Consider the following 53,644-nt stretch of genomic DNA (forward strand, 5'->3'; position numbering starts at 1 on the left):
CGGCGCGAAGCTGGGCGTGAACAGCACGCGCGACGGGTCGAGGTCCGGCAGGGTCGCGAACACGTGCTCGAGTTCGCCCTGCGACACGCATTCCAGCCCGAAGCCTTCGGCGTCCAGCGCGCGCAGGATCGCCGGGTGCGGATTCGCCTTGATCGCGAAGAAGCGGCGATCGATCGGCGCGACCGCCTGCAACGCACGCGCACGCTCGCGCACCGTGGGCAGGTGGTAGACGTAGCGCGGCGTGCCCTCGCCCGCCAACGCCAGCAGGCGCGTGCGTTCGGCCTCGGCCTCCCACCATCGGGCGACGCGCGCCGGCTTGCCGAACTGGATCTCGTGCCAGCTCGGGCCGAACACGCTGGCATCGCCGACCGGCATCGCGCCGCTGTCGATCAGCTCGGCGTGCAGCACCGGCAGCAGGCCGTCGGCGTCGGCCTCGTCGATGACGAATGTCAGGTTGAGATCGTTCGACGACTGCGAGATCAGATGCACGCGTTCGCGGCCGAAGGTGGCCCAGACGTCCGACAGCTTGTGCAGCAGCGAGCGCATGCCGCGACCGACCAGGGTGATCGCCGCGCACGGCGCGATGACCTTGACCCGGCAGATCTCGGCCAGATCGTCCGACAACCGCGCCAGCACGTCGGTACTGACGAGGTTCTCGCTCGGATCCAGCGACACGGTGACGTTGGTCTCCGAGGAGCCGATCAGGTCGACCGACAGGCCATGCCGCTTGAAGCGCTCGAACACGTCTGCGAGGAAACCAACCTGCTGCCACATGCCGATGCCTTCCATCGACACCAGCACGATGCCGTTGCGGCGGCTGATCGCCTTGACCCCCGGGACCGGCTCGGCGCTGCCGTCGATCGTCGTGCCCGGCAGGTCCGGGCGTTCGGTATCGAGGATCGCCATCGGCACGCCGCCATCGCGGCAGGGCTTGATCGACCGCGGGTGCAGCACCTTCGCGCCGGTGGTCGCCGCGTGAGCAGGCGCGCATCCGGCACGTCGCGCGGGTTGGCGCTGAACATGCCGGGCACGTCGGTCCAGATCTCGACGCGACGCGCGCCGAGCAGCGCACCGAAGTAGGCGGCCGAGGTGTCCGAGCCGCCCCGGCCGAGGATCGCGGTGCCGCCGTCGCCGTGCCGGGCGATGAAGCCCTGGGTCAGCAGCATCCGAGGCGCCTGCGCGTCGAAGCGCGCGCGCCAGCCGGCGTCGGGTTCGCGCTCGCAGTTGACCGACAGGCGCGTCGCCCAGTCGCTCTGGTTGGGCAGCGCGATCGCATCGAGGAAGTCGCGCGCGTCGCACCAGCCGAAATCCAGGCCCTGCGCGTGCAGGTACGCGGCGCCGAGCGTCGACGACAGGAGTTCGCCCTGCCCCAGCACTTCGGCCTGCCAGTCGAGCGGCCGCGTCGCCGCGCGTGCATCGACGCGCAGCGCCTGCAACGCGGCCAGGCGCGCACCGAGCACGGCGTCGACGTCGAGTTCGAGTTCTTCGGCGAACGCGCGATGGCGCGCGACCAGCGCAGCGACCCGCGCCGCGCTGTCGCCCGCGCCATCGGCGATCGCGGTCAGTTCGTTGGTCACGCCCGACAGCGCCGACACCACCACCAGCACGCGCGCCTCGCGCGACGCGTCCGAATGCTCCTGCGCCCGGCGTTTCGCCAGCCGGCCGATGGTGTCCCAGCGGTGGCGGCGCGACACGGAGGTGCCGCCGAACTTGAGTACGATCCAGCGATCGTCGGAGGAAGAGGACATCGGACGTGGGGTCTCGGGCGGAAGTCGGTCGGGGCGCACGCTCACCGGCCCCCGGCGGAACCCGACGTCTTTCCGGCCTCCCGCCCGGTGCCGGATGGATCCGCGCGTCGGGACCGACGATTCTAAAGCAAGCCCACCATCGCCGAGACCCGCCATGCCGACCCGCCGCTACCTGCAGCTCGATGTCTTCGCCGACCGGCCGGGCGCCGGCAATCCGCTGGCGGTGATCGTCGACGCGGACGGACTCGACGCCGCCGCGATGCAGTCGATCGCGGCCTGGACCAACCTGTCGGAAACGATCTTCCTGCTGCCGCCGACGGACGCGGCCGATTACCGCGTGCGCATCTTCACCCCGAGGCAGGAGCTGCCCTTCGCCGGCCATCCCAGTGTCGGTGCGGCCTGGGCGGCGCTCGACCAGGCGCTGGCGACGCCGACCGGCGACCGTCTGGTCCAGCAGTGCGCGGCGGGCCTGCTGCCGGTCCGGATCGCAGGCGACGCGGCGCATCGCACGACATCGGTGCGCGCCCCGCGCGGGGTCGAGCGCAGCGCGCCCGGGTCCGCCTCGCCGCTGCGCGCGCAGGTTCTCGCCGGATTCGGCGCGTCCGAGGCGCCCTGTGCCCTGATCGACAACGGACCACGCTGGTGGTGCATCGCACTGACCGATGAAGCCGCGGTGCGCGACGCCCGGCCACCGTTGGACGCGATCGCCGCGTGGTGCCTGGCGACCGGCGCGGTCGGCGTCGCGATCTTCGCGCCGACCGGCGACACGGCCCTGCCGCTGGTGGTGCGCGCGTTCTGCCCCGCCGACGGGATTCCCGAAGATCCGGTGACCGGCAGCGCGAATGCGGCAATCGGTGCGTGGCTCGCGGCGACCGGCGGACTCGACGCCATCGGCCCGCGCTACGTCGCCAGCCAGGGCCGCGAAGTCGGTCGCGACGGCCGGGTCACGGTCGAAGTCGACGCCGAGGGCGAGGTCTGGAACGGCGGCACGGTGCAGGCGGTGGTCCGCGGCCGCTTCGACTGGTGAGCGGATTGGTAAGCTGTCGCGCCGCGCGGTCCCCTGCCATGACTTCACGCCGTTTCGTCCAGCTGGACGTGTTTGCCGACCGGCCCGGTGCCGGCAATCCGCTGGCCGTGGTGCTCGATGCCGACGGTCTCGACGACGCCACGATGCAGGCGATCGCCCGCTGGACGCGTCTGCCAGAGACCACCTTCGTGTTCCCGGCGATCGACGCCGACAGCAGCTACCGCATCCGCATGTTCAGTCCGCGCCGCGAGGTGCCGTTCGCCGGTCACCCGAGCGTCGGCACCGCGCACGCCGTGCTCGAGGCCGGACTGGCGACGCCGCGCGACGGCCGCCTGGTGCAGGACGGCATCGCCGGCAAGCTGCCGCTGGAGATCGTCGGCGACGGCGCGACCCGCACCATCGCCGTCCGCACGCCGCGCGCACGCGTGGTCGAAGTCGCCGATGCCGGCGATCCGCGGCTTCGCGCCGCGGTCGCGGGCCTGCCGCTCGGCGTGCTGCCGCCGGCGCTGATGGATGGCGGCCGGCGCTGGTGGATCGCGGAACTGGCCGACGAAGCCGCGCTGCGCGGCGCGACGCCCGACTGGACCGCGATCGGCGCGCTGGCCGAGGCAACCGAGAGCATGGGCCTGTGCGTGTTCGCGCGCTCGGACGATCCGGTGCACCACCTCGCGGTGCGCGCCTTCGTCGGTGCGACCGGACCGTTCGAGGACGCCGCCTCCGGCGCGGCGAACGCGACGCTCGCGGCGTGGCTGGCCTCCCGCGACGCGCTGCCGGGCGCGGACGGCCGTTACCGCATCAGCCAGGGCCGCGAGGTCGGCTACGACGCGATCATCGAACTGCATGTCGACGGCGACGGCGACGTCTGGTCGGGTGGCCGCGTGCAGACCGTGGTGCGCGGCACGATCGACTGGTAGTCCGCGCCGCGCTGGATCAGCGTGCGGCTTCGCCGGCGTCGCCCGTTTCGAGGCCATCGAGCCATGCCGACGCCGCGGCGGCGGTCCGCGCTGCCGCGTTTCCGAGCAGCGGCCCGACGTGGCTGGTCGCCGGCGACACCCACACCGTGGCCTGCCAGGCGTGTGCCCACGCGCGCGTGACCGCGGGCGGCACGTCGTCGTCGCGCGTCGACACCACGCACAGCACCGGGCACGCGGGACGCGCGACGGCGAGACCCGCGCCGGCATCGCGCAGCACCCGTCCGCTCTCGTCGCGCCAGCCCTGCATCGCCCGGCGCGCGGTGGCGGCATCGGCATCCGGCAGCGCGCGACGTGTCGATGCCAGCCGCGCATGCCGTCCCCACGGCACGACGTCCGGCCAGTGCCGCAATGGAAGATCCGCATGCCATGGCGCGGGCGGCAGCGGATTGACCAGGACCAGCGCATCCACCGCGTCCGCGCAGGCCGCGGCCAGCAGACCGCCGAGACTCGCGCCGACCAGGACGCGCGGCCGCGTCGACGGCATCGCCAGCGCCGCGTCCACCTGCCGCCGGTAGTCGTCGAAGCGCGTCGCGGCGAGTCCGGCCGCGACGGGGCGCAGATCGGGCGTGGCGACGCGACAGCCGCGCGCTTCGAACACCGCGCGCCACAGGTCCCATTCCCAGCCGCCGCCGCCGGCGCCATGGAGCATCAGCACGTCGCACCGGCTCATCCCTCACACCCGCGACGCGTGGCGCCGCCATGCCGCCGGTCGTCGACACGACGCGCTTGCGGCCGCGCCTTCGCATCCGCAGGGCGCGCGTTGCGCACACACGAAGACGCCGCGCCGGAAGCCCGGCACGGCGTCGCGATTCCGCAGGCAAGGGCCAAGCGGTCAGCCCAGCAGTTCGGCTTCCAGGCTGATCGGCACGGCCGACAGCGCCTTCGACACCGGGCAGTGCTGCTTGGCATCGTCGGCGAGTTCGCGGAACTTCACCGCATCGATGCCGGGCACCTTGGCCGTCGTCTTCAGCCGGATCGCGCTGAGCGTCGGGCCGCCTTCCATCGACAGGTCGACGTCGGCGCGCGTGTCGAGCGATTCCGGCGGAAACCCCGCGTCGCTGAGCTTGGCCGACAGCGCCATCGTGAAGCAGCCCGCGTGCGCGGCCGCGATCAGCTCTTCGGGGTTCGTGCCCTTCTCATCGCCGAAGCGGCTGCTGAAGGCATAACGGGTGTTGTCGAGCAGGCCGCTCTGCGGCGTCGACAGCGCGCCCTTGCCGGTCTTCAGATCGCCTGCCCAATGGGCGGTCGCGTGACGGGAAATTCCCATGGTCGTGCTCCTGTTCGGGTGGAAGGCGCCGAGCATACGCCGGCCTTCGTGACGCGCGCGTCCGGGATCGGGCGTGCACCTGCGCCCGGCATGCCGCGGCGTTAGGCTGGTTGCGTCCTTTCCGGAATCGCCATGACCGCCTCCGTTGCCGCGCTGCTCGCCGATCTGATGCTGACCCTACACGTCGCGCTGGCCGGCTTCGTCGTGGTCGTCGCCCTGGCGGTCGTGATCGGCGGACCACTCGGTTGGCGCTGGGTGCGTCGCCGCAGGTTGCGCATCACCCATCTGGCGCTGGTCGGGGTGATCGCGGCGCAGGCGTGGCTGGGCCTGCTGTGTCCGCTGACGGTATGGGAACGCGACCTGCGCCGGGTGGCCGGCCAGCCCGTCTACGCCGAATCCTTCGTCGAGCACTGGCTGTCGCGGGTGCTGTATTTCGAGGCGCCGTGGTGGGTGTTCGTCGCGGCCTATTCGCTGCTGGCCCTGCTGGTGTTGCTCGGCTGGTGGCGCTGGCCGCCGGCGTCCGCCGGCGATTCCGCTTCGAGGGACGGCAAGCGCACCCCGTAATCCGCCAAAAGACCCTGTTTTTTTGCGGTTTCCTATTGGCGCGGGTGTCGGGATGCCCTACATTCCGCTTGCCGGCACGTTTCGGCCAGGACACACACTCCATTTCTCGAGGGAACAAGACACTCATGGCAACGAAGAAGGCCACCACCAAGAAAGCAGCGCCGAAGAAGGCAGCGCCGAAGAAGGCCGCCGCCGCGAAGCCGGCAGCGCCGAAGCCGATCAAGGAAACCCTGAGCAAGTCGGCTCTGGTTGCCCACATCGCCGATGGCACCGGTGTTGCAGCGAAGGACGTGCGCGCCGTGATGGCCGCGCTCGAAGGCGCCGTGCACGGCTCGATCAGCAAGAAGGGCGCGGGTTCGTTCACCCTCCCCGGCCTGCTGAAGATCACGTCGGTCAGCGTGCCGGCCAAGCCGAAGCGCAAGGGCATCAACCCCTTCACCAAGGAAGAGCAGTGGTTCGCCGCCAAGCCGGCCTCGGTCAAGGTGAAGGTGCGCCCGCTGAAGAAGCTCAAGGACGCCGCCGCCTGATTCCGGGCGCGACATCCTGCGACACCGATCGGGACGGCTTGCGCCGTCCCGATTTCGTTTGGGCCTACGGGTGATGGTGGTCGCCTAACATCCGGCAAACGCCCCGACGGGCAAGATCGCACGCCTTCCTTCACCAACACGGAACGACCAGATGAGCTTCCAGGGTTTCCTCAATCACCTCCTGTCCTTGCAGGCCGGCGGCAAGTCCGCGTCCGGCGGTGGCGGCAGCCTGCTCAATGCCGACTTCGGCAAGGGCGCGATCAGCGGCGGTGCGCTCGGCCTGCTGCTGGGCAAGAACAAGTCGACGCGCAAGGTCGCGACCTATGGCGGACTCGCGGCGATCGGCGTGATGGCCTACAAGGCCTACGGCGATTACCAGAAGCAGCAGGCCGGCGCGGCCGCGGCGCCGCCGCAGACCGTCGATCGCCTGCCGCCGCCGCAGGCCGACCTGCACAGCCAGGCGATCCTCAAGGCGCTGGTCGCCGCCGCCAAGGCCGACGGCCACATGGACGCGCGCGAACGTGCGGTCATCGAAGGCGAGTTCGCGCGCATCGACGAGGGCGCCGATGTCCAGCGCTGGCTGCATGCCGAACTGGAGAAGCCGCTGGATCCGGCCGAAGTCGCCAGCGTCGCCACCACGCCGGAAATCGCGTCTGAAATGTATCTCGCCAGCCTGCTGGTCGCCGACGAGCAGAACTTCATGGAGCGCAGCTATCTCGACGAGCTCGCCCGCCAGCTGAAGATCGACGAGGCGCTGAAGCAGCGGCTCGCGCAGGAACTGCGCGACGCGCAGTAAGCACGAGGTCCGCGTCACGACATCGACCCCGCGCCGTCCGGCCGGGGTCTTTTTTTGCGCGCGTTGTCCGCCGACTCGACGATGCATCGACGCCCTGGCGCGCGGCAGCGCGCCGTGCATCTCACATGGCGTCACGGCCGCGGCCGGTAGCGTGCCGGCATGTCCGATCCCGTCGCATCCCCCTCTTCCCCGCGCGCCAGGCGCGATTACGGTCCGCAGCTGCGGCGCACCTTGCGGTTCGTGTTCACCCTCGCGCTGCTCGCTGCGGCCGGCCACTGGGCCTGGCACCAACCGTTCATGGCCAAGCCCCGCGCGATCTCGGCGCTGGCGACGATGCCCGCGCCCGTCAGCCTGGCGATGCCGGTCGAAGGCGTCGACGCGAGCCGCGTCGCCGACACCTACGGCGCACCCCGCGGCAGCGACCGCCAGCACGAGGGCGTCGACATTTTCGCCCCGCGCGGCACGCCGGTGCGTAGCGCTACGCAAGGCCTGGTGACCTCGGTGCGCGAAGGCGGCCTCGGCGGGCGTCAGGTCTGGGTCATGGGGCCGGGCCGGCAGCGCCATTACTACGCGCATCTCGACGACTGGGCGCCGCTGCTGGAACCCGGCGATCTGGTGCAGGCCGGCGACATGCTCGGCACCGTCGGCGACACCGGCAATGCGCGCGGCACGCCGCCGCACCTGCATTACGGCGTCTACGCCAGCGATGGCGCTTACGACCCGCTGCCGCTGCTGCTCGCGGCCTCGACCGACGCGACGGACGCGCCCGACACCGAGACCGACGCGGGCACATCGCGCTAGCATCGGCGGGCGCCGCGCCGGCGCGCCCGGATATCGCCATGTCCACCCGCTCGCGCTGGATCGCCGCCGTCGTGCTCGCCGTGGTTCTCGTCGGCTTTGGGGTGCAGCGCTGCACCCGGAACGCGCTCGACGATGCGTCCGCTGACGCGCCGATGGCCGGATCGACGCACCCGCCTGCGGTAGCGCCGGACGCCGCGTCCGCAGCCGTCGAGGCCGAGGCGGCGCGCGCTGCGCGCGCGGCGCACGACGCTGCGATGTCCGCCGCCGTGTCCGAACTCCACGCCTATCTCGCGGTGCTGTTCAAACCCGATCGCAGCGAGGCCGACGCGTACTGGGTCGACGGCGCACCCGACGCTCGCGGCGAAGCCGACCTGCGCGCGCTCGATGCGGTGCGCAGCGTGCGGACCGAGAACGGCCGCCCGGTGCCGATGACCGGCGTGAGCCCACCCGAGTCGCTCGAGATTCCGGTGCGGCTGCGTGTCGCGACCGATGCCGGCGTGCGCCAGTACACCGGCTATTACCGGCTGCGCCGCGTCGTCGCCGGCAACAGATGGCGCATCACGTCGGCCTCGATCACGGCTTCACCGTCGCGGAATTAAGCTGCCACCCGACGCCGGGGCGTCGCTTCGAAGAGAATCTCATGGACAAGCGTTTCTGGATCTGCGGCGTCACGCTCTCGGCCACCGCGCTGGTTCTGGGCTTTCTCGTGCACGGGGTGCTGCTGCGCGCCGACTATCTCGCGCTGGCGCCGTTGTTCCGCGCCCAGGCCGACGCGAACGCCAACGTCGGCTGGATCCTGCTCGCATATCTGTCGCTCGGCCTGGCGATGACCTGGCTCTACCGCTGGCTGCCGCAGCCACAGCGCAGCAAGCGCTGGCACGGCGCGCGCTTCGGTCTGGCGATCGCGCTGGTGTCGTTCGTGCCCTGGCATCTGCTGGCGCATGCGGGGCAGCCGTTCCCGCTGGCGCTGTCGCTGATGCAGATCGTGTTCGACGTGATCGCGATGCTGTTGCTGGGCCTGTTGCTGGCGTGGCTGCAGCCGCATCGCCGCGCCCTGCGCGACGCGCCGGAATGATGCGCGCGGGCCGTTGCTAATCCCGCATTCACGGCCGCTGCGTAGCGTAGCGCCATCGTCCGATCGAGCCCGCCGCATGCGCTACGTCTCCCGCATCTCCCTCGTCGTGCTGCTCCTGGGCGTCGCCGCGTGCACATCGCTTGGCGTGGTGTCGGCGTGGCTCAACGACCAGGTCGCCTTCACCGCGCCGCAGTTGCAGCGCCAGCTCGACAACCGCTTTCCACGCAGCTTCGAACAGCTCGGCGGGCTGGTGTCCGTGACCCTCGACAATCCGCGCCTGCAGATCCCGGCGAATGGCGAACGGTTGCAGCTGGACTTCGACCTCGGCATCGACGGCGTCGGCAGTGCCGACCGTCCCGGCCACCTGTCGCTGGTCAGCGGCCTGCGCTACGACCCGGCGACCCGGGGTCTGCATCTGGAGAACCCGGAGCTGCTGCAGTTCGACCTGCCGGGTTCCAACGCGCTGCTGCGCGGCGGTGCGCGGGGCGTGGTCAATTCCCTGCTCGCGGAATATGCACGGACCGAACCGGTCTACCGCCTCGATGACGACCTGCTGTCGAAGCTGCCGGCCGGCAAGCGGATCGGCACCGTGTCGATCGAGGACGCCCGCGTGGTGGTGCACCTTGCGCGTTGACCGGCCTCGTCGCGTGGGCCTGGCCGGCGCATGCGTCGCGTCGTTGCTGCTGCTCGCGGCCTGCGCACGCGAGGACGCCGCGCCGACCGTCGAGGCCAGCCAGCAGGCGCCGTTGCCACAGCCGCAACAACCGGGTGGCCCGCTGACCGCGATGCCGGGCGCGCCCGGACCCGGCGACGTGCCGCTGGGCGGCAGCCCACCCGCGCCCGCGCCCGCGCCCGCTCCGGTCGATCCGTTGGCCGAAGGCGGACTGCTGCCGCTGGAAGACAATCCCGAAACCGGTCTGGCGCCGACGGCCGAGTCGATCGCCGGCGACGCCGCGGCCGCGGCGCCCGAACCCGGCCCGGAAGCAGCGGCCGCCGTCATCCGCACCTATTACGCTGCGATCAACGCGCTGGACTTCAGCCGCGCCTACACCCTGTGGTCGGACGGCGGGCGCGCGAGCGGACAGACGCCCGAGCAGTTCGCGGAAGGCTTCGCTGACACGGCCGCGGTACTCGTCGATCTGGGCGCGCCGCGCAATCCGGGCGCGGCCACCGGCTCGCGCTTCATCGAGATTCCAGTGACGCTGCGCGCGCAGCAGCGCGACGGCAGCAGCCGGCGCTTCGCTGGACACTACGTCCTGCGCCGCGCGGTCGTCGACGGCGCCAGCAGCGAACAGCGCGGCTGGCGGATCGCGTCGGCGGACCTCCAGGAAGCGCCGCCGGCCACGCCGTGACCGGCACGGCGCGCGCGGCTCAGCGCTTGGGCTGCAGCATCGTGCCGGTGCAGGACTTCGCGCCGCAGCGGCAGGCCCAGAGCTTCTTCAGGGCCGGAGTCTGCCGCTCGGCCAGGGTGATGCCGTAGTTGTACGTCAGTTCCTCACCGGCGCGGATCGGGCGGATCGCCTCGATGAAGACCTTGTCCTTGTGCCGCTTTCCGTTCTGGTTCTCTTCGACGACGGCCTCGCAGTTCGGCGCGCAGCTGTGGTTGATCCAGCGTGCGATGTTGCCGTCCTCGTTCGCATCGATGACGTACTCGTCGTTGAGCGTGAACAGGAAGGTGTGGCCGTCCTCGTCGATGTCGCCGTATTCGGCGTCGACATCGGCGTGGGTCCGCAGCCGGCCCTTGTAACGCACGATGCGCTCGCCCTTGGCCAGCGCATCGATGGCGAACACGCCATTGCCGTGGATGTCCGACAGGCGGGCTTCGATCTTCTTGGTCTTCTTCGGCATCGTGCGCTCTGCACCGGGCGGGATGCCGGCATTGTCGCCAACATCCGCGCGCGACGCCATCGCACCCCGTCGCTTGCGCGATCGCGCAGTTACCTCATCGTCGGCGCGGTGCCCACGTCGCTGGCCCGGGGAAGAGTCATCGGGGATCGGCACCGGTCGCGTCGCATGTCACCGACGCGGCCCCCCTGACGAGCCGGCGTCGACGGCTGTGTCCGCAGGCCGTATTCGTCACCTCACGGGCGCGCACCGCTGCGCACGGCGGCCCGGCTCCCGTCACCGGCATCTGTGGGCCGCAGCGCAGCGCGACGCAGGCCGATCCGCTGAACCGCACGCGCCACCGGTTTGAGCGTCGGGACGCAAAAGCGTACAATTTTGGTCCCCTTTGACACCCTGCAGTCGTCCAGCATGTTGCGCGTCACCAAATTGACCGATTACGCCACCGTCGTGCTGACGGTCCTGGCGGCGCGGCCCGAGGCGGTCATGAGCGCGACCGAGCTGGCCGAGCAGTCGGGCCTCGAACCGCCGACCGTCAGCAAGCTGCTCAAGCCGCTCGCCCAGGCCGGCCTGGTCGAGGGGTTCCGCGGCGCGAACGGCGGTTACCGCCTGGCACGCGATGCGAGCCGGATCAGCCTCGTCGAGATCGTCGAGGCGATGGAAGGCCCGCTGGCGATGACCGAGTGCAGCCTGCACGACGGCCAGTGCGGGATTTCCGCCAAATGCGGCGTGCGCACCAACTGGCTGCGCATCAACGACGTCGTCGCCGATGCGCTCCGCCGCGTGACGCTGGCGCAGATGCTCGGCGACGCCGCGCGCCCCGTTCCCCATTCCACCGCAGGCGACGCGAAGCGCATCGACGCCCGCCTCGCTTCCGCATAGACAGTAGGCAGCCCATGGCCACCGACATCGCAGAACCCATCGCGAACGCCGAGATCCACGAACAGCTCGGCCGTCGTTACGACGCCGGCTTCATCACCGACATCGAATCCGACAGTTTTCCGCCCGGCCTCGACGAGGACGTCGTCCGCGCCCTGTCGGCGAAGAAGGACGAGCCCGAGTGGATGACCGAATGGCGGCTGGCCGCGTACCGCCACTGGCTGACGATGCCGGTGCCGCACTGGGCCAAGCTCGACATCGCACCGATCGACCTGCAGTCGGTCAGCTACTACTCGGCGCCGAAGGCCAAGTACGCTTCGCTCGACGAGGTGCCGCAGGAGCTGCTCGACACCTACGACAAGCTCGGCGTGCCGCTGCACGAACGCGCGCGGCTGGCCGGCGTCGCGGTCGACGCCGTGTTCGATTCGGTCTCCGTCGGCACGACCTTCCGCAAGGAGCTCGCCGAGAAGGGCGTGATCTTCTGCTCCATGTCGGAAGCCATCAAGGACCATCCGGACCTGGTGAAGCAGTACCTCGGCAGCGTGGTACCGGTCGGCGACAACTACTTCGCGGCGCTCAATTCCGCGGTCTTCTCCGACGGCAGCTTCGTCTTCATTCCCAAGGGTGTGCGCTGCCCGATGGAGCTGAGCACCTACTTCCGCATCAACGCCGGCCACACCGGCCAGTTCGAGCGCACGCTGATCATCTGCGAGGACCAGGCCTACGTTTCCTACCTCGAAGGCTGCACCGCGCCGATGCGCGACGAGAACCAGCTGCACGCGGCGGTCGTCGAACTGGTCGCGCTGGAAAATGCCGAGATCAAGTATTCGACGGTGCAGAACTGGTACCCCGGCGACGAGAACGGCAAGGGCGGCATCTACAACTTCGTCACCAAGCGTGCGGAGTGCCGCGGCGATCGCAGCAAGGTCACCTGGACCCAGGTCGAGACCGGCTCGGCGATCACGTGGAAGTACCCGTCCTGCGTGCTGCTCGGCGACGATTCCAGCGGCGAGTTCCATTCGGTCGCGCTGACCCACCATCGCCAGCAGGCCGACACCGGCACCAAGATGATCCACGTCGGCAAGCGCACCAAGTCGAAGATCATCAGCAAGGGCATCAGCGCCGGTCGCGGGCAGAACACCTATCGCGGCCTGGTCAAGGTGGGCAGCGGCGCGGAAGGCGCGCGCAACTACACCCAGTGCGATTCGCTGCTGATCGGCAAGCAGTGCGGCGCGCACACGTTCCCGTACATCGAGGTCAAGCATCCGACCGCGACGATCGAGCACGAAGCCACGACCTCGAAGATCAGCGACGACCAGCTGTTCTATTGCCGCGCCCGCGGCATTAGCGAAGAGGACGCGGTCAGCCTGATCGTCGACGGCTTCTGCAAGCAGGTCTTCCGCGAACTGCCGATGGAGTTCGCGGTCGAGGCCAAGAAGCTGCTCGACGTGTCGCTCGAAGGCTCGGTCGGCTGACGCGTCGGGCCTGACTCCCGCATGCGGGAGAAACCGCACGAACGGCGAACGAAGCCGGGCCAACCACGCCCTCGCGCCACGCATTCCTTCTCGCGCGTCCGCGCGAGGATTCGATGAATCCCCCTACATTCCAGAACTCCATTCCCATGCTCAAAATCGACAACCTCCACGCGTCCATCAACGGTCGCGACATCCTCAAGGGCCTGTCGCTGGACGTGAAGCCCGGCGAAGTGCACGCGATCATGGGCCCGAACGGCGCCGGCAAGTCGACGCTGGGCAACATCCTCGCGGGGCGCGACGGCTACGACGTCACCGGCGGCAGCGTCGCGTTCGAAGGCAAGGACCTGCTCGAGCTGGATCCCGAAGAGCGCGCGGCCGCCGGCGTGTTCCTGGCGTTCCAGTACCCGGTCGAGATTCCGGGCGTCAACAACACCTATTTCCTGCGCAGCGCGCTCAACGCGCAGCGCAAGGCGCGCGGCGAATCCGAGCTCGATTCGATGGAGTTCCTCAAGCTGGTGCGCAAGAAGCTCGCCGTGCTGCATCTCGACGACCGGCTGCTGCACCGCGGCGTCAACGAGGGATTCTCGGGCGGCGAGAAGAAGCGCAACGAGATCTTCCAGCTCGCCGTGCTGGAGCCGAAGCTGGCGATCCTCGACGAGACCGATTCCGGCCTCGACATCGACGCGCTGAAGAACGTCGCCGACGGCGTCAATGCGCTGCGCTCGCCGGATCGCGCGTTCCTCGTCATCACCCACTACCAGCGCCTGCTCGACTACATCAGGCCGGACGTCGTGCACGTGCTCGCCGATGGCCGCATCGTGCAGAGCGGCGGCCCGGAACTCGCGCTGCAGCTCGAAGAGAAGGGCTACACCTGGATCAAGGACCGCGTGGCGCCGGAGACGGTGGCCTGATGACCGCACTGCTCGATTCCCTCGCCGCCGGCTTCACCGGCGATGCGGCCCGGCGCGCGGCCCTCGATGCGGCGCTGCATGGCGGCCTGCCCGGCCCGCGCAGCGAAGCGTGGAAGTACACCTCGCTGCGCGCGCTCGAGCGCCGCACGTTCGTGCGGTCCGATGCGCCGACCCGGGTCGATGCTGCCGCGCTCGCCCACATTCCGGCGCCGCGCGTGGTGTTCGTCAACGGACGCGCGGACGCGACGCTTAGCGATCTCGGCGGCCTGCCGTCCGGCATCGGCGTGCGCGATCGCGATGCCGACGATCTCGCCTTCCCCGCACTGACCGATGGCCGTCCCGGCGACGCGGTGTTCCGGCATCTGAACGTCGCGCTGGCGACCGACGGTGTCGTCGTCCATGCGCACGCCGGTGCGCAGGACGCCGTGCTGCACCTGGTGTTCGTCGGTGCGCCGGCGGATTCGGATCTCGCCTGGCATCTGCGCCACGAGATCGTCGTCGATGCCGGCGCCGCGTTGTCGCTGGTCGAACATCACCTCGATACCGACGCGCACCGCCACCTCGACAACACCACGACGACGCTGCGCGTCGCCGAGGGTGCGCGACTCGACCATGTCCGGCTGCAGCACAAGGCAGGTGGCACGACGTCGTTCCTGCACACCGATGGCGAGCTGCGCGCGGATGCGCGCTACACGCGCGTCGATGTCGAACTCGGCGGCGGCCTGACCCGCCACGAGCTGGACATCCGGTTGACCGGCAACGGTGCCCAGCTGACCGCCAATGGCGTCCTGCTGGCCGGCGGCCGCGCGCACGTCGAAACCCGCCTGGGCATCCGTCACAGCGCGCGCGACACCAATTGCCAGCTGATGTGGCGCGGCATCGGCGCAGGCCGGGGTCGGGTCGTGTTCCACGGCGGCATCACCATCGATGCCGGCGCCGACGGCACGGATGCGCGTCTGTCGAACAAGAACCTGCTGCTGTCGAACACCGCAGAGATCGACACCCAGCCGGTGCTGGTGATCCATGCCGACGAGGTCCAGGCCGCGCACGGCGCGACCGTCGGGCAGCTGGATGCGAACGCGATGTTCTACCTGCGCTCGCGTGGCCTGCCGGCGCCCGAAGCGCAGCAGCTGCTGACCGCCGCGTTCGTCCGCGAGCCGCTGGCGCCGATCACGACGCCTGCGCTGCGCGACGCGGTCCAGGCGCGGCTCGACGACGCGCTGGCCGGCGCGTCGCCGGCATGAGCGCCCTGCCCCCGGTGCAGGCGACGTTCGACGGCCCGAGCGCGCCGACGTCGCCCCCGGGCGCGGCCGTCGACTGGGCGGCGGTCCGCGCGGACTTTCCGCTGCTGCTGCGCGAGGTCCACGGCAAGCCGCTGATCTATTTCGACAATGCGAACACGGGGCAGAAGCCTGCGTCGGTGATCGATGCGGTCGACGGTTTCTACCGCCGCCAGAACGCGAACGTCAGCCGCGCCGTGCACCAGCTCGGCACCGAAGCGACCGAGGCCTACGAGGCGACGCGCGGCAAGCTGGCGCGCTTCCTCAACGTGCGCGCCGATGAACTGGTGCTGTGCAGCGGCACCACGTTCGCGATCAACCTCGTCGCCTATTCCTGGGCGCTGCCGCGGTTGGGGCCGGGCGACACGATCCTCGTCTCGCGCATGGAACACCACGCCAACATCGTGCCGTGGCAGCTGGTCGCCGAGCGCACGGGCGCGACGATCCGCGTCGCCGAGATCGCGCCCGACGGCACGCTGGATCTCGATGCGCTGCAGCGCGCGATGACGGCGGACGTTCTCCAACGTGCTCGGCACCGTGAACCCGGTGCGCGAGATCTGCCGCGACGCACGCCGGCGCGGCATCGTGACCGTCATCGACGGGTCGCAGGCGCTGCCGCACCGCCAGGTCGACATCGCCGCCATCGGCTGCGATTTCTACGCCTTCACCGGCCACAAGATGTGTGGGCCGACCGGCACCGGCGCGTTGTGGGCGCGCCGCGAACACCTGCAGGCGATGCCGCCGTTCCTCGGTGGCGGCGAGATGATCAAGGAAGTCAGTTTCGACGGCACCGTGTTCAACGACCCGCCGCACCGCTTCGAGGCGGGCACGCCGAACATCGCGGGCTTCGTCGGCCTGGGCGCCGCGGTCGACTACCTCGACCGGCTCGGCATGGCGCATGTGGAGGCGCGCGAAGCCGATCTGCTGGCGCACCTCACCGAAGCGCTGGCGTCGGTCGACGGCCTGCGGATGTTCGGTACCGCGCCGCACAAGGCGGCCGTGGTGTCGTTCCTCGTCGAAGGCGCGCATGCGCACGATCTGGCGACGCTGCTGGATCTCGAAGGCGTCGCGATCCGCTCCGGCCAGCATTGCGCGCATCCGCTGCTGCAGTTCTACGGTGTCGCGGCGATCTGCCGTGCGTCGCCGGCGTTCTACAACACGCACGAGGAGATCGACGCCTTCGTCGCCGCCCTGCGCAAGGTCCGTACGCTGCTGGCCTGACGCGTTCGCGCCTCGGCGCTGTCTCACCGGAGAGCGCGGCGATACCATGGGCGCATGACGCACTCCGCCCCTGAAACTGCCGACGGCCGGATCGCCCCGGTGTTCCGCGACGCGACGCCCGCCGATGTGCCCGCGCTCGTCGCGCTGGTCACATCCGCCTATCGCGGCGACGCCAGCCGCGACGGCTGGACGACGGAAGCCGACCTGCTTGACGGCGCGCGCATCGACGCCGACGTGCTGCACCACGACATCACCCGCGCCGACAGTCGCGTCGTCGTCATCGACGGCGACGACCGGCGGCCGCTGGCGTGCGCGCACGTCGCGCAGCAGGACGGCGCCGGCTATTTCGGCATGTTCGCCGTGGCGCCGACGCTGCAGGGCCGCGGCACCGGTGACGCGCTGCTGGCCGAATGCGAGCGTATCGTGCGCGACGTCTGGCGGTTGCCGTCGATGCGGATGACCGTCATCGACGTCCGCGATGCCCTGATCGCGTGGTACGAGCGTCGCGGCTACCGCCGCACCGGCGTCCACAAGCCGTTCCCGTACGGCGACACCCGGTTCGGCATTCCGCGCCGCGACGACCTGCGCTTCGAGGTGCTGGAGAAGCCCTTCGGATCCGACGCGTGAGCGAGACCTGGACGTTCGTGTGTGCGACCAGCGAGCTGCTGCCGGGCGAGATGCGCCAGGCTTTCGACGAGATCACCGGGACGCCGATCCTCGTCTTCAATCTGGACGGCGCGCTGTATGCGCTGGAAGACCAGTGCAGCCACGAGGATTTCGGCCTGTCGAGCGGCGACTTCGATCCCGCGGAGGGATCGATCGAGTGCGTGCTGCACGGAGCCCGCTTCGACGTGCGCGACGGCCGGCCGCTGTGCGCGCCTGCGTACGAGCCGGTGGCGAAATTTCCGACGCGGATCGAACACGACGGCGTCTGGACGCGGGACGACCGAGACTGACGCACCGGCCAGGCGCTCCGGCCGTCCGCACGCGCCAAACCAGAATGCCTATCGTTTGATTACGAGAACCATTCTCAACTAAACTCCCGCTGCGGGGCGTCCGGCCCCCCCGGGGGAATTGCGTGTCAGACGGTCGCCAATCGACAGCCCTGCTTCGCCGCGCCCGCGATCCGCGGTCGTCCGGCGGCGTGGGCCTGCGGCTGCTGCTGGCTATATGCACCCTGCTGCTCGCGGCTGCAGTCGCAGCAGTCCCGGCAGGCCCGCGCACGGCGGGAATCGCAGACCTGGCAGGCCTGGGTTCGACCGAGCAGGTCGCCGAGGTCGCATCTGCGCGCGCGGAGCGCTCGACGCGCCGGCCCCGGATCCGTCGTGCCGTCGCAGCGCCACCGGACGAGGTTCCTGCACGGCGTTCTCGCATGCGCGGTCGGCGCACCGCAACCGCGCGGCGCCTTCGCCTGGCCCCCCCACCAGGCGGTCCATGCCGGCAGCACCGGGGCCGCGCGCCTCCGCGCTGACGGCGTCGCGATCACCGTCCCGCCAGCGGCCGCACCGGCTGCGCGGACGCCTCCGTTTCACTTCCATCGCGCCCCATCGGGCGCTCTCGCAGGCCAGCCGTCGCAAGCCGCGTCACATCCGTCCCACGAGATCTTCATGCGCACCCAATTGCCGCTCCGCCGCACTTTGCTCGCCACCGTCCTGACCAGCCTGCTGGCCAACCCCGCCCTCGCCGAGACCGCGGCATTGCCGCAGGCCACCGACTTCGACACCGTCGTCGTCACCGCCGCGGGCTTCGAGCAGAAGCTCACCGACGCGCCCGCCAGCATCAGCGTCATCACCCAGGAAGACCTGACCAAGCGCCCGTACATGACCCTGCTCGACGCGGTGCGCGACATCGAAGGCGTGGATGTCGGCGAGACCCGTGACAAGACCGGCCAGGGCACGATCTCCATGCGCGGCATGGGTTCGGACTACACGCTGATCCTGGTCGACGGCAAGCGCCAGAACAATCACGGCGACATCTACCCGAACAACTTCGGCGGCAACCAGTTCAACCACATCCCGCCGCTGGACGCGATCGAGCGGATCGAAGTGATCCGCGGCCCGGCGTCGACGCTGTACGGCGCGGACGCGATGGGCGGCGTGATCAACATCATCACCAAGAAAGTGCTGGATGCCTGGCACGGCTCGGCGACGCTCAGCCGCTCGTTCGAGGACAGCGAGTTCGGCGACGACACCACGGTGGACCTGTTCGTGACCGGGCCACTAGTGCCGGGCGTGCTCAATCTCAGCGCGCGCGCCAGCTGGTACGACCGCGATGCGTCCAACCCGGTCTATGCGCCGATCACCGATCCCGACGGCGTCGAGCGCACGCGCCCGCTCGGATTCGGCGGCGGCGGCAAGACCGTCGACAACACCAACAAGGCGGGCGGCCTCACGCTCGCGTGGATGCCGAGCGACAACCAGAGCGTGACGCTGGACTACGACACCTCGCGCCAGGAATACGACAACGCGATCCGGATCAACGACCAGGGCGACGAGGAATACCCGGTCGGCACCGTCGACAACATCAACAGCATCTTCAGCGCGGGCAATTTCTGCCTCGGCGCAGCCGGCTCCAACGCCACCGCCTGCCAGTCCAACGGCGGCACCTGGTCGCGCCGCGCCAACCCGCGCGTCGGCTACAGCGCGGTTCAGGAATTCACCCGCGATGCCTGGTCCTTGACCCACGAAGGGCGTTGGGGCTTCGGCAACAGTTTCGTTTCGCTCGCGCATGTCGCGACCAACAACGACGGGCGCACGATGCCCTTCACCGTGGACGAGCGCGCGCTGCTGCTGACGATGATCGACGGGACCGGCGACTACGCGGGCCTGTCGCTCGACGAGCGGCGCGCGATCGCCGAATCGACGTTCCTGCCGCGTCCGAAGCGCACCCTCGAAAGCGCCCAGTACACGCTGGACGCCAAGCTCGACATCCCGTTCCGGCTCGCGGGCGAGCACACGGCCGTCATCGGCGCGCAGGTCATCCAGGGCGAGCTGACGGACGGCATCTTCGGTACCGAGCGCGGCGTTTCCGGGCTCGAACAGGAGCACAACATGTATTCGCTGTTCGCCGAAGACACCTGGACCATCGTCGAGCCGTTCGCGCTCACCGCGGGCCTGCGCTGGGACGATCACGAAGTCTTCGGCAACCATCTGAGCCCACGGCTGTACGGCGTCTACACCGTCAGTCCGCAGTGGACGGTCAAGGGCGGCATCAGCACCGGCTTCAAGACGCCGAAGACGACCCAGCTCTACGACGGCGTCACCGGGTTCGGCGGTCAGGGCACGTCGCCGATGTTCGGCAATCCGGACCTGCAGCCCGAGACCAGCACCAGCACCGAACTGGCGGTCTACTGGCAGCACCCGCAGGGACACAACTTCAACCTGACCCTGTTCCGCAACGAGTTCGAGGACAAGATCGCGTCCCAGGCCTGCGGAGCCGGCACCCTGCTCGCGTGCACCAGCGCGGGCGACTATGCCGAGATCGGCTATGCGTCCTCGAGCAGGACGGTGAACATCGACGAGGTGATCATCCAGGGCGCCGAGGTCGCAGGGCGCTGGCAGATCAGCGAGGCCTTCGGCTTCCGCGCGAATTACACCTTCACCGACAGCGAGCAGAAGAGCGGCAGCGAAGCGGGCCTCCCGCTCGGCAACAGCGCGCGTCACATGGCCAATGCCACGCTGGACTGGCAGGCGAGCGAACGCTTCAATCTGTTCCTGACCGCCGAGGCGCGATCGAAGCGCTACCGCGGCCTGCACGGCATCACCGAGGCGCCGCTGTATTACCAGGATTACGAAGTGCTGCATCTCGGCGCGTCGTTCCAGGTCTCCGAGGCGGTGACCCTCAACGGCCGGATCAACAACCTGCTCGATCGCGACTTCACGACCTACGACACGGAATTCCGCGATCTGGACGGCGAATCCGGTTTCGATGGAGACGACGAGATCCTGTATTTCGACGACTACAACAACAAGGACAAGGCCCGCGGTCTCTGGCTGAGCGTCAACGTGCGATTCTGACGTCTCGCGGGATCATGCATGCCTCGGGGCGACGTCCCGGGGCATGTCGCGTTCCGGTCATTCCCCGGGGTGGGAACGCTCGTCTACATGGCGACGCAGGCCCGTCGTACGAACGCCTCATTGACGGCGATGCCGTCCGGCGCCGGCGCCATGGTTGCGCAGGCCGCCATACGCTGCGGCAGTCGGGCAACGGCTCGACGTCAGGCGCGCGGGTCGATCCGGATCAAGAGCACCTCGCCCCCGCCTTCGAGCGCATGACGCGCCCGCGTGTCCGCGGCGCGCAGGCAGGCGGTATCGCCTCGCGTCAGCACCGGCAGATCCTCCGCGCCGGCACCGGTCAGCCGCGCCTGGCCGGCGAGCACGTGCACGATCCAGACGCTGCCGGGATCGACGAAGACCAGCATCGAACCGACCAGCGGCCGGTGCCATAGTGCGGCGTCGACCGCATCACGGCGCCACATCAGATTGAAGTCCTCGGTCCGCCCGTCGACGAGTTCACCTCGGACGGTGGCCTCTCCGGCGAAGCGGTGCCGTGCATACGGCGGATCCAGCGTGACGACGTGGTCGCCTTCACCCGCGAACCGGAGACGAAGGCCATTTCCCGACAGCAGCACGAGCTCGCGCTCGATGCCGTCGAACCTCGAGAACGCCGCATCGTGCTCGATCTCGGCGATCGACAGCCGCCAGTCCCAGGCCGACGCGGACGCCGCTGCGCCTGGATCCGACGACGGTTCGGCGTGGATCTCACGGGTCCAGCCCGCATCGTTACGCCATCGCAGGCGTCGGCAGTCATGGGCCGGAATGATCTGTGGTCTGGGCGGCATCTCAGGCATCACCGCAGTCTATCGAGGCGACGGCGACGCAAAAAGAAGTCGCCCGCCGCGCATCCGATGCGTGGCGGGCGACGGGTTACGTCCATGTAGTCGGCATCCGGCCGGATCCTCGGAGCGTCCTGCTCCTCGACTGGCGCCGGCGCTCCTGCACCGGCGTCAGCGATCGTGCGGCGTCAGCGCTGCGGCACTGCTCCCTTGGCGGCGGTCGCCGGTGCGGGCCGGCGCGGTGCGGCGGCCTGCGGACGGGCCGGTGCGGCGCCCAGTTCGATCCGGTCGCGGTTGCTCTCGACGGTCTTCAGGCCGATGCCCGGCACCATCGCCAGCTGCTCCGCGCTGCGGAACGCCCCGTTTTCCTCGCGATAGGCGACGATCGCCTCGGCTTTCGCGGGTCCGACGTTGTGGAGGGCGCTCGCCAGCATGGCGGCATCGGCGGTATTGATGTTGACCTTCTCGTTGGCGAAGGCCGCACCTGCCGACAACAGGGACAGGAGCAGCATCAGGAGGGTGGACTTGAACATCGTCATGGCGGGATTCCTTCGGTTGGGTGGCTTCCTTGCCGGCTGCAGTGCTGTCGATGCCGGTAGCGCCAGTCTTCCCAGACCTGGGGCGCCAGCCTATCCGCCGTGCCGCCGCGACGGAGCCAGCCGAGCCCCTACAAAGACGTAGGAAAAGTCCTACACGTCGCTCGCGTTAAACTCGGCAGCTACTCGAGTTGCGGAGACACAGATGGATACCAGCCAGACAGATCGCTTCGTCGGCGCCAAATGGGACGACGAAATCGTTCCGCAACTGATTGAATACATTAAGATTCCGAACAAGTCGCCGATGTTCGACACGGACTGGATCGCCAACGGCTACATGGACCAGGCGGTCCGGCTGATGGTCGACTGGGCACAGGCCCAGCCGATTCCCGGCATGCAGATCGAGGTCGTCCAGCTCAAAGGCCGCACGCCGCTGATCTTCATCGAGATCCCGGCCGCGCACGGCGGCAGCGACGAGGATTGCGTGCTCCTCTATGGCCATCTCGACAAACAGCCGGAAATGACCGGATGGGACGACGATCTCGGCCCGTGGAAGCCGGTCCTGCGCGACGGCAAGCTCTACGGTCGTGGCGGCGCCGACGACGGTTACGCGATCTACGGCTCGCTGACGGCGATCCTCGCGCTGCACGAGCAGCACCTGCCGCATGCGCGTTGCGTGGTGCTGATCGAAGCCTGCGAGGAATCGGGCAGCTACGACTTGCCCGCCTATGTCGACCACCTGGCCGAACGCATCGGCAAGCCGTCCCTGGTCGTGTGTCTGGATTCGGGCTGCGGCAATTACGACCAGCTGTGGTGCACCACCTCGCTGCGCGGCCTGGCCGGCGGCAACCTCAGCGTGCAGGTGCTGGACGAGGGCGTGCATTCCGGCGACGCCTCGGGCGTGGTGCCGTCGAGCTTCCGCCTGTTGCGGCAGCTGCTGTCGCGCATCGAGGACGAGAACACCGGTCACATCCTCGTCGACGGCCTGCATGCCGACATCCCGGCCGAACGGCTGAAGCAGGCGCGACGCGCCGCGGACGTGCTCGACACCGAGATCTACGACAAGTTCCCGCTCACCGGTGATCTGCAACCGATGTTTCCGAAGGATGCGCAGGGTGCGGCATCGAAGGATCTATCGGAGCTGGTGCTCAACCGTACTTGGCGTCCGGCGCTGTCGGTCACCGGCATCGACGGCATCCCGTCGCTGTCGTCGGCGGGCAACGTGCTGCGTCCGCATACCGCGGTGAAGCTGTCCCTGCGCCTGCCGCCGACCATCGACGGCAAGCAGGCCGGCGCCCTGCTCGAGCAGGCGCTGCTGGCCGACCCGCCCAATGGCGCCAAGGTGTCCCTAGTGCTGGAAAAGGCCGCGACCGGCTGGAATGCGCCGGCGATGTCGCCGTGGCTGGGCAAGGCCATCGACGACGCCAGTCAGGCGTTTTTCGGCAAGCCGGCGATGTACATGGGCGAAGGCGGCTCGATCCCGTTCATGGGCATGCTCGGCGAGAAATTCCCGGGGGCGCAGTTCATGATCACCGGCGTGCTCGGTCCCCACTCCAACGCGCATGGCCCGAACGAGTTCCTGCACATCGACATGGGCAAGCGCGTGACCGCATCGGTCGCACGCGTGTTGGTCGAACATCACCACGCGGGACAGCGCGGCGAAACCAATGGCTCGGCGGTCGCGGCCGACAGCGGCAAGCGACACGGCGATCACGGCTGCTGCTGATGCCATCCACCAGCGCGGCCTGTGCCGCGCCGGTTTTTCGGGGACACACGATGGACGAATTTTTCGGCAATGCCAGCTGGTTGTGGATCATCCTGGTGGGCCTCGTCGTCGGCCTGCTCGCTCGGCTGGTGATGCCCGGCCGCCAACGCATGGGGCTGATCCTGACCACCCTGACCGGCATCGGCGGGGCGATCGTCGCGACGTGGATCGGCCAGCACATGGGCTGGTACGCGGCAGGGCAACCCGCGGGCTTCTTCGGCGCGATCCTGGGCGCGGTGCTGATCCTCGGCGTGATCAGCCTGTTCCGGGGTGGGCGCTGACCGGAACGCCAGGACCGGACTGTGCGGCGATGACGGCGGCAACCAGTGCATCGGCGAGCGTCTCCGGAGACGCGCTGGTCGTGTCCAGCCTCAATTCCGGCGACGCGGGCGCCTCGTAGGGCGAGTCGATCCCGGTGAAATTGGGCAGTTCACCGCGGCGCGCCTTGGCGTAGAGCCCCTTGACGTCCCGCCGCTCCGCTTCGGCCAAGGGCGTATCGATGAACACCTCGATGAAATCGCCCGTCGCGAACAGACGTCGCGCCGCCTCGCGCTCTGCCTCGAATGGTGAGATCACGCTCACCAACGTGATCAGACCGGCGTCGGTCATCAGCCGAGCCACCTCGGCGACCCTGCGCAGGTTTTCCATGCGGTCGGCATCGGTGAAACCGAGATCGCGGTTGAGCCCGTGCCGGACGTTGTCGCCATCGAGCAGATACGTGTGGAAGCCGCGCGCGACCAGCGCGCGTTCGGCCAAATTCGCGATCGTCGACTTGCCCGCACCGGACAGGCCGGTCAGCCAGACGCACAGCGGCCGCTGGGCTTTCTGTCGGGCGCGCAGCGTGGCGTCGACATCCAGCGCCTGCCACTGCAGGTTGTCGGCACGTCGCAGGCCATGACGGACCAAGCCTGCCGCCACAGTTGCGAAGCTGACGGTATCGACGAGGATGAATCCGCCGAGCACGCGATCCGATTCGTAGGGCGCGAACACGACCGGTGTATCGAGTGCGAAGGACACGCGGCCGATATCGTTGATGTCGAGTGTCCGCGCCGCCAGCGGCTGCAGGCTCTCCGGATCGAAGCGATGCTTCAGTTCGACCACGCGCACGCCGGTGCTTTGGGTCGCCAGCTTGAGCTGGTATCGCCGGCCGGGCACGAGCGCCGCGTCGTCGAACCACAGCACGTCGGCGACGAGCTGGTCGCTGACCTGCAGCCGGCCACCACCGGTCGTGACGACCGCGCCGCGTCCCACATCGACATCGTCCGCCAGCCGTATCGCGACGGCCGCGCGCCTCTCCTCCACCGTCCGGACCTCGCCCCCGGCGTCACGGAGTGCCGCGATCGTCGTTTCGATTCCGGACGGCGCCACGTGGACGCGTGCACCTGTCGCGAGCCCTGCGCCATGCAGATTGCCGGCCAGCCAACGACGGCCGTCGCCGTCCCGCAGGACCAGCTGTACCGGCAGCGTCGCGGACATCGCGGGCAGATTGTGGATCGCCAGGGACTCCAGCGTGTCGAGTACGCATCGCCCCTGGTACCACGGCATCTGCGCGCTGGACTCCGTCACGTTCTCACCGAGTGCGGCAGCCACCGGAACGTTGTCGATGTGCCCGATGCCCAGACGGGCGGCGTGCGTCCGGTACTGGCCGACAATGACGTCGAACACGTCCTGCCGGTAGCCCACGCGATCCATCTTGTTGACCACCAACACCACATGTTGCACGCCGAGCAGCGCCGCGATCGCGGTGTGCCGGTAGGTCTGCGACAGCAAACCCTTGGTCGCGTCGACGAGGACCAGCGCCACATGGGCGACCGAAGCGCCCGTCGCCATGTTGCGGGTGTACTGGACGTGCCCCGGGCAGTCGGCGATGAGAAAGCGACGCCGAGAGGTCTCGAGATGGCGCCAGGCCACGTCGATCGTGATGCCCTGCTCGCGCTCGGCATCCAGCCCGTCGAGGAGCAACGCATAGTCCAGCGCCTCGCCTCGCGTCCCATGCCGCACGCTGGCGCCTGCCAGCGCGGCACGTTCATCGTCGGGCACTCGCCCCGCGTCGTACAGGAGGCGACCGATCAATGTGCTCTTGCCGTCGTCGACGCTGCCACAGGCAACGACGCGGACGACGGGATCCTGCTCGCGCGGTATCGCCATCAGAAATAACCCTCCCGCTTCTTCTGCTCCATGGAACCGCCTTCTCCATGGTCGATCAGCCGGCCGGAACGTTCGGACTGCCGTCCGGTCGACATCTCGCCGATGATCGCGTCGAGGTCGGCCGCATCGGACTCGACCGCACCGGTCAACGGGTAGCAGCCCAGGGTCCGGAAGCGGATGCGGCGCATCGCAACAGTCTCCCCGGGACGCAGACGGAACCGTGCATCGTCGACCATCAACAGCGCGCCGTCCCGCTCGACAACCGGCCGTTCCGCCGCGAAATAGAGAGGTACGACCGGGATTCCTTCGCGTTGGATGTAACGCCAGACATCCAGCTCGGTCCAGTTCGACAACGGGAACACCCGCACGCTGTCACCCGCCGCCGCGCGCGCGTTGTAGAGATCCCAGAGCTCGGGGCGCTGTCGTCGAGGATCCCACCGGTGCTGGTCGTCGCGGAACGAAAAGATCCGCTCCTTGGCGCGCGATTTCTCCTCGTCGCGACGCGCGCCGCCAATTGCGGTGTCGTAACCGCCGAGCGCCAGCGCCTGCTTCAACGCCAGCGTCTTCATGACTTCGGTGTGCAGCGCGGCACCGTGCGTCTGTGGACCGACCCCGTCGCGGATCCCGTCGGGGTTCGTGTGGACGTGAAGCGCCAGGCCCGTTTCCGCCACGCGCCGGTCCCGGAACGCGATCATCTCCGAGAACTTCCATCGCGTGTCCACGTGCAACAGGGGAATCGACGGCAGCGCCGGCGCGAACGCCTTCAGCAGAAGATGCAGCAGCACCGAGCTGTCCTTGCCGATCGAATAGAGCAGCACGGGCTTGCGGCACTCGGCCGCAACCTCGCGCAGGATGTGGATGCTTTCCGCTTCGAGCCGGTCAAGCTCGTGTGCGGCGGTCGCGTGCAGCGGATCGGTCTCGGTCATCCGCCGGATTGTAGCCACGCAGTGGGCCCGCTGGCCCTGACACAACTCTGGAGCTGCAGCGGCGCGCCTGTTTGACCACGCATGCGCGGGACTGAAGAGGAGGCAGGCCAGACCTGCCTTCATCCGTGACGCCGACCGAGGCTGACCGGTCAGCGCCGTCCGTAGACATCCTCGTAGCGCACGATGTCGTCTTCGCCCAGATACGAGCCGGACTGCACCTCGATCAGTTCCAGGGTGTCCTTCCCCGGATTCTCCAGCCGGTGCCGGGCGCCGAGCGGTATGTAGGTGGACTGGTTGGCGTGCAGTTCGAACACGTCGTTGTCGCGCGTCACCCGCGCGGTGCCGCGCACGACGATCCAGTGCTCGGCGCGGTGTTCGTGCGACTGCAGGGAGAGGCGACCGCCCGGCTTGACCTTGATGCGCTTGACCTGGAATCCGGCGTCCGCATCGATCGAGTCGTAGCTGCCCCACGGACGGTGCACTTCGCGGTGCAGCACCGCGTGGCTGCGCTGACCGGCCTTGAGCTGCGCGACCACGTCCTTGACCTGCTGCACGCGGTCCTTGCGCGCGACGAGCACGGCATCGTCGGTCTCGACGACGACCAGATCATCGACGCCGACCAGGGCGACCAGGCGCCGCGCATACGCGTAGCTGTTGCGGCTGTCGACGGCGATCACGTCGCCGTGGTGGGCATTGCCGTCCCCGTCCTGCGGACTGACGTCCCAGAGCGCCGACCACGAGCCGACGTCGTTCCAGCCGATGTCGACCGGCAGCACCATCGCGGCGTCGGTCTTTTCCATGACCGCATAGTCGATCGAATCCGACGGACTGGCGGCGAAGGCCTCGCGATCGAGGCGGATGAAATCGCCGTCGCGCTGCGCGGCCCCGAAGGCGCTGCGCACCGCGTCCACGATCGCCGGTGCGAATCGCGACAGTTCGGCGAGATAACGCGACGCGCGGAACAGGAACATGCCGCTGTTCCAGTAATAGCCGCCCTCGTCGAGATACCCCTGCGCGGTGGTCGCCGCACGACGTCACCCCCGGACGCGGCCTGGATGTAGCCGAAGCCGGTTTCGGGCGACTGCGGCACGATGCCGAACGTCACCAGCGCGCCGTCCGCTGCCGCCGGCATCGCCGCCCGTACGGCGGCCTGGAACCCGGCGACATCGCGCACCACGTGATCGGACGGCAGCACGAGCAGCAGCGGGTCGGCACCATCCTGCATCGCCTGCAACGCGGCCGCGGCGATCGCGGGCGCGGTGTTGCGACCGGTCGGCTCGAGCACGATCGCCGGCAACGGCGCGCCGATCTGGCGCAGCTGCTCGGCCGCGAGGAAACGGTGCTCCTCGTTGGCGACGACGATCGGAGCGCGCGCGTCTAGCCCCGCGACCCGCAGCCAGGTGTCCTGGACCATCGTGTGCGTGCCGACGAGCGACAGGAACTGCTTGGGATAGGCCTCGCGCGACAGCGGCCACAGGCGCGTGCCCGAGCCGCCGGACAACAGGACAGGCTGGAGTTCTTGCATGGACGCCTCGCTCGATACGTGCCCGGAGTTTACCCTGTGGCCTTCGCCACCCATCGCAACGGTCCTGTCCGGATGAACCTGCATCGCGTGCGCGTCGCACCCGGTCCCACGCCGTGCCCGGCATGCACGCGCTGATCTTCGCCGCCGGGCTCGGCGAGCGCATGCGCCCGCTGACGGACACGACACCGAAGCCGCTGCTGCCCGCGGGCGGCAAGCCGCTGATCGTCTGGCATCTGGAGCGGCTGGCGGCCGCCGGCGTGCGCGACGTGGTCATCAACACCTCGTGGCTCGCCGACCGCTTTCCCGCGACCCTCGGCGACGGCGCGCACTGGGGGCTGCGGATCGCCTATGCCGGCGAAGGCCCGACGCCACTCGAAACCGGCGGCGGGATGCTGCATGCCCTGCCGCTGCTCGGCGCAGCACCCTTCATCGCCATCAACGGCGACATCTGGAGCGACTACGACATCGGCCGACTGCAGCTGGCGCCCGGCGACGACGCGCATCTCGTGCTCGTCGACAATCCACAGCACCATCCGGCCGGCGATTTCGCGCTGGTCGACGGCCGCGTGTCGCCGTCCGGCGACGCGCTGCTGACCTTCAGCGGCATCGGCCTGTATCGGCCGGGACTGCTCGACGGCTGGCGCGACGTGATCGGTGACGCCGCCGGCAGCGCGGCCATGCCGCCGAGGTTCCGCCTCGCGCCATTGCTGCGCGCGGCAATGACGGCGGGCCGCGTGTCCGGCGAGCGGCACGCGGGCGCGTGGACCGATGTCGGCACGCCCGCCCGGCTGGCCGCGCTGGACCACGCGCTGCAGACGACATCCCGGGTCGCTGCTGCCCCGGACCGCTAATCCGCGGACGGCACGTCGTCGGCCAGCAGCTGCCGCACGAACGGAACGGTGACCCGGCGCTGGGATGCGAGCGAGGCGCGATCGAGCCGGTCGAGCAGCGCGGTCAGCGCCGGCAGATCGCGGTCGACCCGGCGCAGCAACCAGTCGATCGCGGCCGGGTCCAGCTGCAGGCCGCGACGTGTCGCGCGCAGCTGCAGCATCTCGTGCCGTCCGGCATCGTCGAGCGGCGCCAGCGCGACGCGCGTGCACTGCGCCAGGCGCGAGCGCAGGTCGGGCAGCGTCAGCGGCAGTTCGTCGGGCCAGACCGTGGCGGTGTAGAGCACCCGGCGGCGGCCGTCGTGCAGGCGGTTGTGCAGGTCGAACAGCGCGACCTCGTCGTCGCGATCCCCGGCGATCCCGTCCAGGCCGTCGATCGCGACGAGATCATAATCGTGCAGCGATGCGACCGCGTCCGCGAGGCGGCCGGCGGCGCCGCGCGCGGGCACGAAGACCGCGCGCTGGCCGCGACGCTCGGCTTCGGCGCACACCGCGATCGCCAGATGGGTCTTGCCGGTGCCGGCTGCGCCCGCGACGAACAGCGACTGCCGCGTGCTGGACGCGGCGAAGGCCGCCAGCAGCGGGCGCAGCGCCGCGTCGGGCGCGACCAGCGTGTCGAGCCGCTGGTCCGGCGGATAGCGCAGGGCCAGCGGCAATTGCGGCGACGCGGGGCTCATGCGCGGCTCAGGCGTCGCCGTCAGGCGCCCGGCCCTCGTGCGGCACGATGATCCGGTGTCCGCCGCCGCCCGAGACCGCGATTTCCGGCGTGTCGCCCGCGTAGAGCTTGCTCTGGGTATAGCGTTCCTGCGCATACCGCAGCAGCACGTTGGCGACCGCCGCGACCGGCAGCGCCAGCAGCATGCCGAGGAAGCCGAACAGCTGGCCGCCGGCGAGCACCGCGAAGATCACCGCGACCGGGTGCAGGCCGATGCGATCGCCGACCAGACGCGGCGTCAGCACGTAGCTCTCGACCAGCTGGCCGATGGTGAAGACCACGCCGATCAGGATCAGCAGCTGCCAGTCGAACCCCTGGGTCTGCACGATCGCGGCGATCAGTGCCATCAGGATGCCGACGGTCGCGCCGAGATAGGGAATGAAGCTGATCAGGCCGGCGATCGTGCCGATCAGCAGGCCCAGGCGCAGGCCGACGACCGACATGCCGATCGCGTAGATCGCACCCTGCCCGATCATCACCAGGAACTGGCCGCGCAGGAAGCCGCCGAGCGACTCGCTCGACTCGTGGGCCAGGCGCGACACCGTGCCGATGTGGTCGCGGGGGATCAGCGAGGCGACGCGCTCGACCAGCTTGTCCCAGTCGCGCATGAAGTAGAACGTCAGGATCGGCACCAGCACCAGGTTGATGACGATCGCCAGCACGGCGAACCCCGAACGCGACACGTAGGCCAGCACCGTCGCGGCGATGCCGCCGGCCTGTTCCCAGTGATCGCGCACCAGTTCGATCAGGCGGTCGGTGTCCAGCCAGGTCATGACCTCGTAGCCGGTGCGCTGCTCGATCCACGGCAGGGCCGTGCCCAGCAGCCAGTCGCGGTACATCGGCAGGCTGTCGATCAGCAGCACGATCTGCCGCTCGATCATCGGCACCAGGATGATCAGCGCCAGAGCGACCAGCAGGGTCATCATCAGGAACACGAGGGTCACCGCAACGGCGCGCGAGCGTCCGCGGCGCTCCAGCCGGTCGACCAGCGGATCGCCCAGCCAGCCGAGCAGCAGCGCGAGCACGAACGGCGTCAGGATCGGGCCCAGCAGCCAGATCACCCAGCCCGCGGCGAACACGACCAACCCCCACTGCAGGCGCTTGAGGAACCGCGCGATGTCCGCGGTCGGCGCGTCGTTCTCGATCATTGGAATGTCCGGCGCCGGATCAGCGCAGATGGAAGACGGGCGTGATGCCTTCGATGTTGCCATCGGCCTCGACCAGCACCGAGTCGTCGGCCATGCGCCGGAACCCGGGCAGGCCGCTCAGCAGGTCAAGTTCGATCTCGAGCCCCTGCGCCGTGGCGCGCTTGGGCCGGATCGCCCGCACCACCGACATGCGCTGCAACTGCGCGGACAGCCGGATGAAATCCTGGCTGCCGTTGATGCCGGTGAACAGCACCGTCTGCGTCGCCGGCGCGCCGCCCTCGGGCGCCTTGGCGTACCGGCGGGTCAATGCATCGGCAGCACCATCGGCGCCGGTCGCCAGCGTGCGACGGGCATCGGCGCCGGTCTCGCTCCAGCGCGACAGCACGCGGCCACCGTCGACGAAGATCCAGTCCGCCTTCCAGCCGCTGCCGTCGCGGTAGAGCTTGCCCACGAGCTGCATCGGCGGGTTGTAACGTGCGGAAATGCGCGCGATCGCGGCGGTGTCGCCGCGCCAGATCGCGCCGACCGCAGCCTGCTCGGCGGCGCTGCCGGTCGGCAGGCCGAGTCGGTAGCCGCGCTCGATCGCCCGCTGCAGGACCGGCCGGGCCACCGTACTCTGCTGCAGACCGACGAGGCGCGGGCCGTTGCCGTCGTCGATCGCCAGCCACATCACCGGTTTGGGCCGCGGATCCGGCCACACAGGCAGCCCGAGGGCGCCGGCGACCGCATTGATGTCGTCGGGGCGGAAGCGCACGACCAGCATCGTCGTGAACGTCGGCGAGCCGCGCGACGAGACGCCTTCGTCCTGGCGGTAGTCGTAGCCGTCGACGTAATCGCCGGCGCGGCGCAGTTCCTGGGACACGCCCGGCCGGCTGGTCACGCTGCGATCGCCCGACAGCTTGCCGAACACCTGCGCCAGCGCGCGCGCCAGCGCCGCCTCGCGCTCGCTTTCCGACTGGCTGCGCACCGGCACTTCGGCCTCGTAGAGACCACGGCCGGCGGCGCGATCGCCTTCGACGCGCTGGGCCGCGGCGGTGCCGGCCAGCAGCAGGCCGGCCAGCAACCAGGCCATCATTCCCATCAAACGCTTCGGGCAGTGCATCCGGTCGGTGTCCTGGGTGGGGCGGGATCAGCGCGAAATGGTGCCATAAACCACGCCGACGGTCCGTCGACACACGCAACGCGCGCTCCGGCACGCCTCGCGGCGCATCGCACACGACGGCCAGCGCCACGACTGTTAAAATCGCGGCCCTTCCCGCCCGCAACGGCCCGCCGTGACCGCCCCGACTCCCATGACCTACCGCGATGCCGGCGTCGATATCGACGCCGGCAACGAACTCGTCGAACGCATCAAGCCGCTGGTCAAGCGCACCTTCCGCCCCGAAGTCATGGGCGGTCTGGGCGGTTTCGGCGCCCTGTTCGACCTGTCCAACAAGTACCGCGAGCCGGTGCTGGTCTCGGGCACCGACGGCGTCGGCACCAAGCTCAAGCTCGCGCAGCAGCTGGGCCGGCACGACACCATCGGCATCGATCTGGTCGCGATGTGCGTCAACGACGTGCTGGTGCAGGGCGCCGAGCCGCTGTTCTTCCTCGACTACTTCGCCACCGGCAAGCTCGACATCGAGACCACCGCGTCGGTCATCGGCGGCATCGCCCGCGGCTGCGAACTCGCAGGCTGCGCGCTGATCGGCGGCGAGACCGCGGAAATGCCCGACATGTATCCGCCGGGCGAATACGACCTCGCCGGTTTCACCGTCGGCGCGGTCGAAAAGTCGCAGTTGCTCGACGGCAGCCAGGTCCGCGCGGGCGACGTGCTGATCGGCATCGCGTCGTCGGGCCCGCATTCCAACGGCTATTCGCTGGTGCGGCGCATCTTCGACCGCGCCGGTCGTCCGGCCGATCTCGACCTCGACGGCACCGCGCTGATCGATGCGCTGATGGCGCCGACCGCGCTGTACGTCAAGCCGGTGCTGTCGCTGCTGCGCGGCGCGCACGGCTCGCAGATCTCGGCGATGGCCCACGTCACCGGCGGCGGCCTGACCGAGAACATCATCCGCGTGGTGCCGGACGGCCTGGGCCTCGAGATCGAGGCGTCGAGCTGGCAGACGCCGCCCGTGTTCCACTGGCTGCAGCGCGAAGGCGCGGTCGCGGACACGGAGATGTGGCGCACGTTCAATTGCGGGATCGGCTTCGTGCTGGTCGTGCCGGCGCAGAGCGTCGGCAGGATCGGCACCGAGCTCAATCGCCTGTCGCTGACGCACTGGCAGATCGGTCGTGTCGTCGAGGCCGGACAAGGCGACCGTGTCCGCATCGGGTAAGGCGGCGGTTCGGACCCGAGTGCCGATGACATCCCGCAGGCGCCGCGCCTCGTTCGAGATGATGGCCCGCCTGCCGGCCACCCGGCGCGCCTGGCGATGACACTGCGCATCGCGGTGCTCGCCTCCGGTCGCGGCAGCAATCTGCAGGCAATCCTCGACGCGATCGCCGATGGCCGCCTCGATGCGACGCTGGCCGGCGTGTTCTCCGATCGCCGCGACGCGTTCGCGCTGGAGCGCGCGCGCCTGGCCGGCGTGCCCGCCGTCGCGGTCCGGCCCCGCGACTTCGCCGACCGTCTTGCGCACGACGCGGCGCTGTTCGACGCCGTCGATGCCGCCGCGCCCGATCTGATCGTCTGTGCGGGCTACATGCGCCTGATCAGTGCGCCGACGGTCGAATCGCGCCCCGGCCGGATGCTCAACATCCACCCGTCGCTGCTGCCCGCGTTCAAGGGCCTGCACACGCATCAGCAGGCCCTGGATGCGGGCGTCGCCGAGCATGGCGCCAGCGTGCACGTGGTCACCGCGGGCCTCGATGAAGGACCGGTCGTCGCGCAGGCGAAGGTGCCCGTGTTGCCGGCCGACACGGCCGACACCCTGGCAGCGCGCGTGCTGGCACGCGAACATCCGTTGCTGCTGGCGACGCTGCAGGCCGTCGCGTCGGGTCGCGTCCGGCTCGGTGAACGCACGGTTCACGTCGACGGCCAGACCATGACGGCGCCGCTTCAGCTCGCAGCCAACAATGCCTTCCCATGATGTCGTGATGCGTTTCCCCCGAATCCTCTTGATCTGCCTGCTGGCCGGGCTGCCCCTCGTCGGGCAGGCCGCCGTGCTGCAGCCGTTCGTCGCGACCTATGAGGCCTGGTACAAGGGCAAGCATGCAGGCGAGGCGACCATGCAGCTGGTGCAGCGCGAGAACGCCGGCTGGCGTATCGACCTCGGGATCCGCGGCAGTCGCGGCTTCGCCGGCATCGTCGGGCTCAACATCGAGCAGAGCACGGTCTTCGATACCAATTCGGACGAGAGCGTGTTCCGCCCGTTGAGCCAGAGCACGGTGCGCAAGGCGGCCGTTTTCTTCAACCGCAGGACGACCGGCACCTACGACTGGCATCGCAACACGGCGCAATGGACCGGCGATGTCAGCGATCGGCGCAAGCAGCCGGTCGCGCTGCAGCCGTACGACATGAGCGCCCTGCTGATCAACCTGGCCGTGATGCGCGACGCCGTGCCGGGTCGGGAGCTGCGGTACCGATTCGTCGATGGCGGTCGCGTGCGTGACCACGTCTACCAGGTGTCGTCCGAAACCGAGACCGTTTCGGTCGGCGATGTCAGTTTCTCCGCGCTGCGGGTCGAGCGCACCAACGAAGGCAACAACGACGCCACCATCATCTGGGTAGCCGACGGCGTCCCGACGCCGGTCCGGATCCTGCAGCGCGAAGACGGCGAAGATGCCGTCGATCTGCGACTGGTCCAATACCAAGGAGCTCAACCGTAATGACGAACACCTCCCCCGCGCGCCGCCCTGTCTTCGGCCTCGCCGTCGCCGCCCTGCTCGCCGCTGCCGCCGCTCCGGCCCTGGCTGTCGAGCCGTTCACCGCCCAGTACCAGGCCAACTACATGGGCATGAACGCCGACGCGACGATGCAGCTCGCCGCAGAAGGCAGCAACCGCTGGAAGTACTCGCTCAATCTCGCCGGCGCCGGCGCGCGCCTCGAGCAGACGACGGTCTTCGAAGCCAGTGGCGCGCAGTGGCGCCCGGTCTCGAGCGTCGATTCACAGCACGGCGAATCGGGACTGGCGGCGATGCTGCTCAAGCGCCGCAACGTCGAGGGCACCTACGACTGGAATGCGGGCGAAGCGCGCTGGTCCGGCGACGTCAAGGATGGCCAGGGCGGCCCGGTGCAGCTGCAGGCGGGCGACATGGACGCCATGCTGCTGAACCTGGTGCTGGTGCGCGACGTGCAGGCCGGTCGCGAGCCGCTGCGCTATCGCCTGGTCGAGGACGGGCGCGTCAAGCGCCAGGTCTTCGAACGCGAAGGCACCGAAGCGGTGACGATCGGCGGCGAAACCAAGCAGGCGACCAAGGTCGTGCGCACCGACGGCCGTCGCCAGATCATCGCCTGGATCGTCGACGACATGCCGGTGCCGGCGCGTCTGCTGCAGCGCCGCGACGGCAAGGACCAGATCGACCTGAAACTGCAGTCCTTGCGCTGAGCGCACCAGACTGGAAACGCCCCCGCCGTGCGGGGGCTTTTTTTTTGTCGTCGACGGATCGATCTGACGCCGTCGCCTGTCTGGCGCGGGAACGCTCGTTGCGGCCAGCGGGCTTCGAATCACCGCAACGCAACGCCGGCTGCGGATGTGTCGGGCAAATTTTTTACTGCGACGTGCGACGAAGCACGCATGACAGGCTGCCGGCACTTCTGCAGATTCGGCGCATGCTGCCGCGCCGAAGTCTGCGCTCAGTCATCAGCCGGCCCGGTGCGGCAGTCGACCCGGATGACCGACTGGTCGCGACGCCAGCGGAACTCAGTGCACGTGCGCGCGCCGTCTGTCGACCGCACAACGATCACCGCGTGGGCCGATTGCAGGATCTCGCCGCGCGTCACCTGCCCGTCCTCGTTCCAGTCCATATCCTGGAAGGAGGTGCCGCTGATCGCCGCGGCGCCGATCCACTGCATCCACGCGACCGCGCACAGCAGCAGCGCGATCGTGGCGAACAGGGCCCAGCGGCGATTGCTGATGCGACGCATCGCCGCCTCACTTCACCCGCTGGATGCGTGCACCCAGGGCGGACAGCTTGCGTTCGATGTGCTCGTAGCCGCGGTCGAGATGGTAGATCCGGTCGATCGTCGTCTCGCCCTCAGCGACGAGCCCGGCCAGGATCAGCGAGGCCGAGGCCCGCAGGTCGGTCGCCATCACCGGCGCGCCGCTGAGGCGTGCCACCCCGGTGACGGCGGCGCGCGGACCTTCGATGTGGATGTCCGCCCCCAGGCGCATCAGTTCGTTGACGTGCATGAAGCGGTTTTCGAAGATCGTCTCGTCGATGACGCCGACGCCGTCGGCGATGCAGTTCAGTGCCATGAACTGCGCCTGCATGTCGGTCGGGAACCCGGGATGCGGCGTCGTGGTGATGTCGACGGCGCGCGGCCTGCGGCCCTGCATGTCGACGGTCACGCGGTCGCCGTCGATGTGGATGTCGGCGCCGGCCTCGCGCAGCTTGTCGAGCACGGCGTCCATCGTGTCGGGGCGCGCACGGGTCGCGGTGACGCGTCCGCCGGTCATCGCGGCGGCGACGAGGAACGTACCGGCCTCGATGCGGTCCGCGACGACCGCGTGCCGCGCGCCCTGCAGACGGGGCACGCCGCGGACCTCGATGCGCGAGGTGCCCGCGCCCCGGATGTCGGCGCCCATCGCGACCAGACACTCGGCCAGATCGACGATTTCGGGCTCGCGCGCGGCGTTGTCGATGACCGTCACGCCATCGGCGAGCGTGGCCGCCATCAGGACATTCTCGGTCGCGCCGACGCTGACCATCTCGAACACGACATGACCACCACGCAGGCGATCCGCGCGCGCGCGGATGAAGCCGTGCTCCACGGTGATCTCGGCGCCCAGCGCTTCGAGCGCCTTGATGTGCAGGTCGACCGGACGCGATCCGATCGCGCAGCCGCCGGGCAGCGAGACCTCGGCCGCGCCGAACTTCGCCAGCAGCGGGCCCAGCACCAGCACCGAGGCGCGCATCGTGCGCACCAGCTCGTACGGCGCGACGTGGCTGTCGACGCTGCGCGGATCGACGGTGACCCGGCTGCCGTCGACATCGTGTTCGACCTTCGCGCCGAGTCCCGCCAGCAGCTTGGTCGTGGTCAGCACGTCGTGCAGGTGCGGCACGTTGGCGACTTCGACCGGCCCGTCGGCGAGCAGCGTCGCGCAGAGGATCGGCAGCACTGCGTTCTTGGCGCCGGAAATGCGCACCTCGCCCTGCAGCGGCGGGCTGCCGGACACGATGATCTTGTCCATCAGCCCTGTCCCTGACCCGCGGCGGCCTGCTCGTCCGGCGTCCTGGTGACCGGCAACGCGAGGGCGTGGATCTCGCGCCCCAGCAACGCGCCGAGCGTGGCGTTCACCATGCGGTGGCGGGCCAGCGTCGACTTGCCCGCGAACGACGCGCTGACGACACGCGCCTCGAAATGCACGCCGTCGTCGCCCTGCACGTCGATGACGGCATCGGGCAGACCCTGCTGGATCAGGGAGTGAATGGTCTGGGTATCCAAGATTCGATCCTGTAGGCGCGCTGCCGGGCCGTGAGCGTCGCGCGCGGATGAAGCGCGGATGAGCCGTCATTGCCGCTGCCCCGGGTCGCGGGGCATTCACGCCGGGAAGCGCATAAAATGAACGGCTTAGCCTAACGGAAAAGGCCGCCCCCGGATATGGTCCAGAGCGCCTCCAGCCCCGCCACGACGGCATTCGCAGACAGCGGCCGCCGCGTGTTCGACATCGAAATCGACGGCCTGCGGGCGGTCGCCGCGCGCCTCGACGGCGCCTTCGCGGCGGCCTGCAGCGCGATGCTCGCCTGCACCGGGCGCGTCGTCTGCACGGGGATGGGCAAATCGGGCCACGTGGCGCGCAAGATCGCCGCGACCCTGGCCTCGACCGGCACGCCCGCCTTCTACGTGCATCCGGGCGAAGCGGGCCACGGCGACCTCGGCATGATCACCGATGCCGACGTGGTGCTGGCGCTGTCGTATTCCGGCGAGTCCGACGAGATCCTGATGCTGCTGCCGGTGCTCAAGCGCCAGGGCAATCCCTTGATCGCGATGACCGGTCGTCCGAACTCGACGATGGCGACCGCCGCCGACGTGCATCTCGACATCAGCGTGCCGGCCGAGGCCTGCCCGCTCGCGCTGGCGCCGACAGCCAGCACCACGGCGTCGCTGGCGATGGGCGACGCGCTCGCGGTGGCGTTGCTCGACGCACGCGGCTTCACCGCCGACGACTTCGCCCGCTCGCATCCGGCCGGCGCGCTCGGCCGCCGGTTGCTGCTGCACATCCGGGACGTCATGCACGGCGGCGACGAGATCCCCGCGATCGGCGCCGAGGCCTCGCTCGCCGATGCCCTGCTGGAGATGAGTCGCAAGCGGCTGGGGATGGCAGTGGTCGTCGACGATGCGCGGCGACTGCTGGGCCTCTACACCGATGGCGACCTGCGGCGTACCCTGACCGATCCCGCGATTGACGTCCGCAGCGCGCGCATCGCCGACGTGATGACGCGCGACCCGATCTTCGTCGATGCGGATGCACTCGCGGTCGAAGCGGCGCGCCTGATGGAAACGCGCAAGATCACGATGCTGCCGGTGCTCGATGCCGAGCGTCGGGGGGTCGGGGCCCTGAACATTCAGGACCTGTTGCGCGCGCGCGTGGTGTAACCGGCCTGGTCTGCGCCATGCCGCCCTTTTCGTCCGAAGCCGAGATCCGATCCCCGATGCCCAGCGCCATCCCGCCCTCCGCCGATGTGATCGCCCGCGCCGCCCGCGTGCGCCTGGCGTGCTTCGACGTCGACGGCACGCTCACCGACGGCCGGCTGGCGTTCGATTCCGACGGCCTCGAGACCAAGACCTTCCACGTCCACGACGGCCAGGGCCTGGTGCTGCTGCGCAAGTCGGGCATCGCCGTGGCGCTGGTCACGGCCCGCAAGGGCGGCATCGTCGAACGGCGCGCGGCCGAGCTCGACGTGGAAGCGCACGTGGCGGTCGGCGACAAGCTCGCGCGCGTCGAGGCGCTGTGCGACGCGCTGGACATCGGCCTCGACGAGGTCGCGTTCATGGGCGACGACCTGCCCGACGTGCGCGTCATGCGCGCGGTCGGACTGGCCGCCGCCCCGGCCGATGCCCACGCCTGCGTGGACGACGCGGTCCACTGGCGCGCCGAGGCGCGCGGCGGTCGCGGCGCCGCACGCGCGCTCTGCGATCTGATCCTGCAGGCCCAGGGCCGCCTGGACCGGATCCACGCCGACGGACGCGTGTCGTGAGCTGGCGCGGCGTGCTCACGCTGGTGCTACTGATCGGCGCGCTGGTCTCCGGCTGGTCCGCGTGGCGGCAGAAGGACGATGTCGATGCGACCGGCACCGCGCCGATGCGGACCGATTACCTGCTGCGGGATTTCGATCTCGTCGCGCTCGACAGCACCGGCGTCGAGGCCTTCGCGCTGCAGGCGCCCGAACTGCAGCAGACGCCCGGCGCACGCACCCTGGAGCTGACCACCCCGTTCTTCCAGGTGCCCGACGAGAACGGCGAGCGCTGGGAGATCCGCTCGGCGACCGGCTGGGTGTCCGACGACAACGAAGAGGTACGGCTGCGCGGCAACGTCACCGCCGACAGCCCGCCCGGCGGCTCCCGACCGACGAAGATGGAAACCGAGGAACTGAACGTGTTCCCCCAGCGCAACCAGGCGACGTCCGACGTCCTGGTGAACGTGCTGCAGCGGGGCTCTACAATGCAGGGCATCGGCATGCGCGCCGACCTCGAGACCGGACGGATCGAGCTCCTCTCACAGGTGAAACTCCGCAATGACCCGACTTCCCGCTAGCCTGCTGCTGATCGCCGCGATCGCCGTGCCCGTCGGCGCGACTGCGAAGACGTCCGACCGCAACCAGACCCTCGGCGTCGATGCGGACAGCAGCGACTGTTCGACCGACGAGCGCGCGCCGTGCATCTTCACCGGCAGCGTCGAGATCCGGCAGGGCACGCTGGAGATCAAGTCGGCGCGCGTCGATGTCCGCCGCAGCAACGGCGAGATCCAGCGCACCATCCTGACCGGCTCGCCGGTGCGGATGCGTCAGCAGATGGACGACGGCGGCTGGGTCGATGCGACCGCCGCGCAGGCCGATTACAACCTGCCCACCGACACCGTGGTGCTGACCGGCAACGCGGTCGTCAACCAGCCGGGCCGCGGCAAGATGGAAGGCCAGCGCATCGTCTACAACATGTCCACCGGCCAGGTCCAGGGCGGCGGCGAAGGCCAGGGTCGCGTGCGCATGCAGTTCGAACCGCGCAACCGGCAACCGGCCGCGGGCGCGGCGCAGGGCGGCGGCTGATGCTGGTCGCCGAGGGTCTGCGCAAGCGCTACAAGCAGCGCGAGGTCGTCAAGGAATTCGGGCTGACGCTCGAAGCCGGCGAAGTCGTCGGCCTGCTCGGCCCGAACGGCGCGGGCAAGACGACCTGCTTCTACATGATCGTCGGCCTGGTGCCGGCGGATGCCGGGCGCATCGTCCTCGACGGCCACGACATCACCGCCGAACCCATGTACACGCGTGCCAAGCGCGGTGTCGGGTACCTGCCGCAGGAACCGTCGGTATTCCGCAAGCTCAGCGTCGCCGACAACATCATGCTGGTGCTGGAGCTGCGCGACGATCTCGACAAGGCCGGCCGTCTGAAGCAGCTGTCGGAGCTGATGGACGAGCTGCAGATCAGCCATGTCGCCGACCAGGCCGGCGCCAGCCTGTCGGGCGGCGAACGGCGGCGCGTCGAGATCGCCCGCGCGCTTGCCGCCAACCCGCGGATGATCCTGCTCGACGAACCTTTCGCCGGCGTCGACCCGATCTCGGTCGGCGAGATCCAGCGCATCGTCACGCACCTGAAGGAGCGCGGCATTGGTGTGCTGATCACCGATCACAACGTCCGCGAGACCTTGGGCATTTGCGACCGGGCGTATATCCTCAGCGACGGTGGTGTGCTCGCGCAGGGGGCTCCGGACGCGCTGCTGGCAAATCCCGACGTGCGCCGGGTCTATCTGGGGGAATCCTTCCGTCTGTAACCCGCGCGACCACTCGGGCATGGAGCTCCGGGAACATGAAGCCGCGTTTGCAGACATCGCTGGGGCAACATCTGGTCCTGACGCCGCAGTTGCGTCAGGCCCTGCATCTGTTGCAGCTGTCGTCGGTGGAACTCGAGGCCGAAATCACCGCGGCAGTGGAAAGCAACCCGCTGCTGGACTGGGAAGAACCCGAACCGATTACGGTCAGCGCCACTAGCGAGCGCACGTCCGACGAACGTCGCGACGAACGCAGCGCTAGCGACGAAGCGCCGGTGGTCGACGGCGACACGCAAGGCTGGGACCCGGCCGACGACACCTGGTACGACCGCGCCGGACAGGGCGGCGGCGGTGGCGGCGACCAGGACGGCGATGGCGATCCCGCCGATCGCATGATCCAGTCCGAAACGCTGCAGGACCATCTGTCCTGGCAGCTGCATCTCAGCCCCATGTCGCCCCGGGACCGCAACATCGGCGCGGCGCTGATCGATGCCATCGACGACGACGGCTACCTGCGCGAACCGCTCGACGAAATCGCCACCGCGCTGCTGCCCGAAACCCGCTGCAGCGCGGCGGAAATCGCGACCGTGCTGTGCCGGATCCAGCGCTTCGACCCGCCCGGCGTGGGGGCGCGCGACCTCGGCGAATGCCTGGCGCTGCAGTTGCGCCTGCTGTCCGACGACACCCCCGGCAAGGCGCTGGCCGTACGCACGGTGCACGAATGCATCGAACGCCTCCCACGGCTCGGCACCAAGGGCCTCGCCGACGTGCTGGGCTGCAGCCTCGAGGACGCGGGAACGGCGCTGCACCTGCTGCGCACGCTCGATCCCAAGCCCGGCGCGCAGGTCGGCCACATTCCGCACGACAATTACGTGACGCCCGACTGCGTCATCACCCGACACAACGGCCTGTGGCGGGTGACGCTCGCGGGGAGCCACATGCCGCGGCTGACCGTGCACCGTGGTTACGAGCAGATGATCCAGCACGCGGGTGCGACCGATGCCGGTTACCTGCGCGGACGCCTGCAGGAGGCGCGCTGGCTGCTGAAAAACCTGGAAGCGCGCGGCGAAACCCTGCTGAAGGTGGTGCGTTGTCTCGCGCGCCAGCAATCCGGTTTCCTGGAATTCGGCGCACGCGCGCTGAGACCGCTGACGCTGCGCGAAGTCGCCGAGGAAATCGGCATGCACGAGTCCACGGTGTCGCGCGCGGTCGCGCGCAAGTACGTGCACACGCCGCGCGGCACGCTGTCGCTGAAGGCCTTCTTCGACTCCGGCGTCGGCACCGAAGGCGGCGGGGAAGCCTCGAGCACCGCGATCCAGCAGATGATCCGCACCCTGGTCGATGCCGAAGATCCGCGCAAACCCTTGTCGGATGCGCGTTTGGCCGAGCTGCTGAAGGCCTCCGGCGTGCCGGTCGCACGCCGCACGGTGGCCAAGTACCGCGAAGCGATCCACATCGCGTCGTCGCACGAGCGCGTTCGCATCGCCTGAACTCTTGGCGGCATACGGTGTCCATGGAGAGCGCGACGAAGCGCCGCTTGCGCGGCACCCCGCCTGCGCTACTCTGTCCTGGATCGCCCGCGATCGTTGGCGGTCCTTCCCACATCGTAGAAGGAGGTTGCCGATGCATGTCGAAACCCATGGCCACCAGATCGAGGTGACGCCCGCGCTGCGCGATTACGTGGAAACCAAGCTGCAGCGACTCGCGCGTCACTTCGAGCGGCCGCTCGACGTCCGCACCCAGCTCAGCCTCGACAAGCCCAACCACAAGGCCGAGGCCACCGTCGCGATCGCCGGCAAGACCCTGCACGCCGATGCCAGCGCGGTCGACATGTATGCCGCCATCGACCTGCTCGCCGACAAGCTCGACCGGCTGGTGCTCAAGCATCGCAAGAAGACCGTCGACCATCATCGTGGCGAGAGCCCTGCACGCGACGGCAGTTTCGGCTAGGCTGCTGCTCCGCTCGAATTCGCCCCCGGGGCCACCGCGGCATGCCATTTCCCGATCTGCTTGCGGCCGACCGCATTGTCATGCTGGTGGCTCCCGGTTCCCGGGACGTCGTGCTGGATACCGCAGCACGACTCCTCGCCGGCAATTCCCCGTCCACGACCCCGTTGCTCGCACAGGCGCTGCGCGACCGCGAGCAGCTGGGCAGCACCGGCATCGGTCGTGGCGTCGCCATCCCGCATGCCCGCAGCACCGCGTTCCGTGAACCCCGCGCGGCGTTCCTGCGCCTGTCGCATCCGATCGACTTCGGCGCCGGCGACGGCGAACCGGTCGATCTGGTGTTCGCCATGTGCGTCCCGGACCACCAGGTCGAACAGCATCTCGATTACCTGGCGAGCCTGGTGGAGCGCTTCTCGGATACGGAGTTCCGCGAAGCGCTGCGCGACGCCGCGGACCTGCCGCGCCTGCGCAGCCTCCTGCTCGACGGCGTGCAGCCCCGCGTGCCTGCGGCGGGCTGAGCGATGAACGCGAGCATCCACGCCCAGGAACTCTTCAACCAGCTGCAGGACCGCCTCGGCCTGCGCTGGATCGCAGGCCAGCAGGGCGCGCATCGCGTGCTGGAAGCGGTCGAGACGATCGCGCGCCGCCCGTCGCTGGCCGGCTATCTCAACATCATCTATCCGAACAAGGTCCAGATCCTCGGCACCGAGGAACTGTCGTGGCTCGACGGTCTGGATTCGCGCCTGCGCTGGGAAACCATCGAGCGGATGATCCAGTACCGCCCGCTGGCACTCGTCATCAGCAAGGACCAGCCCTGCCCCGAAGACCTGCGCGAGGCGGCCGAGGAATCGCACACCCCGCTGTGGACCTCGCCCAATCGCGGTCACGAACTGCTCAACCTCGTGCAGTACCACCTCGCGCGGGTGTTGGCACCGCGGATCACCCTGCATGGCGTCTTCATGGAGGTGTATTCGATCGGCGTGCTGATCACCGGCGAGTCGGGCTCGGGCAAGAGCGAACTGGCGCTGGAGCTGATCACCCGCGGCCATCGTCTGGTCGCCGACGACGCGCCGGAATTCACCCAGATCGCGCCCGATGTGCTCGACGGCGCCTGCCCCGAGCTGCTGCAGGACCTGCTGGAACTGCGCGGCCTCGGCGTGCTCAACATCCGCGAGATGTTCGGCGACACCGCGGTGAAGCGGAACAAGTACCTGCGCCTGATCATCCACCTCAGCCGCCCCAACGAGATGCCGGCCGATGGCGACGGCATGATCCGGCTGACCGGCGATCTCGGCCTGCGCCGGGTGCTCGATCTCGACGTGCCGCTGATCACCCTGCCCGTCGCGCCCGGCCGCAACCTCGCGGTACTGGCGGAAGCCGCTGCGCGCACGCACATCCTGCGCACCAAGGGGCTGGATCCGGCGGCGGCATTCCTCGCGCGTCATTCGCAATTCCTCGAGCGCGGCGCGCCGTGAGTACGCCGCGTCCCGACACACCGCCGCCGTCCTTCTACGTCGTCAGCGGCCTGTCGGGCAGCGGCAAATCGGTCGCGCTGCGGACGTTCGAGGATCTCGACTTCTACTGCGTCGACAACCTGCCGGCGGAACTGCTGGCCGATTTCGTCCGCAACGTCACCCGCGCCGACGATCCACCGCGCCGCCTGGCCGTCGGCATCGACGTGCGCAACCGCCACAACGACCTGGCCAACGTGCCCGGCTGGCTGGCCCAGGTCGGCAGCCTCGGGCTGGACCCGCGCCTGGTCTTCTTCGAGACCGGCGACGAGGTGCTGCTGCGGCGCTTCGCCGACACCCGTCGGCGCCATCCGCTGAGCCGCTTCGGTCTGTCGCTGGCCGATGCCATCACCTTGGAACGGCAGCTGCTGCGACCGCTGCGTGCGCTAGCCGACGTGGTCATCGACACCAGCGACCTCAACGTCCATCAACTGCGTCGCCGGGTCGTCACCGAGCTGGAACTCAATCTCGACGGGTCGGTGTCGCTGCTGTTCGAATCCTTCGCCTACCGGCGCGGCGTGCCGGCCGATGCCGACTTCGTGTTCGACGCGCGCGCCCTGCCGAACCCGCACTGGGACCCGAGGCTGCGCCCGCTGTCCGGGCGCGACGCCGACGTGCGCACCTATTTCGAAGCGCAGGACGATGTGGGCCAGTACGCGGACCAGGTCGGCGCGTTCCTCGACAACTGGCTGCCGCGCCTGAGCACCGGCACGCGCAGCTATGTCACCGTCGCCTTCGGCTGCAGCGGCGGTCGCCATCGATCGGTCTACCTGGCGGAACTGATGGCGCGGCGCGCGCGCGAGAACGGCTGGCGTGACGTCGCGACCTACCATCGCGAGCTCGACTGAACCGGTCGCGGTGCACGGCGCGATGCGGAGCCGCGACCGGCTCCACGCCCGAGCCGCGGGGGATGCAGCGTCGCGCTGTCAATGCTTCCGGGCGCTCCCCCGGCTCTGTTAACGTCCACGCATGGCCGTCGGCGTACTACTGATCACACACGAAGGAATCGGGTCCGCGATGCTCGCCGTCGCGACCCGTCTGATGACCCAGCTGCCGTTGCGGACCGAGGCGTTCGAAGTGCCCTTCGATGGCGATCCCGATGCCCTGCTGCCCCAGGCCAGCGCGATGCTGCGCAAGGTCGACGGCGGCGATGGCGTGCTGATCCTCACCGATCTCTACGGCGCCACGCCCAGCAACCTGGCGTCGGATCTCGCGCGCCTCGGCACTCCGGCACGACGCGTGTCCGCCCTGAGTCTGCCCATGCTGCTGCGGGTTATGAATTATCCTGAACTCGCGCTCGGCGACCTGCCGGCCACCGCCGCGGCGGGTGCCCGCAACGGTGTCCTGCTCGACGACGCCTGAGTGCACCACCCCTTTGCGTCCCCCGACGCTGTTCCAAGGACTGGCTGACATGATCGAACGCGAATTGCTCGTCGCCAACAAGCTCGGCCTGCATGCGCGCGCGACGGCGAAGCTGGTCCAGGTGCTGTCGGGTTTCCGCAGCAACGCGACCCTGATCGCCAAGGGCCGCGAGGTCAACGCCAAGAGCATCATGGGCGTCATGCTGCTGGCCGCCGGTCACGGTACCCAGGTCGTCCTGCGCGTCGACGGCGAGGACGAAGCCGAGGCCGCCGACGCCGCCGCGGCCCTGTTCGAGCGCAGGTTCGACGAGGAGAGCTGATGCGCCAGGCCCTGCACGGCAACGGGGCCGCGCGCGGCAACGCACTCGGTCGCGCCCGGGTCCGCGAGCCGCATGCGCTAGAGGTCGCCGAAATCCGCATCACCGCCGCGGAGGTTCCGGACGAGCTCGCGCGCCTCCACGCCGCGATCGACCAGGTCCGCACCGAAATCCGCGGCATGCGCACGCAGCTGCATGGCGCGCTGGCGCACGAGGTCGGCGAGTTCCTCGACCTGCACACCCTGCTGCTCGACGACCCCGAACTGCTGCAGGGGCTCGACGAGCTGGTCGGCAAGGGCCTGTACGGCGCCGACTATGCCCTGCGGCTGCAACGCGACCGGATCGCCGCGGTCTTCGAAGGCATGGAGGACGCGTATTTCCGCAGCCGCATCGAGGACATCGACCACGTCATCGGCCGCGTCCATGCCGCGCTGCATGCGCACGAGGCCGAGCTGCAGGGCGTCGCCGGCGAGATCCTGGTCACCGACGCCGTTGCGCCGTCGGAGATCGGACGCCTGCAGGCGCAGGGCGTGCTCGGCATCGTGACCTCGACGGGCAGCACGCTGTCGCATTCGGCCATCCTCGCGCGCAGCCTGCACCTGCCGCTGATCGTCAACGCGCCGCAGCTGATGCAGCAGGTCAACGACGGCGACGTCCTGGTCATCGACGGCACCACCGGCGACATCGTCATCGAGCCGAACGCCGACGACCTGCGCGCCTATCGTGGCCGCCTGCGCGAGGAGAAGCGCGAGCGCAAGCAGCTCAACCGCCTGCGCCGCGAACCCAGCAAGTCGATCGACGGCATCGACATCAAGCTCTTCGCCAATGCGGAATCGCGCGAGGACGTGGCCGAGTCGCACGCGCTCGGCGCGGCGGGCATCGGCCTGTACCGCACCGAATTCCTGTTCCTGCAGCGCGACCGCATTCCGGACGAGGAGGAGCAGTTCCGCGCCTACCGCGACGTCGTGCTCGGCATGACCGGCCGCAGCGTCACGATCCGCACGCTCGACATCGGCGCCGACAAGGCCGACAGCACCGGCCTGGCGCTGCGCGACGAACCGAATCCGGCGCTCGGCTTGCGTGGCGTGCGCCTGTCGATGGCGCGCGACGGCTTGCTGGAGACCCAGCTGCGCGCGATCGTGCGCGCGTCGGGCTACGGTCCGGTCCGCGTGCTGGTGCCCATGATCAGCGGCCGCGAGGAGATCATCGCGGTCAAGCGGATGCTCGCGCGCGTGCATGCCGACGTCCGTGCGGAGGGGCATGCGACGGCGGGCAAGCTGCCGCTCGGCGCGATGATCGAAGTGCCCTCCGCGGCGCTGGCGCTGTCGACCTTCGTGCGCGATCTCGACTTCCTGTCGATCGGCACCAACGACCTGGTCCAGTACCTGCTCGCGGCCGACCGCAACAACGATGCCCTCGGCGAGCTGTACACGCCGCTGCATCCGGCGCTGCTGCGGCTGCTGCACAACGTCGTGCGCACCGCACGTGCGCGCGCCATCCCGGTGTCGGTCTGCGGCGAGATCGCCGGCGACGCACGGTTCGCGCCGCTGCTGCTCGCGTTGGGCCTCGAGGAACTGAGCCTGCACCCGGCCACGCTGCTCGAGGTCCGCCGGGCGATCCGCGGCCTCGATCTCGGCGCGCTGCGCGCCCGCGCACCGGCGCTGCTGCGCGCCCGAGACCGTGCGGGCATCCTGCGCTGGCTCGAGGCGGCGCAACCGCTGCACGTGCCCGCCTGATCACGGTCGCGTCCGCACGCACCGCGGCACGCTGCGCACGTCCCCTCGACCGCCGACGCGTCGACTCGGGCGCACCACGGCACTCGTGCAGCGGCGCGAACGCAGGCGCCCGGCGGGGTGGGCAGATCGCGGACGAGCGCGGATAATGCGCGCATGAACGCCCCACGCTGATCACCCGCAGTCGCGCGGATTCGTCGCGACGCGCAACGGAAGCATTCCATGGCCGAAGCCGTCCGCCACGACAAGACCGCGCGTCAGCTGCGTCTGCTCTCCGACGCGCTCGACAGCGGGCGCCTGGGTCCGGTCCGCCGTCTCGTCAACACGCTGGCGCCGGCGGAGATCGGCAACCTCCTCGAGTCCCTGCCGCACGACAAGCGCATCGTCGTCTGGGGCCTGGTCGACGCCGAGGACGATGGCGAGGTGTTGGTCCACGTCGGCGACGAGGTCCGCGAGAGTCTGATCGCGGACATGGATCCCGACGAGCTGGTCGCGGCGGTCGAGGATCTCGACATCGACGATCTGGCCGATCTCGTCGAAGACCTGCCCGGCGCGGTGATCGACGAGCTGCTGCGCTCGATGGACCGCGAGAACCGGGAACGCCTCGAGCAGGTGCTGTCGTATCCGGAAGACACCGCCGGCCGCCTGATGAATCCGGACGTCGTGACGGTGCGGGCCGATACCACCGTCGACGTCGTGCTGCGCTTCCTGCGCCTGCGCGGCGAACTGCCCGACCACACCGACCACCTCTACGTCGTCAACCGGCGCCACCAGCTGATCGGCTGGGTCGCGCTGCAGGATCTGGTCACGCGCGATCCGGGGACGCCGATCAACAAGCTCATCGACGACGAACTCGATTCGATCCACGTCGACGAGTCCGCCGAGGAGGTCGCGCGCCTTTTCTCCGACAACGACTGGGTGTCCGCGCCGGTCGTCGACGACGGCAACGTGCTGCTCGGCCGCATCACCGTCGACGACGTCGTCGACATCATCCGCGAGCAGGCCGAGCACCAGGCGCTCGGCGCCGCCGGCCTCGACGAGGACGAGGACCTGTTCTCGCCGATCAGGCGCGCCGTGCGCGGCCGTGTGGTGTGGCTCGGCATCAACCTGCTGACGGCCTTCATGGCGGCGTTCGTCATCGGCCGCTTCGAGGCCACGATCGAACAGGTCGTCGCGCTGGCGGTGTTGATGCCGATCGTCGCCGGCATCGGCGGCAACGCCGCGGTGCAGGTGTTGACGTTGATGGTGCGCGGCATCGCGCTCGGCCAGGTCGGCGCCAGCAATGCGCGCATCCTGCTGTGGAAGGAACTGCGCGTCGCGCTGATCAACGGCCTGCTGATCGGTGCACTGGTCGGCCTGGTCGCGCTGGTGTGGTTCGGCGACTGGGTGCTGTCGCTGGTGATCTTCACCGCGCTGGTGATCAATTTCTGTTCCGCGGCGACCGCGGGCGTGCTGCTGCCGCTGCTGCTCAAGCGCATGCGCGTGGATCCCGCCGTCGCGGGCACCGTCGTCGTGACCGCGGTGACCGACATCATGGGGTTCTTCAGCTTCCTCGGCCTCGCCACGGCCATCATGCTGCGCTGAGGCCGGACCGGCGATGCCTGCCCCGTCGCAACTCGGCAAGGTCGCCAGCTGGAACGACGACCGCGGTTACGGCTTCGTGGTGCCGCTCGACGCCGGCGACGGCCCCGAGCGCCTGTTCTTCCATGTGCGCGATTACACGCAGGCGGGCCGCCGACCGGAGATCGGCGAGCTGGTGCGTTACACGCCCGCCCGGCAGGCCGATGGCCGTTGGCGCGCCGGCAATGTCGTACGCACCGTCCCGGCCGCCACGCGCCGAAGTGGACGTCGACATCCGGCTTCGACGGCGAAACGCGCGGCGTTCTGGCCGATGACAGTGCTGATCGCGTCGTGGGCCGCGGCCTGGTGGTGGGCGGTCCACACCGATCGGGCGGCGATTGCGGTGTTACCCGGTCTGCTGACACTCAATCTCGTGACCTTCGGCCTGTACGCGTTCGACAAGCGCGCGGCCCAGTCCGGCCAGCGTCGCGTGCCGGAAACGCAGCTGCACCTGTGCGAACTGCTCGGCGGCTGGCCGGCCGCGTGGTGGGCGCAGCGCCGGTTCCGCCACAAGACCAACAAGCGCAGCTACCGTATCGGCTACTGGGCGATGACGACGCTGCACCTGCTCGCCCTCGTACTCTGGCTCGCCGCCTGACGGCGACGCCGCCCCGGGAGAATTCCGCATGGCTTCACCTTCGATTTCGTTGCCCCGTCGGCACGCCCTGCAACGCCTCGCCTTGCTCGGCGTCGGCAGCGCCGCATGGCTCGCGGGCTGCAGCGCGATGCCGGTCGCCGGCGCACCCGGCGCGTTCGTGCGTCGCGTGATCCGCTCCGGCGGCCGCGACGACGCCTACCAGGTCTTCGTGCCCGCCGCGGCGCACCCACGTCCCTTGCCGGTGGTGCTGTTCCTGCACGGCTCGGGCGAGCGCGGTGACGATGGCGAGCGGCAGACGCAGTCCGGTCTGGGCCCGTATCTCCACGTGCATGCGGCGACGTTTCCCGCGCTCGCGGTTTTCCCGCAATCGCCCGAAGGCGCTTCCTGGGAAGGCGACGTGGCGACGATGGCGCTCGCCGCGCTCGACGCCGCGAGCCTCGAATTCGGGGGTGATGTCCGACGGACGACGCTCACCGGCATGTCGCGCGGCGGCTACGGCACGTGGTCGCTGGCCCTGCGTGCGCCGGAACGGTTCGCCGCTCTCGTGCCGGTGTGTGGCGGCATCACGCCGCCGGGAACGCGCGACGATCTCGGCGATCTGCGGGTCGAATCCGTACAGGACGCGGCCGATCCCTTCGCCGAGGCCGCCCAGCGCCTGCGCAACATTCCCAGCTGGGTGTTCCACGGCGCGCGCGATGATCTGGTCCCGCCCGAACAGTCGCGGCGCATGGTCGCGGCACTGCAGCGTGCCGGCGCGACGACGCGCTATACGGAGTTCCCGGACGCCAACCACAACAGCTGGGATCCCGCGTACGCGACCGAGGCGTTGTGGCCGTGGCTGTTCGCGCAGCGGCGATGAGTCAACGCACCGTCAGGCGCGCATGCGGCGCGCGATCGCACTGAGCCCCGCGATCCCGCCCGTCAGGGCCGCCATCGACAGGAACTGCATCCGCGTGTCGGGCGTGGCGATCAGCATCGTGAAGATCACCGCGAGCACGCCGAGCGCGCACAGCGTCGGGACCGGGAACGCGCGCATGCGGAATGGCAACGGCGTCCCCGCACGGTCCGCGCGGCGGCGCAGGATCAGCTGTGACACCAGCGCCATCGTCCAGACCAGCAGGCAGGTCGCGCCGACGACGTTGAGCATCATCGGCAATACGCGGCCCGGAAAACGCAGCTCCAGCGCGGTCGCCAGAAAGCCGAACGACACGCTGGCCAGCACCGCGACGACCGGCACGTTGCGTCGATCACTGCGCCCCAGCAACGCGGGCGCTTCGCCGCGGCGCGCCAGCGACCAGATCATCCGCGACGCGCCATAGAGATTCGCGTTGAGCGCCGACAGCAACGCGATCACCGCGACCAGCGTGATCGCCGTCGCCGCGCCCGGGATGCGCGCGACCTCCAGCACCGCCGCGAACGGCGACGACAGCGCCGTGCTGTCCCACGGCACCACCGCGACGATGACGGCGATCGATCCGATGTAGAACACGAGGATGCGCCATGCGACGGTCCGGATCGCGCGCGCGATGCTGCGCGAAGGATCGTCGGTTTCCGCAGCGGCCACGGCGACGATCTCGGTCCCGCCGAACGCGAAGACCACCACCAGCAGGGCCGCGCCGATGCCGGCGATTCCGCGCGGGGCGAAGCCGTCGTCGCCGAACACGTTCGACACGCCCGGCGACGCGACCTGCGGCAGCCAGCCGGACAGCAGCGCCGCGCCGATGCCGATGAAACCAAGGATCGCGAGCACCTTGAGGATCGCGAACCAGAACTCGAACTCGCCGAAATTGCGCACGCCGAGCAGATTGATCGCGGTGAACGCGATCATGAAGCCCAGCGACAGGCCCGGGACCGACAGCGAGGGCCAGAGACTCGCCAGCAGACCGGCAGCGCCCACGGCTTCGGCCGCGATGACGACCACCACCTGCAGCCACCAGAGCCAACCGACCGTCGCGCCCGCGGTCGGACCCATCGCATCCTCGGCATAGACCGAGAACGCACCGCTCGCCGGCTTGGCGGCCGCCATTTCGCCCAGCGCGTGCATCACCACGATGACCAGCGCGCCGGCCACCAGATACGAGATCAGGACCGCGGGCCCGGCGGCCTGCACACCCACGCCCGACCCCAGAAACAGGCCCGCGCCGATCGCGCTGCCCAGGCCCATCATGACCAGCTGCCGCGGCTTCAGCGCATGCGTCAACGCACCGTCGGACCGTGCAGGCCCGGCCGCGGCGGAACGGGAATCGGAAGGCGTCATGCGCGAAGGCTCAGCAACGAGAGGAGAGGCACGATACGCGGATGCGCGTGGTCGTGGACGTCAGGCCAGCAGCGTTTCTAGCACGGCCATCCGCACCGCGACGCCGTTGGCGACCTGCTGCAGGATCAGCGACTGCGGACCGTCCGCCACGTCGTCGACGATCTCGATGCCGCGATTCATCGGCCCGGGATGCAGAACGACCGCATCGCCTGCGGCCCGGCGCAGCCGATGCGTGGTGAGTCCGAAGTCGCGGTGATAGTCCTCGAGGGACGCGATCAGGCCCTCTTCCATGCGTTCGCGCTGCAGCCGCAACATCATCACGGCATCGACGCCCTCGAGCGCCGCATCCAGGTCATGCGTGACGACGCATCCGGTCAGGGTGGTGTCATCCGGCAGCAAGGCCGCTGGGCCGCAGACGCGGATCTCGCCGGCGCCCAGCGTGCGCAAGGCATGCAGATCGCTGCGCGCGACGCGCGAATGCCGCACGTCGCCGACGATCGCGATCTTGAGCGCGGAGAAATCGGTGCCCTTGGCCTGGCGCAGGGTCAGCATGTCGAGCAGTCCTTGGGTGGGGTGCGCACTGCGGCCGTCGCCGGCGTTGATCAGCGCGGTTCCGGGCGCCGCGACCGCGGCAAGCTTCGCGACGGCGCCGTCCTCGGCATGACGCACCACAAAGCCGCGAACGCCCATGGCTTCGATGTTCTTCAGGGTATCGATCGCGGTTTCGCCCTTGGTCGTCGACGAGGTCGACGCATCGAAACTCAGGACATCGCCGCCGAGACGCTGCACGGCGCGCTGGAAACTCAGGCGCGTCCGCGTCGACGGTTCGAAGAAGAGGGTGCAGACGGCGGTTCCCGCTAGGCGTGCAGAAGACGCATCGCCGTCACGCATGGCCTGTGCCAGCTCCAGCAACGCCACCAGCTGTCGCTGCGGCAGTCCCTCGAGTGTGAGCAGGTGACGCAGGGAACTGTCGGAATCGAAGGGCGGAATCATGTGGTGGCTAGGTCTGGAGATCGCGACATTGTCCTGCTTTCGTGGACCAGGAGCGAGCACGAGCCGGTCACGACTTCGAGTGCACCGCGATGTCGCGCCTCAACGGCGAACCTAATGCGTCATATGACGCAGATCGTTTCGAGGCGACGGTCGGTGCTCGGGGCTACCGTGCGTCGTGAGTCTCTCGTCGTAGCAAGGCGTGGGTTGGGGGCATACCGCGGGCAAGGTGCGGCGCTCGCCTGGCGTGGCGATCTCCGTTCTGTTGGATCAGGTGCTCTGCTGCACTGGCGTTCGATCGCTCGCCCCGATGCC

Annotated in this window: 55 protein-coding genes and 3 pseudogenes (1 of these 58 only partly in view); 41 read left to right on the top strand and 17 right to left on the bottom strand. The window is 69.5% G+C overall.

The features are described from left to right. Positions 1 to 1,748: pseudogene (locus CJ022_RS06895) on the bottom strand (bifunctional aspartate kinase/diaminopimelate decarboxylase); it reaches 840 nt to the left of the window's first position. A 154-nt stretch (positions 1,749 to 1,902) separates the two neighbouring features. On the opposite strand from CJ022_RS06895, the gene CJ022_RS06900 reads away from it, so the two are divergent. Next, entirely contained in the window at positions 1,903 to 2,775 is an 873-nt protein-coding gene (locus tag CJ022_RS06900; protein WP_101925915.1) for a PhzF family phenazine biosynthesis protein, read from the top strand. A gap of 38 nt (positions 2,776 to 2,813) precedes the next feature. Beyond that, on the top strand, positions 2,814 to 3,689 hold the full coding sequence (locus tag CJ022_RS06905) for a PhzF family phenazine biosynthesis protein (protein ID WP_101925916.1): 876 nt from the start codon (positions 2,814 to 2,816) through the stop codon (positions 3,687 to 3,689). 16 nt (positions 3,690 to 3,705) lie between these two features. On the opposite strand, the gene CJ022_RS06910 is transcribed toward CJ022_RS06905, so the two are convergent. Both CJ022_RS06910 and CJ022_RS06915 read right to left on the bottom strand, forming a co-directional pair. Next, positions 3,706 to 4,419, bottom strand: a complete 714-nt coding sequence (locus tag CJ022_RS06910) for an alpha/beta hydrolase (protein ID WP_101925917.1) — start codon at positions 4,417 to 4,419, stop codon at positions 3,706 to 3,708. A gap of 162 nt (positions 4,420 to 4,581) precedes the next feature. Continuing rightward, on the bottom strand, positions 4,582 to 5,016 hold the full coding sequence (locus tag CJ022_RS06915) for an OsmC family protein (RefSeq protein WP_101925987.1): 435 nt from the start codon (positions 5,014 to 5,016) through the stop codon (positions 4,582 to 4,584). 132 nt (positions 5,017 to 5,148) lie between these two features. Between CJ022_RS06915 and CJ022_RS06920 the strand changes: the two genes are divergently transcribed. The 8 genes from CJ022_RS06920 to CJ022_RS06955 all read left to right on the top strand — a co-directional run bounded on the left by CJ022_RS06920 (position 5,149) and on the right by CJ022_RS06955 (position 10,131). After that, positions 5,149 to 5,580: a DUF2784 domain-containing protein gene (locus tag CJ022_RS06920; RefSeq protein WP_101925918.1), complete on the top strand. Its 432-nt coding sequence runs from the start codon at positions 5,149 to 5,151 to the stop codon at positions 5,578 to 5,580. A gap of 125 nt (positions 5,581 to 5,705) precedes the next feature. After that, the gene (locus CJ022_RS06925) at positions 5,706 to 6,107 is read left to right on the top strand and encodes an HU family DNA-binding protein (protein WP_101925919.1); all 402 of its coding nucleotides are present in this window, start codon (positions 5,706 to 5,708) and stop codon (positions 6,105 to 6,107) included. 151 nt (positions 6,108 to 6,258) lie between these two features. After that, positions 6,259 to 6,903, top strand: a complete 645-nt coding sequence (locus CJ022_RS06930; protein ID WP_101925920.1) for a tellurite resistance TerB family protein — start codon at positions 6,259 to 6,261, stop codon at positions 6,901 to 6,903. 159 nt (positions 6,904 to 7,062) lie between these two features. Continuing rightward, positions 7,063 to 7,704, top strand: a complete 642-nt coding sequence (locus CJ022_RS06935; protein WP_101925921.1) for a M23 family metallopeptidase — start codon at positions 7,063 to 7,065, stop codon at positions 7,702 to 7,704. A gap of 38 nt (positions 7,705 to 7,742) precedes the next feature. Beyond that, positions 7,743 to 8,303 (top strand): hypothetical protein, encoded by a 561-nt coding sequence (locus CJ022_RS06940; RefSeq protein ID WP_101925922.1) that lies wholly within the window; start codon positions 7,743 to 7,745, stop codon positions 8,301 to 8,303. Between the two features lie 41 nt (positions 8,304 to 8,344). Then, a complete protein-coding gene (locus CJ022_RS06945) occupies positions 8,345 to 8,779 on the top strand; it encodes a hypothetical protein (protein WP_101925923.1) in 435 nt (144 codons plus the stop codon). Positions 8,780 to 8,855: 76 nt separating this feature from the next. After that, positions 8,856 to 9,413 (top strand): DUF1439 domain-containing protein, encoded by a 558-nt coding sequence (locus tag CJ022_RS06950; RefSeq protein ID WP_101925924.1) that lies wholly within the window; start codon positions 8,856 to 8,858, stop codon positions 9,411 to 9,413. 13 nt (positions 9,414 to 9,426) lie between these two features. Next, positions 9,427 to 10,131: a hypothetical protein gene (locus CJ022_RS06955; RefSeq protein WP_101925925.1), complete on the top strand. Its 705-nt coding sequence runs from the start codon at positions 9,427 to 9,429 to the stop codon at positions 10,129 to 10,131. 19 nt (positions 10,132 to 10,150) lie between these two features. On the opposite strand, the gene CJ022_RS06960 is transcribed toward CJ022_RS06955, so the two are convergent. Beyond that, positions 10,151 to 10,627 carry an SET domain-containing protein gene (locus CJ022_RS06960; RefSeq protein WP_101925988.1) on the bottom strand — a complete coding sequence of 159 codons (477 nt, stop codon included), beginning with the start codon at positions 10,625 to 10,627 and terminating at the stop codon, positions 10,151 to 10,153. A gap of 405 nt (positions 10,628 to 11,032) precedes the next feature. Between CJ022_RS06960 and CJ022_RS06965 the strand changes: the two genes are divergently transcribed. From CJ022_RS06965 to CJ022_RS07000, 8 genes and pseudogenes are all read left to right on the top strand, one after another. Next, a complete protein-coding gene (locus CJ022_RS06965) occupies positions 11,033 to 11,503 on the top strand; it encodes an SUF system Fe-S cluster assembly regulator (RefSeq protein ID WP_101925926.1) in 471 nt (156 codons plus the stop codon). A gap of 14 nt (positions 11,504 to 11,517) precedes the next feature. Then, on the top strand, positions 11,518 to 12,975 hold the full coding sequence (sufB, locus tag CJ022_RS06970; protein WP_101925927.1) for a Fe-S cluster assembly protein SufB: 1,458 nt from the start codon (positions 11,518 to 11,520) through the stop codon (positions 12,973 to 12,975). Between the two features lie 146 nt (positions 12,976 to 13,121). Next, positions 13,122 to 13,886 (top strand): Fe-S cluster assembly ATPase SufC, encoded by a 765-nt coding sequence (gene sufC / locus CJ022_RS06975; protein WP_101925928.1) that lies wholly within the window; start codon positions 13,122 to 13,124, stop codon positions 13,884 to 13,886. After that, the gene (gene sufD, locus CJ022_RS06980) at positions 13,886 to 15,130 is read left to right on the top strand and encodes a Fe-S cluster assembly protein SufD (RefSeq protein WP_101925929.1); all 1,245 of its coding nucleotides are present in this window, start codon (positions 13,886 to 13,888) and stop codon (positions 15,128 to 15,130) included. The genes sufC and sufD overlap by 1 nt, the downstream gene beginning before the upstream one ends. Continuing rightward, positions 15,127 to 16,387 (top strand): annotated as a pseudogene (locus CJ022_RS06985) (cysteine desulfurase). Before sufD ends, CJ022_RS06985 begins: the two are co-directional and overlap by 4 nt. 54 nt (positions 16,388 to 16,441) lie before the next feature. Beyond that, positions 16,442 to 17,014 carry a GNAT family N-acetyltransferase gene (locus tag CJ022_RS06990; RefSeq protein ID WP_101925930.1) on the top strand — a complete coding sequence of 191 codons (573 nt, stop codon included), beginning with the start codon at positions 16,442 to 16,444 and terminating at the stop codon, positions 17,012 to 17,014. Next, on the top strand, positions 17,011 to 17,343 hold the full coding sequence (locus CJ022_RS06995) for a non-heme iron oxygenase ferredoxin subunit (RefSeq protein ID WP_101925931.1): 333 nt from the start codon (positions 17,011 to 17,013) through the stop codon (positions 17,341 to 17,343). The genes CJ022_RS06990 and CJ022_RS06995 overlap by 4 nt, the downstream gene beginning before the upstream one ends. A gap of 651 nt (positions 17,344 to 17,994) precedes the next feature. After that, on the top strand, positions 17,995 to 20,403 hold the full coding sequence (locus CJ022_RS07000; RefSeq protein WP_101925932.1) for a TonB-dependent receptor domain-containing protein: 2,409 nt from the start codon (positions 17,995 to 17,997) through the stop codon (positions 20,401 to 20,403). 200 nt (positions 20,404 to 20,603) lie between these two features. Here CJ022_RS07000 and CJ022_RS07005 read toward each other — a convergent pair whose 3' ends face one another. Both CJ022_RS07005 and CJ022_RS07010 read right to left on the bottom strand, forming a co-directional pair. Continuing rightward, the gene (locus CJ022_RS07005; RefSeq protein WP_101925933.1) at positions 20,604 to 21,227 is read right to left on the bottom strand and encodes a HutD/Ves family protein; all 624 of its coding nucleotides are present in this window, start codon (positions 21,225 to 21,227) and stop codon (positions 20,604 to 20,606) included. A 182-nt stretch (positions 21,228 to 21,409) separates the two neighbouring features. Further along, positions 21,410 to 21,760: a ComEA family DNA-binding protein gene (locus CJ022_RS07010; RefSeq protein ID WP_101925934.1), complete on the bottom strand. Its 351-nt coding sequence runs from the start codon at positions 21,758 to 21,760 to the stop codon at positions 21,410 to 21,412. 202 nt (positions 21,761 to 21,962) lie between these two features. Here CJ022_RS07010 and CJ022_RS07015 point away from each other — a divergent pair, with 202 nt between their 5' ends. Continuing rightward, a complete protein-coding gene (locus CJ022_RS07015; RefSeq protein ID WP_101925935.1) occupies positions 21,963 to 23,483 on the top strand; it encodes a M20 family metallopeptidase in 1,521 nt (506 codons plus the stop codon). Between the two features lie 50 nt (positions 23,484 to 23,533). Further along, entirely contained in the window at positions 23,534 to 23,803 is a 270-nt protein-coding gene (locus tag CJ022_RS07020) for a GlsB/YeaQ/YmgE family stress response membrane protein (RefSeq protein ID WP_101925936.1), read from the top strand. On the opposite strand, the gene cysC is transcribed toward CJ022_RS07020, so the two are convergent. The 3 genes and pseudogenes from cysC to CJ022_RS07035 all read right to left on the bottom strand — a co-directional run bounded on the left by cysC (position 23,778) and on the right by CJ022_RS07035 (position 28,121). Continuing rightward, positions 23,778 to 25,670 (bottom strand): adenylyl-sulfate kinase, encoded by a 1,893-nt coding sequence (gene cysC, locus CJ022_RS07025; RefSeq protein ID WP_101925937.1) that lies wholly within the window; start codon positions 25,668 to 25,670, stop codon positions 23,778 to 23,780. The genes CJ022_RS07020 and cysC overlap by 26 nt on opposite strands. Beyond that, positions 25,670 to 26,596, bottom strand: coding sequence for a sulfate adenylyltransferase subunit CysD (gene cysD / locus CJ022_RS07030; protein ID WP_101925938.1), 927 nt, complete (start codon positions 26,594 to 26,596; stop codon positions 25,670 to 25,672). Before cysD ends, cysC begins: the two co-directional genes overlap by 1 nt. A 149-nt stretch (positions 26,597 to 26,745) precedes the next feature. Further along, positions 26,746 to 28,121, bottom strand: a pseudogene (locus tag CJ022_RS07035) (mannose-1-phosphate guanylyltransferase/mannose-6-phosphate isomerase). Between the two features lie 122 nt (positions 28,122 to 28,243). Between CJ022_RS07035 and murU the strand changes: the two are divergent. After that, the gene (murU, locus tag CJ022_RS07040) at positions 28,244 to 28,972 is read left to right on the top strand and encodes an N-acetylmuramate alpha-1-phosphate uridylyltransferase MurU (RefSeq protein WP_101925939.1); all 729 of its coding nucleotides are present in this window, start codon (positions 28,244 to 28,246) and stop codon (positions 28,970 to 28,972) included. Here murU and hda read toward each other — a convergent pair. From hda to CJ022_RS07055, 3 genes are read right to left on the bottom strand one after another with little or no spacing between them, the layout of a single operon-like run. Beyond that, a complete protein-coding gene (gene hda / locus CJ022_RS07045) occupies positions 28,969 to 29,685 on the bottom strand; it encodes a DnaA regulatory inactivator Hda (protein WP_101925940.1) in 717 nt (238 codons plus the stop codon). The two genes, murU and hda, sit on opposite strands and share 4 nt — an antisense overlap. 7 nt (positions 29,686 to 29,692) lie before the next feature. Then, positions 29,693 to 30,871 (bottom strand): AI-2E family transporter, encoded by a 1,179-nt coding sequence (locus CJ022_RS07050; RefSeq protein WP_101925941.1) that lies wholly within the window; start codon positions 30,869 to 30,871, stop codon positions 29,693 to 29,695. A gap of 19 nt (positions 30,872 to 30,890) precedes the next feature. Beyond that, on the bottom strand, positions 30,891 to 31,952 hold the full coding sequence (locus tag CJ022_RS07055; RefSeq protein ID WP_343125132.1) for a DUF2066 domain-containing protein: 1,062 nt from the start codon (positions 31,950 to 31,952) through the stop codon (positions 30,891 to 30,893). A gap of 211 nt (positions 31,953 to 32,163) precedes the next feature. Here CJ022_RS07055 and purM point away from each other — a divergent pair, with 211 nt between their 5' ends. The 4 genes from purM (at position 32,164) to CJ022_RS07075 (ending at position 35,400) form a co-directional block, all read left to right on the top strand. Then, a complete protein-coding gene (gene purM, locus CJ022_RS07060; protein WP_101925943.1) occupies positions 32,164 to 33,189 on the top strand; it encodes a phosphoribosylformylglycinamidine cyclo-ligase in 1,026 nt (341 codons plus the stop codon). A 96-nt stretch (positions 33,190 to 33,285) separates the two neighbouring features. After that, positions 33,286 to 33,942: a phosphoribosylglycinamide formyltransferase gene (gene purN / locus CJ022_RS07065; RefSeq protein ID WP_101925944.1), complete on the top strand. Its 657-nt coding sequence runs from the start codon at positions 33,286 to 33,288 to the stop codon at positions 33,940 to 33,942. A 7-nt stretch (positions 33,943 to 33,949) separates the two neighbouring features. Next, complete coding sequence (locus tag CJ022_RS07070; protein WP_101925945.1) at positions 33,950 to 34,681, top strand: DUF3108 domain-containing protein; 732 nt, start codon at positions 33,950 to 33,952, stop codon at positions 34,679 to 34,681. Continuing rightward, positions 34,681 to 35,400, top strand: coding sequence for a DUF3108 domain-containing protein (locus CJ022_RS07075; RefSeq protein WP_101925946.1), 720 nt, complete (start codon positions 34,681 to 34,683; stop codon positions 35,398 to 35,400). Before CJ022_RS07070 ends, CJ022_RS07075 begins: the two co-directional genes overlap by 1 nt. A 248-nt stretch (positions 35,401 to 35,648) precedes the next feature. Here the strand turns inward: CJ022_RS07075 and CJ022_RS07080 are convergent, their stop codons facing one another. Genes CJ022_RS07080 through CJ022_RS07090 form a run of 3 tightly spaced genes read right to left on the bottom strand, consistent with a single transcriptional unit; the run spans position 35,649 to position 37,460 of the window. Continuing rightward, the gene (locus CJ022_RS07080; protein WP_101925947.1) at positions 35,649 to 35,939 is read right to left on the bottom strand and encodes a hypothetical protein; all 291 of its coding nucleotides are present in this window, start codon (positions 35,937 to 35,939) and stop codon (positions 35,649 to 35,651) included. A 7-nt stretch (positions 35,940 to 35,946) separates the two neighbouring features. Further along, on the bottom strand, positions 35,947 to 37,206 hold the full coding sequence (murA, locus tag CJ022_RS07085) for a UDP-N-acetylglucosamine 1-carboxyvinyltransferase (protein WP_101925948.1): 1,260 nt from the start codon (positions 37,204 to 37,206) through the stop codon (positions 35,947 to 35,949). Beyond that, positions 37,206 to 37,460, bottom strand: coding sequence for a BolA family protein (locus CJ022_RS07090; RefSeq protein WP_101925949.1), 255 nt, complete (start codon positions 37,458 to 37,460; stop codon positions 37,206 to 37,208). Before CJ022_RS07090 ends, murA begins: the two co-directional genes overlap by 1 nt. A gap of 156 nt (positions 37,461 to 37,616) precedes the next feature. On the opposite strand from CJ022_RS07090, the gene CJ022_RS07095 reads away from it, so the two are divergent. From CJ022_RS07095 to CJ022_RS07170, 16 genes are all read left to right on the top strand, one after another. Beyond that, positions 37,617 to 38,612, top strand: a complete 996-nt coding sequence (locus CJ022_RS07095) for a KpsF/GutQ family sugar-phosphate isomerase (RefSeq protein ID WP_101925950.1) — start codon at positions 37,617 to 37,619, stop codon at positions 38,610 to 38,612. A 56-nt stretch (positions 38,613 to 38,668) separates the two neighbouring features. Beyond that, positions 38,669 to 39,214, top strand: coding sequence for a KdsC family phosphatase (locus tag CJ022_RS07100; RefSeq protein WP_101925951.1), 546 nt, complete (start codon positions 38,669 to 38,671; stop codon positions 39,212 to 39,214). Beyond that, a complete protein-coding gene (gene lptC / locus CJ022_RS07105) occupies positions 39,211 to 39,771 on the top strand; it encodes an LPS export ABC transporter periplasmic protein LptC (protein WP_158238370.1) in 561 nt (186 codons plus the stop codon). Before CJ022_RS07100 ends, lptC begins: the two co-directional genes overlap by 4 nt. Continuing rightward, positions 39,752 to 40,279, top strand: coding sequence for a lipopolysaccharide transport periplasmic protein LptA (lptA, locus tag CJ022_RS07110; protein ID WP_101925953.1), 528 nt, complete (start codon positions 39,752 to 39,754; stop codon positions 40,277 to 40,279). The genes lptC and lptA overlap by 20 nt, the downstream gene beginning before the upstream one ends. Next, positions 40,279 to 40,998 (top strand): LPS export ABC transporter ATP-binding protein, encoded by a 720-nt coding sequence (gene lptB / locus CJ022_RS07115; protein WP_101925954.1) that lies wholly within the window; start codon positions 40,279 to 40,281, stop codon positions 40,996 to 40,998. The genes lptA and lptB overlap by 1 nt, the downstream gene beginning before the upstream one ends. 35 nt (positions 40,999 to 41,033) lie before the next feature. Then, a complete protein-coding gene (locus tag CJ022_RS07120) occupies positions 41,034 to 42,485 on the top strand; it encodes an RNA polymerase factor sigma-54 (protein ID WP_101925955.1) in 1,452 nt (483 codons plus the stop codon). 133 nt (positions 42,486 to 42,618) lie between these two features. Next, the gene (gene hpf, locus CJ022_RS07125; RefSeq protein WP_101925956.1) at positions 42,619 to 42,945 is read left to right on the top strand and encodes a ribosome hibernation-promoting factor, HPF/YfiA family; all 327 of its coding nucleotides are present in this window, start codon (positions 42,619 to 42,621) and stop codon (positions 42,943 to 42,945) included. Between the two features lie 41 nt (positions 42,946 to 42,986). Beyond that, complete coding sequence (locus CJ022_RS07130; RefSeq protein ID WP_101925957.1) at positions 42,987 to 43,460, top strand: PTS sugar transporter subunit IIA; 474 nt, start codon at positions 42,987 to 42,989, stop codon at positions 43,458 to 43,460. Positions 43,461 to 43,463: 3 nt separating this feature from the next. Then, positions 43,464 to 44,417, top strand: coding sequence for an HPr(Ser) kinase/phosphatase (gene hprK, locus CJ022_RS07135; protein WP_101925958.1), 954 nt, complete (start codon positions 43,464 to 43,466; stop codon positions 44,415 to 44,417). Beyond that, positions 44,414 to 45,301, top strand: coding sequence for an RNase adapter RapZ (rapZ, locus tag CJ022_RS07140; RefSeq protein WP_101925959.1), 888 nt, complete (start codon positions 44,414 to 44,416; stop codon positions 45,299 to 45,301). The genes hprK and rapZ overlap by 4 nt, the downstream gene beginning before the upstream one ends. A 121-nt stretch (positions 45,302 to 45,422) precedes the next feature. Further along, positions 45,423 to 45,815, top strand: coding sequence for a PTS sugar transporter subunit IIA (locus tag CJ022_RS07145; protein WP_101925960.1), 393 nt, complete (start codon positions 45,423 to 45,425; stop codon positions 45,813 to 45,815). 49 nt (positions 45,816 to 45,864) lie between these two features. Next, entirely contained in the window at positions 45,865 to 46,134 is a 270-nt protein-coding gene (locus tag CJ022_RS07150; RefSeq protein WP_101925961.1) for an HPr family phosphocarrier protein, read from the top strand. After that, complete coding sequence (gene ptsP / locus CJ022_RS07155; RefSeq protein ID WP_101925962.1) at positions 46,134 to 47,867, top strand: phosphoenolpyruvate--protein phosphotransferase; 1,734 nt, start codon at positions 46,134 to 46,136, stop codon at positions 47,865 to 47,867. Before CJ022_RS07150 ends, ptsP begins: the two co-directional genes overlap by 1 nt. Before the next feature lie 219 nt (positions 47,868 to 48,086). Then, a complete protein-coding gene (gene mgtE, locus CJ022_RS07160) occupies positions 48,087 to 49,448 on the top strand; it encodes a magnesium transporter (protein WP_101925963.1) in 1,362 nt (453 codons plus the stop codon). Between the two features lie 13 nt (positions 49,449 to 49,461). Next, entirely contained in the window at positions 49,462 to 50,082 is a 621-nt protein-coding gene (locus CJ022_RS07165) for a DUF1294 domain-containing protein (RefSeq protein WP_101925964.1), read from the top strand. A gap of 28 nt (positions 50,083 to 50,110) precedes the next feature. Further along, a complete protein-coding gene (locus CJ022_RS07170; RefSeq protein WP_101925965.1) occupies positions 50,111 to 50,941 on the top strand; it encodes a carboxylesterase family protein in 831 nt (276 codons plus the stop codon). 12 nt (positions 50,942 to 50,953) lie between these two features. Here the strand turns inward: CJ022_RS07170 and CJ022_RS07175 are convergent, their stop codons facing one another. Then, positions 50,954 to 52,339 (bottom strand): amino acid permease, encoded by a 1,386-nt coding sequence (locus CJ022_RS07175; protein WP_101925966.1) that lies wholly within the window; start codon positions 52,337 to 52,339, stop codon positions 50,954 to 50,956. Positions 52,340 to 52,399: 60 nt separating this feature from the next. Continuing rightward, the gene (locus tag CJ022_RS07180) at positions 52,400 to 53,332 is read right to left on the bottom strand and encodes an aspartate carbamoyltransferase catalytic subunit (RefSeq protein ID WP_101925967.1); all 933 of its coding nucleotides are present in this window, start codon (positions 53,330 to 53,332) and stop codon (positions 52,400 to 52,402) included. Positions 53,333 to 53,644: the final 312 nt, after the last annotated feature.

It is taken from the genome of Luteimonas rhizosphaerae (genome assembly GCF_002849595.1).
GTDB classification, from domain to species: Bacteria; Pseudomonadota; Gammaproteobacteria; order Xanthomonadales; family Xanthomonadaceae; genus Luteimonas; species Luteimonas cellulosilyticus.

Excerpts from the sequence above, each read along its gene's own strand:
- CJ022_RS06905 (WP_101925916.1), top strand. The coding sequence starts at position 2,814 with ATGACTTCACGCCGTTTCGTCCAGCTGGACGTGTTTGCCGACCGGCCC.
- CJ022_RS06960 (WP_101925988.1), bottom strand. The coding sequence starts at position 10,627 with ATGCCGAAGAAGACCAAGAAGATCGAAGCCCGCCTGTCGGACATCCAC.
- CJ022_RS06935 (WP_101925921.1), top strand. The coding sequence starts at position 7,063 with ATGTCCGATCCCGTCGCATCCCCCTCTTCCCCGCGCGCCAGGCGCGAT.
- purM (WP_101925943.1), top strand. The coding sequence starts at position 32,164 with ATGACCTACCGCGATGCCGGCGTCGATATCGACGCCGGCAACGAACTC.
- CJ022_RS07050 (WP_101925941.1), bottom strand. The coding sequence starts at position 30,871 with ATGATCGAGAACGACGCGCCGACCGCGGACATCGCGCGGTTCCTCAAG.
- CJ022_RS07165 (WP_101925964.1), top strand. The coding sequence starts at position 49,462 with ATGCCTGCCCCGTCGCAACTCGGCAAGGTCGCCAGCTGGAACGACGAC.
- CJ022_RS07010 (WP_101925934.1), bottom strand. The coding sequence starts at position 21,760 with ATGACGATGTTCAAGTCCACCCTCCTGATGCTGCTCCTGTCCCTGTTG.
- hpf (WP_101925956.1), top strand. The coding sequence starts at position 42,619 with ATGCATGTCGAAACCCATGGCCACCAGATCGAGGTGACGCCCGCGCTG.
- CJ022_RS07130 (WP_101925957.1), top strand. The coding sequence starts at position 42,987 with ATGCCATTTCCCGATCTGCTTGCGGCCGACCGCATTGTCATGCTGGTG.
- sufB (WP_101925927.1), top strand. The coding sequence starts at position 11,518 with ATGGCCACCGACATCGCAGAACCCATCGCGAACGCCGAGATCCACGAA.
- purN (WP_101925944.1), top strand. The coding sequence starts at position 33,286 with ATGACACTGCGCATCGCGGTGCTCGCCTCCGGTCGCGGCAGCAATCTG.
- CJ022_RS07005 (WP_101925933.1), bottom strand. The coding sequence starts at position 21,227 with ATGCCGCCCAGACCACAGATCATTCCGGCCCATGACTGCCGACGCCTG.
- CJ022_RS07020 (WP_101925936.1), top strand. The coding sequence starts at position 23,534 with ATGGACGAATTTTTCGGCAATGCCAGCTGGTTGTGGATCATCCTGGTG.
- CJ022_RS06950 (WP_101925924.1), top strand. The coding sequence starts at position 8,856 with ATGCGCTACGTCTCCCGCATCTCCCTCGTCGTGCTGCTCCTGGGCGTC.
- CJ022_RS07150 (WP_101925961.1), top strand. The coding sequence starts at position 45,865 with ATGATCGAACGCGAATTGCTCGTCGCCAACAAGCTCGGCCTGCATGCG.
- CJ022_RS07170 (WP_101925965.1), top strand. The coding sequence starts at position 50,111 with ATGGCTTCACCTTCGATTTCGTTGCCCCGTCGGCACGCCCTGCAACGC.
- CJ022_RS07100 (WP_101925951.1), top strand. The coding sequence starts at position 38,669 with ATGCCCAGCGCCATCCCGCCCTCCGCCGATGTGATCGCCCGCGCCGCC.
- CJ022_RS07015 (WP_101925935.1), top strand. The coding sequence starts at position 21,963 with ATGGATACCAGCCAGACAGATCGCTTCGTCGGCGCCAAATGGGACGAC.
- lptB (WP_101925954.1), top strand. The coding sequence starts at position 40,279 with ATGCTGGTCGCCGAGGGTCTGCGCAAGCGCTACAAGCAGCGCGAGGTC.
- CJ022_RS06940 (WP_101925922.1), top strand. The coding sequence starts at position 7,743 with ATGTCCACCCGCTCGCGCTGGATCGCCGCCGTCGTGCTCGCCGTGGTT.
- hda (WP_101925940.1), bottom strand. The coding sequence starts at position 29,685 with ATGAGCCCCGCGTCGCCGCAATTGCCGCTGGCCCTGCGCTATCCGCCG.
- CJ022_RS07120 (WP_101925955.1), top strand. The coding sequence starts at position 41,034 with ATGAAGCCGCGTTTGCAGACATCGCTGGGGCAACATCTGGTCCTGACG.
- cysC (WP_101925937.1), bottom strand. The coding sequence starts at position 25,670 with ATGGCGATACCGCGCGAGCAGGATCCCGTCGTCCGCGTCGTTGCCTGT.
- CJ022_RS06930 (WP_101925920.1), top strand. The coding sequence starts at position 6,259 with ATGAGCTTCCAGGGTTTCCTCAATCACCTCCTGTCCTTGCAGGCCGGC.
- CJ022_RS07095 (WP_101925950.1), top strand. The coding sequence starts at position 37,617 with ATGGTCCAGAGCGCCTCCAGCCCCGCCACGACGGCATTCGCAGACAGC.
- CJ022_RS07145 (WP_101925960.1), top strand. The coding sequence starts at position 45,423 with ATGGCCGTCGGCGTACTACTGATCACACACGAAGGAATCGGGTCCGCG.
- CJ022_RS06925 (WP_101925919.1), top strand. The coding sequence starts at position 5,706 with ATGGCAACGAAGAAGGCCACCACCAAGAAAGCAGCGCCGAAGAAGGCA.
- murU (WP_101925939.1), top strand. The coding sequence starts at position 28,244 with ATGCACGCGCTGATCTTCGCCGCCGGGCTCGGCGAGCGCATGCGCCCG.
- CJ022_RS06910 (WP_101925917.1), bottom strand. The coding sequence starts at position 4,419 with ATGAGCCGGTGCGACGTGCTGATGCTCCATGGCGCCGGCGGCGGCGGC.
- ptsP (WP_101925962.1), top strand. The coding sequence starts at position 46,134 with ATGCGCCAGGCCCTGCACGGCAACGGGGCCGCGCGCGGCAACGCACTC.
- sufD (WP_101925929.1), top strand. The coding sequence starts at position 13,886 with ATGACCGCACTGCTCGATTCCCTCGCCGCCGGCTTCACCGGCGATGCG.
- CJ022_RS07070 (WP_101925945.1), top strand. The coding sequence starts at position 33,950 with ATGCGTTTCCCCCGAATCCTCTTGATCTGCCTGCTGGCCGGGCTGCCC.
- sufC (WP_101925928.1), top strand. The coding sequence starts at position 13,122 with ATGCTCAAAATCGACAACCTCCACGCGTCCATCAACGGTCGCGACATC.
- CJ022_RS06945 (WP_101925923.1), top strand. The coding sequence starts at position 8,345 with ATGGACAAGCGTTTCTGGATCTGCGGCGTCACGCTCTCGGCCACCGCG.
- CJ022_RS06965 (WP_101925926.1), top strand. The coding sequence starts at position 11,033 with ATGTTGCGCGTCACCAAATTGACCGATTACGCCACCGTCGTGCTGACG.
- CJ022_RS07180 (WP_101925967.1), bottom strand. The coding sequence starts at position 53,332 with ATGATTCCGCCCTTCGATTCCGACAGTTCCCTGCGTCACCTGCTCACA.
- lptA (WP_101925953.1), top strand. The coding sequence starts at position 39,752 with ATGACCCGACTTCCCGCTAGCCTGCTGCTGATCGCCGCGATCGCCGTG.
- CJ022_RS06990 (WP_101925930.1), top strand. The coding sequence starts at position 16,442 with ATGACGCACTCCGCCCCTGAAACTGCCGACGGCCGGATCGCCCCGGTG.
- CJ022_RS06915 (WP_101925987.1), bottom strand. The coding sequence starts at position 5,016 with ATGGGAATTTCCCGTCACGCGACCGCCCATTGGGCAGGCGATCTGAAG.
- CJ022_RS06900 (WP_101925915.1), top strand. The coding sequence starts at position 1,903 with ATGCCGACCCGCCGCTACCTGCAGCTCGATGTCTTCGCCGACCGGCCG.
- murA (WP_101925948.1), bottom strand. The coding sequence starts at position 37,206 with ATGGACAAGATCATCGTGTCCGGCAGCCCGCCGCTGCAGGGCGAGGTG.
- hprK (WP_101925958.1), top strand. The coding sequence starts at position 43,464 with ATGAACGCGAGCATCCACGCCCAGGAACTCTTCAACCAGCTGCAGGAC.
- CJ022_RS07175 (WP_101925966.1), bottom strand. The coding sequence starts at position 52,339 with ATGACGCCTTCCGATTCCCGTTCCGCCGCGGCCGGGCCTGCACGGTCC.
- CJ022_RS06920 (WP_101925918.1), top strand. The coding sequence starts at position 5,149 with ATGACCGCCTCCGTTGCCGCGCTGCTCGCCGATCTGATGCTGACCCTA.
- CJ022_RS07000 (WP_101925932.1), top strand. The coding sequence starts at position 17,995 with ATGCGCACCCAATTGCCGCTCCGCCGCACTTTGCTCGCCACCGTCCTG.
- CJ022_RS07080 (WP_101925947.1), bottom strand. The coding sequence starts at position 35,939 with ATGCGTCGCATCAGCAATCGCCGCTGGGCCCTGTTCGCCACGATCGCG.
- cysD (WP_101925938.1), bottom strand. The coding sequence starts at position 26,596 with ATGACCGAGACCGATCCGCTGCACGCGACCGCCGCACACGAGCTTGAC.
- mgtE (WP_101925963.1), top strand. The coding sequence starts at position 48,087 with ATGGCCGAAGCCGTCCGCCACGACAAGACCGCGCGTCAGCTGCGTCTG.
- CJ022_RS07055 (WP_343125132.1), bottom strand. The coding sequence starts at position 31,952 with ATGGGAATGATGGCCTGGTTGCTGGCCGGCCTGCTGCTGGCCGGCACC.
- CJ022_RS07075 (WP_101925946.1), top strand. The coding sequence starts at position 34,681 with ATGACGAACACCTCCCCCGCGCGCCGCCCTGTCTTCGGCCTCGCCGTC.